The sequence below is a fragment of the Bacteroides intestinalis genome (assembly GCF_003464595.1).
In the GTDB taxonomy this organism is placed as follows: Bacteria; Bacteroidota; Bacteroidia; order Bacteroidales; family Bacteroidaceae; genus Bacteroides; species Bacteroides intestinalis_A.
Genome location: NZ_QRZF01000007.1, coordinates 57672 through 115342, shown reverse-complemented (window position 1 = coordinate 115342; position 57671 = coordinate 57672). Strand labels below are relative to the sequence as shown.

Annotated in this window: 50 protein-coding genes and 4 tRNA genes (2 of these 54 cut by a window edge); 42 read left to right on the top strand and 12 right to left on the bottom strand. The window is 43.6% G+C overall.

Going from position 1 to position 57671, the window contains the following annotated elements:
* The 4 genes in view from DWW10_RS12105 to DWW10_RS12090 are tightly spaced (at most 36 nt apart) and all read left to right on the top strand, a layout consistent with a single transcriptional unit that may run on beyond the window.
* A protein-coding gene (locus DWW10_RS12105; RefSeq protein ID WP_022391493.1) for an efflux RND transporter periplasmic adaptor subunit crosses the window boundary here: on the top strand, nucleotides 1–219 show its final stretch. 879 nt of this gene lie to the left of the window's left edge; only the last 219 of its 1098 coding nucleotides appear in the window; its start codon lies beyond the left edge, outside the window; the stop codon is at nucleotides 217–219.
* A 17-nt stretch (nucleotides 220–236) separates the two neighbouring features.
* Nucleotides 237–3362 (top strand): efflux RND transporter permease subunit, encoded by a 3126-nt coding sequence (locus tag DWW10_RS12100; protein ID WP_022391494.1) that lies wholly within the window; start codon nucleotides 237–239, stop codon nucleotides 3360–3362.
* A gap of 36 nt (nucleotides 3363–3398) precedes the next feature.
* Nucleotides 3399–4076, top strand: coding sequence for a response regulator transcription factor (locus tag DWW10_RS12095; RefSeq protein WP_022391495.1), 678 nt, complete (start codon nucleotides 3399–3401; stop codon nucleotides 4074–4076).
* Between the two features lie 13 nt (nucleotides 4077–4089).
* Nucleotides 4090–5421 carry a sensor histidine kinase gene (locus DWW10_RS12090; RefSeq protein WP_022391496.1) on the top strand — a complete coding sequence of 444 codons (1332 nt, stop codon included), beginning with the start codon at nucleotides 4090–4092 and terminating at the stop codon, nucleotides 5419–5421.
* A gap of 55 nt (nucleotides 5422–5476) precedes the next feature.
* Here the strand turns inward: DWW10_RS12090 and DWW10_RS12085 are convergent, their stop codons facing one another.
* Nucleotides 5477–6445: a FimB/Mfa2 family fimbrial subunit gene (locus tag DWW10_RS12085; RefSeq protein ID WP_022391497.1), complete on the bottom strand. Its 969-nt coding sequence runs from the start codon at nucleotides 6443–6445 to the stop codon at nucleotides 5477–5479.
* Nucleotides 6446–6566: 121 nt separating this feature from the next.
* Between DWW10_RS12085 and DWW10_RS12080 the strand changes: the two genes are divergently transcribed.
* From DWW10_RS12080 to DWW10_RS12055, 6 genes are all read left to right on the top strand, one after another.
* Complete coding sequence (locus DWW10_RS12080; protein ID WP_022391498.1) at nucleotides 6567–9074, top strand: alpha/beta fold hydrolase; 2508 nt, start codon at nucleotides 6567–6569, stop codon at nucleotides 9072–9074.
* A gap of 179 nt (nucleotides 9075–9253) precedes the next feature.
* Nucleotides 9254–10756 (top strand): 3-succinylated cholic acid synthase, encoded by a 1503-nt coding sequence (gene bas-suc / locus DWW10_RS12075; protein WP_022391499.1) that lies wholly within the window; start codon nucleotides 9254–9256, stop codon nucleotides 10754–10756.
* 14 nt (nucleotides 10757–10770) lie between these two features.
* Complete coding sequence (locus tag DWW10_RS12070; protein WP_022391500.1) at nucleotides 10771–11403, top strand: hypothetical protein; 633 nt, start codon at nucleotides 10771–10773, stop codon at nucleotides 11401–11403.
* Between the two features lie 97 nt (nucleotides 11404–11500).
* Nucleotides 11501–12055 carry a cob(I)yrinic acid a,c-diamide adenosyltransferase gene (locus DWW10_RS12065; RefSeq protein WP_022391501.1) on the top strand — a complete coding sequence of 185 codons (555 nt, stop codon included), beginning with the start codon at nucleotides 11501–11503 and terminating at the stop codon, nucleotides 12053–12055.
* A gap of 72 nt (nucleotides 12056–12127) precedes the next feature.
* Nucleotides 12128–12349, top strand: a complete 222-nt coding sequence (locus tag DWW10_RS12060) for a DUF2795 domain-containing protein (protein ID WP_007212024.1) — start codon at nucleotides 12128–12130, stop codon at nucleotides 12347–12349.
* 126 nt (nucleotides 12350–12475) lie between these two features.
* Nucleotides 12476–14917 (top strand): helicase-related protein, encoded by a 2442-nt coding sequence (locus DWW10_RS12055; RefSeq protein ID WP_022391502.1) that lies wholly within the window; start codon nucleotides 12476–12478, stop codon nucleotides 14915–14917.
* Here DWW10_RS12055 and DWW10_RS12050 read toward each other — a convergent pair.
* From DWW10_RS12050 to DWW10_RS12040, 3 genes are all read right to left on the bottom strand, one after another.
* Nucleotides 14912–15295 (bottom strand): DUF3037 domain-containing protein, encoded by a 384-nt coding sequence (locus tag DWW10_RS12050; RefSeq protein WP_022391503.1) that lies wholly within the window; start codon nucleotides 15293–15295, stop codon nucleotides 14912–14914. The genes DWW10_RS12055 and DWW10_RS12050 overlap by 6 nt on opposite strands.
* Nucleotides 15273–16055 (bottom strand): HipA family kinase, encoded by a 783-nt coding sequence (locus DWW10_RS12045; RefSeq protein WP_118421742.1) that lies wholly within the window; start codon nucleotides 16053–16055, stop codon nucleotides 15273–15275. Before DWW10_RS12045 ends, DWW10_RS12050 begins: the two co-directional genes overlap by 23 nt.
* A gap of 77 nt (nucleotides 16056–16132) precedes the next feature.
* Nucleotides 16133–16492 carry a DUF488 domain-containing protein gene (locus DWW10_RS12040; protein ID WP_022391505.1) on the bottom strand — a complete coding sequence of 120 codons (360 nt, stop codon included), beginning with the start codon at nucleotides 16490–16492 and terminating at the stop codon, nucleotides 16133–16135.
* A gap of 104 nt (nucleotides 16493–16596) precedes the next feature.
* On the opposite strand from DWW10_RS12040, the gene DWW10_RS12035 reads away from it, so the two are divergent.
* The 7 genes from DWW10_RS12035 to priA all read left to right on the top strand — a co-directional run bounded on the left by DWW10_RS12035 (nucleotide 16597) and on the right by priA (nucleotide 25634).
* The gene (locus DWW10_RS12035; protein ID WP_022391506.1) at nucleotides 16597–17550 is read left to right on the top strand and encodes a PorP/SprF family type IX secretion system membrane protein; all 954 of its coding nucleotides are present in this window, start codon (nucleotides 16597–16599) and stop codon (nucleotides 17548–17550) included.
* 15 nt (nucleotides 17551–17565) lie between these two features.
* Entirely contained in the window at nucleotides 17566–19023 is a 1458-nt protein-coding gene (porK, locus tag DWW10_RS12030; protein ID WP_022391507.1) for a T9SS ring complex lipoprotein PorK/GldK, read from the top strand.
* 20 nt (nucleotides 19024–19043) lie between these two features.
* On the top strand, nucleotides 19044–19754 hold the full coding sequence (gene porL / locus DWW10_RS12025; protein ID WP_118421703.1) for a type IX secretion system motor protein PorL/GldL: 711 nt from the start codon (nucleotides 19044–19046) through the stop codon (nucleotides 19752–19754).
* A gap of 73 nt (nucleotides 19755–19827) precedes the next feature.
* Nucleotides 19828–21393: a type IX secretion system motor protein PorM/GldM gene (porM, locus tag DWW10_RS12020; RefSeq protein ID WP_022391509.1), complete on the top strand. Its 1566-nt coding sequence runs from the start codon at nucleotides 19828–19830 to the stop codon at nucleotides 21391–21393.
* A gap of 32 nt (nucleotides 21394–21425) precedes the next feature.
* A complete protein-coding gene (gene porN, locus DWW10_RS12015; RefSeq protein WP_022391510.1) occupies nucleotides 21426–22445 on the top strand; it encodes a type IX secretion system ring subunit PorN/GldN in 1020 nt (339 codons plus the stop codon).
* A 75-nt stretch (nucleotides 22446–22520) separates the two neighbouring features.
* Entirely contained in the window at nucleotides 22521–23081 is a 561-nt protein-coding gene (locus DWW10_RS12010; protein ID WP_007662101.1) for a porin family protein, read from the top strand.
* Nucleotides 23082–23162: 81 nt separating this feature from the next.
* Nucleotides 23163–25634: a replication restart helicase PriA gene (gene priA, locus DWW10_RS12005; protein WP_022391511.1), complete on the top strand. Its 2472-nt coding sequence runs from the start codon at nucleotides 23163–23165 to the stop codon at nucleotides 25632–25634.
* A gap of 3 nt (nucleotides 25635–25637) precedes the next feature.
* Here the strand turns inward: priA and DWW10_RS12000 are convergent, their stop codons facing one another.
* The 3 genes from DWW10_RS12000 to DWW10_RS11990 are packed head-to-tail and all read right to left on the bottom strand — an operon-like array spanning nucleotide 25638 to nucleotide 28755.
* A complete protein-coding gene (locus DWW10_RS12000; RefSeq protein ID WP_259320474.1) occupies nucleotides 25638–27737 on the bottom strand; it encodes a TonB-dependent receptor plug domain-containing protein in 2100 nt (699 codons plus the stop codon).
* A gap of 57 nt (nucleotides 27738–27794) precedes the next feature.
* Entirely contained in the window at nucleotides 27795–28364 is a 570-nt protein-coding gene (locus tag DWW10_RS11995) for an RNA polymerase sigma factor (protein ID WP_022391513.1), read from the bottom strand.
* Nucleotides 28357–28755 carry a hypothetical protein gene (locus DWW10_RS11990; RefSeq protein ID WP_022391514.1) on the bottom strand — a complete coding sequence of 133 codons (399 nt, stop codon included), beginning with the start codon at nucleotides 28753–28755 and terminating at the stop codon, nucleotides 28357–28359. The genes DWW10_RS11995 and DWW10_RS11990 overlap by 8 nt, the downstream gene beginning before the upstream one ends.
* 135 nt (nucleotides 28756–28890) lie before the next feature.
* On the opposite strand from DWW10_RS11990, the gene DWW10_RS11985 reads away from it, so the two are divergent.
* Entirely contained in the window at nucleotides 28891–29370 is a 480-nt protein-coding gene (locus tag DWW10_RS11985) for a low molecular weight protein-tyrosine-phosphatase (protein WP_022391515.1), read from the top strand.
* Nucleotides 29371–29544: 174 nt separating this feature from the next.
* On the opposite strand, the gene DWW10_RS11980 is transcribed toward DWW10_RS11985, so the two are convergent.
* From DWW10_RS11980 to DWW10_RS11970, 3 genes are read right to left on the bottom strand one after another with little or no spacing between them, the layout of a single operon-like run.
* Entirely contained in the window at nucleotides 29545–30279 is a 735-nt protein-coding gene (locus DWW10_RS11980; RefSeq protein WP_022391516.1) for a hypothetical protein, read from the bottom strand.
* Between the two features lie 9 nt (nucleotides 30280–30288).
* Complete coding sequence (locus DWW10_RS11975; protein ID WP_022391517.1) at nucleotides 30289–31062, bottom strand: hypothetical protein; 774 nt, start codon at nucleotides 31060–31062, stop codon at nucleotides 30289–30291.
* Between the two features lie 5 nt (nucleotides 31063–31067).
* Nucleotides 31068–33128, bottom strand: a complete 2061-nt coding sequence (locus tag DWW10_RS11970; protein ID WP_022391518.1) for an HD family phosphohydrolase — start codon at nucleotides 33126–33128, stop codon at nucleotides 31068–31070.
* A 97-nt stretch (nucleotides 33129–33225) separates the two neighbouring features.
* Here DWW10_RS11970 and gltX point away from each other — a divergent pair, with 97 nt between their 5' ends.
* Both gltX and DWW10_RS11960 read left to right on the top strand, forming a co-directional pair.
* Nucleotides 33226–34743 carry a glutamate--tRNA ligase gene (gltX, locus tag DWW10_RS11965; RefSeq protein WP_022391519.1) on the top strand — a complete coding sequence of 506 codons (1518 nt, stop codon included), beginning with the start codon at nucleotides 33226–33228 and terminating at the stop codon, nucleotides 34741–34743.
* 25 nt (nucleotides 34744–34768) lie between these two features.
* Nucleotides 34769–35989, top strand: a complete 1221-nt coding sequence (locus DWW10_RS11960; protein ID WP_022391520.1) for a 3-deoxy-D-manno-octulosonic acid transferase — start codon at nucleotides 34769–34771, stop codon at nucleotides 35987–35989.
* Between the two features lie 76 nt (nucleotides 35990–36065).
* Here the strand turns inward: DWW10_RS11960 and DWW10_RS11955 are convergent, their stop codons facing one another.
* The gene (locus DWW10_RS11955) at nucleotides 36066–36581 is read right to left on the bottom strand and encodes a gamma carbonic anhydrase family protein (RefSeq protein ID WP_007662112.1); all 516 of its coding nucleotides are present in this window, start codon (nucleotides 36579–36581) and stop codon (nucleotides 36066–36068) included.
* 26 nt (nucleotides 36582–36607) lie between these two features.
* The gene (locus DWW10_RS11950; protein ID WP_022391521.1) at nucleotides 36608–38389 is read right to left on the bottom strand and encodes an aminopeptidase P family protein; all 1782 of its coding nucleotides are present in this window, start codon (nucleotides 38387–38389) and stop codon (nucleotides 36608–36610) included.
* Between the two features lie 442 nt (nucleotides 38390–38831).
* Between DWW10_RS11950 and rpsU the strand changes: the two genes are divergently transcribed.
* From rpsU to rplC, 22 genes are all read left to right on the top strand, one after another.
* Complete coding sequence (gene rpsU, locus DWW10_RS11945) at nucleotides 38832–39023, top strand: 30S ribosomal protein S21 (RefSeq protein ID WP_007662115.1); 192 nt, start codon at nucleotides 38832–38834, stop codon at nucleotides 39021–39023.
* A gap of 72 nt (nucleotides 39024–39095) precedes the next feature.
* Nucleotides 39096–39980, top strand: a complete 885-nt coding sequence (gene xerC, locus DWW10_RS11940; RefSeq protein ID WP_022391522.1) for a tyrosine recombinase XerC — start codon at nucleotides 39096–39098, stop codon at nucleotides 39978–39980.
* 16 nt (nucleotides 39981–39996) lie between these two features.
* Nucleotides 39997–40296 carry a ribosome hibernation-promoting factor, HPF/YfiA family gene (gene hpf / locus DWW10_RS11935; protein ID WP_007662117.1) on the top strand — a complete coding sequence of 100 codons (300 nt, stop codon included), beginning with the start codon at nucleotides 39997–39999 and terminating at the stop codon, nucleotides 40294–40296.
* A gap of 95 nt (nucleotides 40297–40391) precedes the next feature.
* Nucleotides 40392–40465: transfer RNA gene (locus tag DWW10_RS11930), tRNA-Thr, on the top strand.
* Between the two features lie 43 nt (nucleotides 40466–40508).
* Nucleotides 40509–40591 (top strand) — tRNA-Tyr (locus DWW10_RS11925).
* 16 nt (nucleotides 40592–40607) lie between these two features.
* Nucleotides 40608–40679, top strand: a tRNA-Thr gene (locus tag DWW10_RS11920).
* A 50-nt stretch (nucleotides 40680–40729) separates the two neighbouring features.
* Nucleotides 40730–41914: an elongation factor Tu gene (gene tuf, locus DWW10_RS11915; protein ID WP_118421706.1), complete on the top strand. Its 1185-nt coding sequence runs from the start codon at nucleotides 40730–40732 to the stop codon at nucleotides 41912–41914.
* 54 nt (nucleotides 41915–41968) lie between these two features.
* Nucleotides 41969–42041: transfer RNA gene (locus DWW10_RS11910), tRNA-Trp, on the top strand.
* 14 nt (nucleotides 42042–42055) lie between these two features.
* Nucleotides 42056–42247: a preprotein translocase subunit SecE gene (gene secE / locus DWW10_RS11905; protein ID WP_007662120.1), complete on the top strand. Its 192-nt coding sequence runs from the start codon at nucleotides 42056–42058 to the stop codon at nucleotides 42245–42247.
* Between the two features lie 12 nt (nucleotides 42248–42259).
* Nucleotides 42260–42802 (top strand): transcription termination/antitermination protein NusG, encoded by a 543-nt coding sequence (gene nusG / locus DWW10_RS11900; protein ID WP_007662121.1) that lies wholly within the window; start codon nucleotides 42260–42262, stop codon nucleotides 42800–42802.
* 58 nt (nucleotides 42803–42860) lie between these two features.
* Nucleotides 42861–43304: a 50S ribosomal protein L11 gene (gene rplK / locus DWW10_RS11895; protein ID WP_118421707.1), complete on the top strand. Its 444-nt coding sequence runs from the start codon at nucleotides 42861–42863 to the stop codon at nucleotides 43302–43304.
* 15 nt (nucleotides 43305–43319) lie between these two features.
* On the top strand, nucleotides 43320–44018 hold the full coding sequence (gene rplA, locus DWW10_RS11890; RefSeq protein ID WP_007662125.1) for a 50S ribosomal protein L1: 699 nt from the start codon (nucleotides 43320–43322) through the stop codon (nucleotides 44016–44018).
* Nucleotides 44019–44033: 15 nt separating this feature from the next.
* A complete protein-coding gene (gene rplJ / locus DWW10_RS11885; RefSeq protein WP_009132584.1) occupies nucleotides 44034–44555 on the top strand; it encodes a 50S ribosomal protein L10 in 522 nt (173 codons plus the stop codon).
* A 91-nt stretch (nucleotides 44556–44646) separates the two neighbouring features.
* Nucleotides 44647–45024: a 50S ribosomal protein L7/L12 gene (rplL, locus tag DWW10_RS11880; protein ID WP_007662129.1), complete on the top strand. Its 378-nt coding sequence runs from the start codon at nucleotides 44647–44649 to the stop codon at nucleotides 45022–45024.
* A 104-nt stretch (nucleotides 45025–45128) separates the two neighbouring features.
* On the top strand, nucleotides 45129–48941 hold the full coding sequence (gene rpoB, locus DWW10_RS11875) for a DNA-directed RNA polymerase subunit beta (RefSeq protein WP_118421708.1): 3813 nt from the start codon (nucleotides 45129–45131) through the stop codon (nucleotides 48939–48941).
* A gap of 94 nt (nucleotides 48942–49035) precedes the next feature.
* On the top strand, nucleotides 49036–53328 hold the full coding sequence (gene rpoC, locus DWW10_RS11870) for a DNA-directed RNA polymerase subunit beta' (RefSeq protein ID WP_118421709.1): 4293 nt from the start codon (nucleotides 49036–49038) through the stop codon (nucleotides 53326–53328).
* A 133-nt stretch (nucleotides 53329–53461) separates the two neighbouring features.
* Nucleotides 53462–53770 (top strand): DUF3467 domain-containing protein, encoded by a 309-nt coding sequence (locus DWW10_RS11865; RefSeq protein ID WP_022393203.1) that lies wholly within the window; start codon nucleotides 53462–53464, stop codon nucleotides 53768–53770.
* Between the two features lie 117 nt (nucleotides 53771–53887).
* Complete coding sequence (gene rpsL / locus DWW10_RS11860) at nucleotides 53888–54292, top strand: 30S ribosomal protein S12 (protein ID WP_118223681.1); 405 nt, start codon at nucleotides 53888–53890, stop codon at nucleotides 54290–54292.
* A gap of 156 nt (nucleotides 54293–54448) precedes the next feature.
* A complete protein-coding gene (gene rpsG, locus DWW10_RS11855) occupies nucleotides 54449–54925 on the top strand; it encodes a 30S ribosomal protein S7 (protein WP_007662138.1) in 477 nt (158 codons plus the stop codon).
* 52 nt (nucleotides 54926–54977) lie between these two features.
* Nucleotides 54978–57095 carry an elongation factor G gene (gene fusA, locus DWW10_RS11850; protein WP_118421710.1) on the top strand — a complete coding sequence of 706 codons (2118 nt, stop codon included), beginning with the start codon at nucleotides 54978–54980 and terminating at the stop codon, nucleotides 57093–57095.
* Nucleotides 57096–57178: 83 nt separating this feature from the next.
* Nucleotides 57179–57484: a 30S ribosomal protein S10 gene (rpsJ, locus tag DWW10_RS11845; RefSeq protein WP_002558075.1), complete on the top strand. Its 306-nt coding sequence runs from the start codon at nucleotides 57179–57181 to the stop codon at nucleotides 57482–57484.
* A 19-nt stretch (nucleotides 57485–57503) separates the two neighbouring features.
* Nucleotides 57504–57671 carry the 5' portion of a 50S ribosomal protein L3 gene (rplC, locus tag DWW10_RS11840; RefSeq protein WP_007662140.1) on the top strand. The gene runs 450 nt beyond the window's last position, so 168 of the gene's 618 nt are visible here — the first part of the coding sequence; it begins with the start codon at nucleotides 57504–57506; its stop codon lies beyond the right edge, outside the window.

The window sequence follows — 57671 nt, the reverse complement described above, 5'->3', positions numbered from 1 at the left end:
GATGATACGATGCCCTGCATTGATTTACATGCCCTGATCTTTGAGAATGGAAAGAATTATGTAGTGACGGCAAACGAAGACGGCAAGCTGCAAGTAAAAGAAGTGGAAGTGTATAAACAGTTAAGGAATCGGTGCTATATACAATCCGGCTTGCAGGAGGGCGATCGTATCTTGAATAGAAACACATTGCTGGTATATAACGCATTGAATGCTGAATAACAGATAAAGAATTTGATATGCATAAGTTCATAGACAACATCATAGCTTTCTCTTTGAAGAATAAGTTCTTCATATTCTTTTTTACGGTACTTGCGGTTATTGCAGGAATTGTCTCTTTCAAGCATACCCCGATAGATGCCTTTCCGGATGTAACCAACACCAAAGTAACTATTATTACCCAATGGCCCGGGCGGAGTGCCGAGGAGATGGAGAAGTTCATTACCATCCCTATTGAAATAGCAATGAACTCCGTACAAAAGAAGACGGACATACGCTCTACCACCTTGTTCGGACTATCGGTGGTGAATGTAATGTTTGAAGATCATGTTGACGATTTTACAGCCCGTCAACAGGTCTATAATCTATTGAATGATGCTGACTTGCCGGAAGGCGTTACTCCGGAAGTACAGCCGTTGTATGGTCCTACGGGAGAAATCTTCCGCTATACGTTGAGAAGTGAGAAGAAATCGGTTCGTGAACTGAAGACCATTCAGGACTGGGTGATCGAGCGGAATTTACGTTCCGTATCCGGTGTGGCCGATATTGTAAGTTTCGGTGGAGAGGTGAAAACCTTTGAGGTCAGTGTGAATCCCAACCAATTGAGGAATTACGATATTTCCTCTCTGGAATTGTTTGAAGCCATAGAGAAAAGTAATATCAATGTCGGTGGTGATGTGATCACAAAAAGCTCCCAAGCCTATGTTGTCCGGGGTATCGGACTGATTAACGATGTGGAAGAAATCGGAAATATCGTTGTGAAAAATGTGAAAGGTACTCCTATTCTGGTGAAACACCTGGCAGATGTACACGAGTCCTGTTTACCCCGCCTCGGACAAGTAGGCCGAATGGATGAAGACGATGTCGTGCAAGGCATTGTCGTGATGCGTAAGGGGGAGAATCCCGGTGAAGTGATTAAAGCCCTGAAAGAAAAAATAGCCTATATCAATAAAGAGGTGCTACCGTCGGATGTACAGATTGTACCTTTCTATGATCGTGAGAATCTGGTAGATCTGGCTGTGAGCACAGTGACGCGCAACCTGATAGAAGGTATCCTGTTTGTGACTTTCATTGTGTTAATATTTATGGCGGATTGGCGGACTACCGTGGTGGTGGCAGTGGTCATTCCATTAGCATTATTATTTGCTTTCATTTGCCTGCGTATAATGGGTATGTCCGCCAATTTGTTGTCCATGGGAGCCATTGACTTTGGTATTATTATAGACGGTGCAGTGGTGATGGTCGAGGGTATCTTTGTAGTTCTTGACAAGAAAGCGCGTGAAGTGGGAATGCCGGCATTCAATGTCATGTCAAAGATGGGATTGATCCGTAATGCTGCAAAAGATAAGGCGAAAGCGGTCTTTTTTTCCAAACTGATTATTATCACCGCGCTGATTCCTATTTTCTCTTTCCAGAAAGTGGAGGGGAAGATGTTTTCACCGCTTGCTTTTACGCTGGGTTTTGCCTTGTTGGGGGCATTGGTGTTCACCTTGACCCTGGTACCCGTACTTTCGGCCATGCTGTTAAAGAAGAATGTACGTGAAAAGAATAACAGGTTCCTCCGTTTTGTTAATGAGAAATCATCCGCCTTGTTTGATGTCTGCTATGCTTATCGCAAGGTGACGATTACGATTGCTACGTTTGTGGCAGTGCTGGGACTGTATGCGTTTTCTTTCCTCGGAACGGAATTCCTTCCCCAGTTGAATGAAGGCTCTATTTATATCCGTGCCACTTTACCGCAAAGTATAGCTTTGGATGAGTCCGTCAATCTGGCAAACAAGATGCGGGCGAAGTTGAGAAGCTTTCCTGAAGTGAAACAGGTGATGTCTCAGACCGGACGCCCCAATGACGGAACCGATGCCACCGGATTTTATAATATCGAGTTTCATGTAGATATTTATCCGGAAAAGGACTGGGAAAGTGGCTTTACCAAACTGGAACTGATTGACAAAATGCAACATGAACTGGAGATTTACCCGGGTATAGACTTTAACTTCTCCCAGCCGATTACGGATAATGTGGAAGAAGCGGCTTCCGGTGTAAAGGGATCTATAGCTGTGAAAGTCTTTGGTAAAGATCTGTATGAGTCCGAGAAAAAAGCCGTAGAGATTTATAAGATCTTGGGAACCGTGGACGGCATCGAAGATTTGGGAGTAATACGGAATATCGGACAACCGGAATTGCGCATAGAACTGGATGAGAATAAGCTCGCACGCTATGGAGTGGCTAAAGAAGATGTACAGTCCATTATCGAAATGGCGATTGGAGGTAAGTCGGCTTCCTTGCTTTACGAAGATGAGAAGAAGTTCAATATCATGGTGCGTTATAAAGAGGAATTCAGATGCAACGAAGATGAGATAGGAAAAATACTGGTGCCCGCTATGGATGGTACGATGGTGCCGATTAAGGAACTGTCGGAGATAAAGACTATCACCGGACCGTTACTTATCTTCCGTGATAATCATGCCCGTTTCTGTGCCGTGAAATTCTCGGTCCGGGGTAGAGATATGGGAACTGCCGTTGCTGAGGCTCAGAAGAAAGTGAATGCCGCAGTGCATTTGCCCGAGGGATATACTTTGAAGTGGACCGGAGATTTTGAAAACCAGCAACGTGCTACTCAACGTTTGGCGCAGGTGGTTCCTGTCAGCATTATCATCATCTTTATCATTCTTTTCATCCTGTTTTCCAATGCACGGGATGCAGGTTTGGTATTGCTGAATGTACCTTTTGCCGCTGTGGGCGGTATTGCTGCTTTGCTCATAACCCGCTTTAATTTTTCGATCTCTGCCGGTATCGGGTTCATTGCTCTTTTTGGTATTTGTATTCAGAATGGAGTGATTATGATATCCGATATCAAACACAACCTGCAGGCGAGGCTGGCGTTGCCCGATGCTGTAAAGACCAGTGTACGTTCCAGGGTTCGGCCCGTGCTGATGACAGCTGCAATGGCGGCTATCGGCCTGATGCCTGCGGCACTAAGCCATGGAATAGGTTCCGAGTCGCAGCGACCGCTGGCCATTGTTATTATCGGAGGTCTGATCGGGGCTACTTTCTTTGCTTTGTTTGTTTTCCCGTTGATTGTCGAGATCGTTTATGGTAAAATGTTATATGATAAAGACGGTAGATTGAAGCAGAAAAAACTATAAAACGTATATTTGTGCTTTCTTTAAGTTTTAAAAACTATGGCAAAGATACTGTTGGTAGAAGATGAAGTCAATATAGCCTCTTTCATAGAACGGGGATTGCAGGAATTCGGGCATACGGTTTCTGTTGCTTATAATGGTGCGGATGGTTGGCAGATGGCCCAGGACGAACCTTTTGACTTACTTGTTCTGGATATAATCATGCCCAAGATGAATGGACTGGACCTATGCAGGCAGTACCGCCAACTCTATGGATACGATTCTCCCGTCATTATGCTTACGGCTCTGGGTACGACGGATGATATTGTAAAAGGACTCTATGCCGGTGCCGATGATTATTTGGTGAAGCCTTTCAGCTTTCAGGAGTTGGAAGCGCGTATCACCGCTTTGCTGCGCAGGAATAAGGAGAAAAGAATTTCGGAACTTGTTTGCGGTGACCTTATCCTCGATTGCAATACCAGGCGTGCCCGTCGTGGTGACCGTGAAATGGAACTGACGGTAAAAGAATACCGACTTTTAGAGTACTTCATGAATAACCAGGGTGTTGTGCTCTCTCGGGTGAATCTCCTGAAACATGTATGGGACAAGAATTTTGATACGAATACTAATGTAGTAGATGTGTATGTGAACTACCTGCGTACCAAGATCGATAAAGATTATGAAAACAAACTTATCCATACGGTGGTAGGTTTGGGCTATATTATGGAATCTCATTAAACGGAGAATCGCAGTGAAGATAGGAAGTAAAATAGCGTTGTTTTATACGGGTATCACGATATGTATGCTTACCTGTATCATGGTTGTTTTCTATTTTTTTATTTATAACTACATCAATAGACTGTACGATTCATACTTGGCAGATAAAGCCTATCTTACTGCCCAGAAGCACTGGGAAAAAGATGAAGTAGACGAGAGCAGTTATGAAATTATCCGCCAGGAATATGAAGGACTTCTTCCCCAAGCTAAGGAAATTTTGCTGAATACCGACAGCATGGAGATGGTGAAAGATACGCTGGATAAGTATCTGAACAAAGAGCAGCAGAAGCGACTATTCATGGAAGAGCCGGTTTCATTTCGTTATAAAAAAGAGGTCGGTGCAGCCTTATATTATCCGGATAATGAAGGTAATTTTATAGTTCTGATACTTGCCCGGAACAACTATGGAACGGAGATACAGAATCATATGCTTATCCTGATACTTCTTTTGTTCCTTTTCAGCTCCATATCGGTTTATTTCATCGGAAGGTTTTATGCCAATCGCATGTTGGCGCCGGTGAAGCGTATTCTGAAAGAGCTACGGCGCATCCGGGGAAATAATCTGAATATTCGAATTAAGACAGCCGGTAACCATGACGAACTGGACGATCTGATCACTTCTATCAATGGCATGCTCGACCGCATAGATGCGGCTTTCAAGTCCGAAAAATCTTTCGTAAGCAGTGCTTCCCATGAACTTAATAATCCGCTGACGGCTATTCAGGGAGAATGTGAAATCAGCTTGCTGAAAGAACGTTCGCCACAGGAATATATCAAGGCTTTGAACCGTATTTCGGATGAAAGCAAAAGAATCAGCCTACTGATAAAATCACTCCTTTTCCTTTCGCACCAGGATGAAGAACTTCTGAAGAATAATATGGAAGATGTGAACTTGGTGGAACTGCTAATCATGCTGTGTGGTGAGAATGAGCGGATACAGTTTAGGAATACATTTGGAGAAGAGAACCTGCCGATGGTGAGTGCTAACCTGCATTTGCTGAAAATAGCGATCCGTAATATACTGAACAATGCCTGTAAATACTCGGGTGAACAGCCTGTGGCGGTGCGGCTGTATCCTAAGGAAGGAAGTGTTGTGCTGGAAATAGAAGATAAAGGTATCGGCATTCCCGAAGATGAAATACAGCTTATTTTCCAGGCATTCTATCGTGCAACCAATACGCGTGAATATTCAGGCCATGGCATCGGACTGGGACTTTCCCTGAAGATATTATCTATTTACGGAGCGCGGATGGATATATTTTCCGAATTGAATGTTTACACAAAGGTCGTAGTTACTTTCAGATAGACTATAACGGCAGGAAAGAAACTTTACCTGGAGGTAAGTCTTTCCTGTCGGTCGGTCAATCCAGACTTGGGACGTCGATTGTCTGGGTCTGCTCATTCCAATTTTCGATAGTGAAACTCCCGGACGACTCTTCTGAAAAGATGTCGCCCAGTGTGAGAGTCAGTGTTAGCTTGGTGTTGGCGGTCATCGGGGTTTCCAGGGATTGCTGGAAGCTTTTCAATGTGCCATTCTTTAAGAGGATGAATAGTTTGAAGACGGGTTTTCCGATGGAGGGGAAGAGCATGACGGTGGCATTGCTCATTTGGGTACCATCTGTTGAACGTATCAGCGGGAAGGCAACGGTTCCTGTTGTCGGCACGGGCTGTGCGGTGTAGAAATTCAGTGCAGTGGAAATTCCGGTGACGTGTACATACATGCTGTCGATACTTGCGCTGAGGATGCCGTTATCCCTATCCTTTACTATCACTTTCAGCCCGGCTACTGTCCGCTTCAGGGCTGCACTGAGGTTTTCGGTGCCGATGTTTGTGGCTTTTACGGCATAGACCATGTCGAATACCGGATAATAGGTGGTATCCTTACTCATTTTGAGCATACTGAATGTCTGCTTTGACATGTCCTGACCAATGATGTAGACGGGATCTCTCACCGCGGGATTGGCGTAAATGGGTGTTTCGTACTTGGGTGTTCCCCAGTATACCATGTTGTAGGGACCTGCCGGAAGAGAAATTTCGCGGTTGATGGCTTCCTGGTAGAAGTCTCCGTTCTTCACATTGTAGTATCCGTCGAAGGGGGTGAGTTTACCTTCCACGTAGTTGCCGAAATAAATGGCGCTGTTGGGCTGGCAGGGGGCGACGGTCAATATGCCGGTCATGGGGCTCTGGGTGTTGCTACTGTTCTCCACTGTGGCGTATAGTTTGGGGGTGATCAGTGCGTTGGCGTCTACTACTGCCTTGGGACAGTCGTCGTCTTTTACGCAGCTTGCCATGAACAGGGCAATGGCTGCAAATAACATTAATCTTTTCATTTTCTGTAGGTTTAGGTTTAGGCTTGGATAACATTTCAGAGGGGATTTGGTTCTGTCTTTTAAAAAAATGTATCTTTGCGATCGTCAAAAATGCTATGAAACGTAATTAAATAAAGATACCATGAATAAGAAAAACACTCTTTTGCTTTTCCTGTGCCTGTTCAGCTTGTGGGCGGTGGCGCAAGAAAAGAAGCCGGTAAAGATTGCCTGTGTGGGCAATAGTATCACTTACGGCTCGGGAATTAAAAATCAGTTTCAGAACAGTTATCCGGGATTGCTTTCCCAGCTTTTGGGCGAGGGGTACGATGTGCGCAACTTCGGAATCAGCGCCCGCGTGATGCTGAATAAGGGAGATCATCCGTACATGCACGAGCAGAAGTTCCGCGACCTGCTGGCGTTTCAGCCGGACATCGTTACCATTAAGTTGGGGACGAATGACAGCAAGCCCTGGAACTGGCGTTACGGAAAGGATTTCGGAAAGGACCTGACGGAGATGCTGGATATTCTTCAGGATTTGCCTTCCAAACCTAAGATATATCTGTGTCTCCCTGTGCCGGCTGTGAAACGGAATTTCGGTATCAACGACAGTGTGATAACGAATGGCATCATCCCCGTGATACACCGCGTTGCAAAGAAGCGTCACTTGCCTGTTGTAGATCTTTACGCGCTTCTGAAACCGTATCCCGATTACTATACAGACGGCATCCACCCCAACGAACAGGGGGCGGCCCTGATAGCCGGCGAGCTTTATCGTACACTGACCGGCAACGAAGCGCCGGAGATCGTCACCGAACAGGCTTTTCCAGGCAAGAAGTCGCAATGGGAGGGCTTCGACCGTTACGATTTCCTCTGCAATGCCCGCCGGGCCATTGTGGTTGCTCCCCGCAAGGTGGCTGAGGGGCGTCCCTGGATATGGCGTCCCGCATTTTTCGGGGCTTTCCCTTCGGTAGATAAGGCTTTGTTGGAGGAAGGTTTCCATGTGGTGTACTACGACTTGACGCATCTGTACGGAAGTCCGCGTGCGCAGCGTTTGGGTAGCGATTTCTATGAGGTGATGCGCAGATATTACCGCCTCTCTCCGAAGGTGACGCTGGAGGGTTTCAGTCGCGGCGGACTGTTTGCATTCAACTGGGCGGCAAAGAATCCGGATAAGGTGGCCTGCATTTATGTGGATGCTCCGGTTTGCGATATGCTTTACTTCGCCGAGAATTGGGAACGTGATTTCTGGAAGGGCTTCCTGACGGAGTGGGGGCTGACAGAAGAGACAGCAAAGAACTTCAAGGGAAACCCGATTGACAATCTGGCTCCGCTGGCTGCCGCAGGTATTCCGGTGATGGGAGTTTGTGGTGATAGCGACAAGACGGTGCCTTATGAATGGCATATGAAGATTGCCGCCGAACGCTATCGTGCTTTGGGCGGTAATGTCGAAATCATTCTGAAACCCGGTTGTGATCATCATCCCCACAGTCTGGACAACCCGGAGCCGGTAGTCGATTTTATCGTCCGCAACCAGCCGGATTATCAGAAGAAGCAGGTAATTCACCAGCGTGGCAGCCTGGCCAACTCTTATCTGAAGTTTACGAAAGAGAAAAAGGGTTGTGTCGCTTTCTTGGGCGGCTCCATTACAGAGATGCGTGGGTGGCGGAATATGATACAGGAGGATTTGCGCCAACGCTTCCCCGAAACAGAATTTACCTTCGTCGATGCCGGAATTTCTTCTACGGGAACTACTCCCCATGCTTTCCGCTTTGAAAACGATGTGTTGCAACGGGGAGTACCCGATCTGTTGTTTGTTGAGGCGGCGGTGAACGATGATACGAACGGTTTCGACTATATCGGGCAGATACGTGGTATGGAGGGCGTGGTTCGTCATGCCCGCACGGTCAGTCCGGAGATGGACGTTGTGATGCTTCATTTTATTTACGACCCGTTCATTCCGTTGCTGGACAGAGGAGTGCAGCCGCAAGTGATTATGAGCCATGAGGCTGTGGCTAATCATTATTATGTTTCTTCCATCAACCTGGCGGAAGAGGTAGCACAACGGATGCGCGACGGTGAGTTCGACTGGAAAGAATTCGGAGGGACTCATCCAGCTTGGCGGGGGCACAGATATTATGCGGCTGCCGTGAATCGGCTTTTCGATCTTGAGTGGGGTGGTCGTGTGGCTGGGACGGTGGTCCGGGCGCATGAGATGCCGGAGAAACCGATAGACCGTTATTCTTATGATAAAGGTGCGTTTGTGGACATCCGTTCGGCGAAGCAGTTGAACGGTTGGCAGGTGGTGGACGACTGGACGCCTGAGGTGAAGGGAAACACTCGCAAGGGGTTTGTGAATGTTCCGATGCTGGTGGCAGATCGTGCCGGAGCCAGTCTTTCGTTCGCTTTCGAGGGGCGTGCGGTGGGCATCTTCTGTGCGGCCGGTCCGCAGGCTTGTGTATTGGAGTATAGTGTGGATGGGGTGCCGTTCAAGAGTCTGGATACATTTACGAGTTGGAGCGGGAATTTGTATATTCCTTGGGTGTATATGCTGGAGACGGAATTTGCGCCTGGTCGCCATACGCTGTGCTTGCGTGTGGCCAGAGGGGAGAGGATGGGGTGCCAAATACGTAATTTTGTGGTGAATCGGTGAATGGGTAAAGTAACATTTATACCGATAAGATGATTTTTCTGTCTTTATCCAAGGGAGATACTGTAATATTATTGTTTGAATAAAGTAATCTAAATTATCTGCTGCGGATTTGCCTCCTCTATTTGAATGCTTTACTTTTGCGCACAGTTAATGTACAAATGATAAATGTAATATTAGAAATGAAGAAAAAACTCGTTTTACTTCTTCTTGTACTCTGCCTACTGCTACCTGCAACGACCCGTGCGCAGATACGTGAGTTCGAACGCTCGACGCCCGAAGCCGAAGGTGTCCCTTCCGGAACGCTCATTGCTTTGATGGACTCTCTGATGGCCCTGCCGAAGACCGATATACACAGTGTAATGGTGCTGCGTCACGGAAAAGTGATCGCGGAGATGTATCCCGAACCCTTCGCTCCGGAGTATCGGCACACGATGTTTTCCTGCTCCAAGACTTTTGTCGGTGCCGCCGTCGGACTCGCCATCTCCGAGAACCGCTTGCGGTTGACAGACCGGGTCGCATCCTTCTTTCCCGATCAACTTCCCGATAGCATTTCCCCCAATCTTGCCGCTATGACGGTTCGCAATCTGCTGAACATGACCTCCGGCGTTACTCCGGATTGGAAGATGCGTGAAGGACGTACAGACTGGGTCAGAGGTTATCTGGGGAAAGAAATAAAGACTCCCGGAGAACACTTTGATTATGATTCCATGAGTTCGTATATTCTTTCCGCCATCGTGCAGAAGGTGACGGGTATGAAATTACTGGATTATCTCCGTCTGAGACTGTTCGAACCCATGCACATCACTGATGTGTCCTGGGAGGTGAGTCCTGAGGGAATCAATACCGGTGGTTGGGGAGTGTACTTGCAAAGTGAGTCGCTGGCGAAACTTGGACAGTTGCTGCTAAACCGCGGCATGTGGGAAGGCAAACAGTTGCTTCCGGCAGACTGGGTAGACCTGATGATGGCTAAACAATCCGATACAGGTAGCTTTGGCTATGGTTATGGTTATCATATGTGGCTTTGTGAATATCCGGGAGCGGTTCGTGTAGACGGTGCTTTAGGACAATATGCGCTTATTATACCGGATAAAGATATGGTAGTAGTCATCACCGAATGTAGCATCATAGATGGAATCACGCAACGCCGCTTGGTCTGGAACCGTCTGCTGCCTGCCGTAGGCGATGAGCCTTTGACGTCGGGAAAGGATTATAAACGCTTGTTGAAGAAGCAATCTTCTTATCAGTTGCCGGTGGTACAAGGGAAAGCAAACTCACCTCTTGCCCGGCAGTATGCGAATAAACCTATTATGCTTAAGCCGAATAAATTGGGCTGGCAGTCTCTCCGTCTTCAATTTAACCCCAAAGAGGTCATAATGACTGTGACGCAAGCCGATGGGCTTGAATATGACTTGCCATTTGGCTACAAGCAGTGGGAGAAGACTTCAATAGATGCATATCCTCCGTATTCTATCGAAGCCAAAGGACGTTTCACCGGGATAGAAGGCCCTTTTTATGTAGCGGGTAGCTATGCCTGGCCCTCAACTACTACGCTGGAGCTGAAAGCGCATTACGTCAATTGGATCAGTGCGCTCAACCTCATTTTCCGGTTTGATGGAGGCGATGTTCATTTAGCGGTTAAGGCGAACTATTCTTCCGATTTTATCTATCTTTGTGGCCAATAAAAGATTTGTGTATTATGAACCGTATCACATTAGCTCTGAAACGTCCTTTTATCTGGTTGTGCCGTTTCCGTCATCGTTGCGGTTACGGAGTGCATTCTCCGTTTGCTTTCAACCTGATTACACAGGTGATTTATGAAAATACTCCTTATTATAAGTATAAAGACCTGGCGGCCGAACAAAAGAAGTTAGCACCTCAAAAAGACGGGCGTTGGAAGTATGAGTCGAAAAAAGTAAAACGCCTTTTGTTCCGGTTGGTGAATTATATCCAGCCCGATACGATAGTAGATGCCGGTACTCTTGCTGCTTCTTCCCTTTACCTGAAAGCCGGTAAGGAAGGGGCCGACTATACATCTGCTTCTGAACTTTCCGAGCTATTTCTGGAAGCCGGAGTACCAGTTGGCTTTCTCTATCTGCACGACTACCGACATCCGGAATTTGTGGAGGAAGTATTCCGTATCTGTGCTGCACGCACTATACGGAACTCCGCTTTTGTGGTCGAAGGAATCTGCTACACTCCGCAGATGAAAGCTCTTTGGAAACGTATGCAGCAGGATGAACATGTAGGTATTACATTCGACCTTTATGACCTTGGCATCCTATTCTTTGATAAAACAAAGATAAAACAAGACTATATTGTCAACTTTTGATTATCTTTAGGCGTTTGAATAAGTGATTAGGGGGTAGTGATTAGTGATTAACCGCTCCACTAACCTCTAATCACTAATCACTAAACACCAATCGCTTATGAAAATATATACTAAAACCGGTGATAAAGGTACCACTTCTTTGGTAGGCGGCACCCGGGTTCCTAAAACCCACGTTCGTCTGGAAGCATACGGCACAGTAGACGAGTTGAACGCTAACCTGGGAGTTCTTATCACTTATTTATCCGATGAAGCGGATCAGATGCTTGTACGCCATATTCAGGATCGTCTTTTCGCAGTGGGTTCCAATCTGGCCACCGATCTGGAAAAAACAGACCTGAAATGTGCCAGTGTCATTCATCCGGAAGAGATAGAGCGTATCGAACGGGAAATAGACCGGCTTGATAATCTGCTTCCCCCGTTACATGCTTTTATATTGCCGGGCGGCAGTCGCGGAGCATCGGTTTGTCATGTTTGCCGCACAGTTTGCCGCAGGGCTGAACGACGTATCCTGGCCTTGGCTGAACAATGTGAAGTAGCTACTGAATTACTTGCTTATGTGAACCGTTTGTCCGATTATTTGTTTGTCTTGTCACGGAAAATCAACCTGGATGAGAAAAAAGATGAAATATTTTGGGATAATAGTTGTAAGTGAGAGATTTTATTATACTTTTGCCGAAAAATAGAAAGTAGGACTTAATATTCACAATTTTAATACTTAGAACTTATGTATTGGACATTGGAATTAGCATCTAAACTGGAAGATGCTCCCTGGCCGGCAACCAAGGACGAATTAATCGATTATGCCATACGTTCGGGCGCTCCGCTTGAAGTGATTGAAAATTTGCAGGAAATGGAAGATGAAGGCGATATTTATGAGAGCATCGAAGATATATGGCCCGACTATCCGAGCAAAGAGGATTTCTTCTTTAACGAAGAGGAGTATTAGATACGCTTTTTTAAAGCCTTGCCATACCTAAGGGGATACGAGGTAGTTAACACATAGAAAGAGGTAGTCCGTAAAATCTGTCTTCGACAGGTTAATGGATTGCCTCTTTTTTATATTTGTTCCATTATGACTGAAGCACAAGAAGAAACGGTAAGCCGCTTGCCGGAATTGAAAGAACGGCATTTGCCCGGAGATTGCCGGGAAGCGGTGAACACGCTTTTAAAAGGGACTTACGGGTACGAAAAATTTCGTGACCTGGAAGTGTACGACGACTTATTCAAGGGGAAAGAGACGCTCCACATTTCGCAGGGGCAATTGATAGAAAGTGTCATTGTTGAAGCGGAAAAGGCACGGAATGGGGAAACGGATGTGGATAATATTCTGTTGACAGCACCTACCGGGGCTGGAAAATCCTTATTGTTCCAATTGCCTGGCATCTATTTGGGCAATGAATACGGGTTGCTTACCATTGTTGTATCTCCTCTGAAAGCACTGATTGTGGATCAGGTGGAAGGTTTACAAGATTTGGGATACACACGCGTAGCGTATGCTTCTTCCGATTTATCGCCTGAGCAAAAGAATGAGGTATACCGGCAGGTGCGTGAGGGTGAGGTCGATTTGTTTTATCTTTCGCCGGAATTATTGCTTTCATATGATATCAAGCACTTCGCAGGTGAGCGTCGTATTGGTTTGGTTGTAGTGGATGAGGCTCATACAGTAACTACTTGGGGTAAAGAGTTCCGGGTGGATTATTGGTTCCTGGGACGTTATCTGCAAGGTTTGAAGAAGAGTCTGGGCTATGCGTTTCCGCTTTTTGCACTGACGGCTACTGCTGTCTGGAACCCGAAGGGAGGCAACGATATGGTGTTCGAAACGATTCGTTCGTTGCAAATGGAGCCGTGTGTGCTCTATGCAGGTACGGTGAAACGCAGGAATATCGGATTCGATATCCGGCAGATGGAAATAGAAGAAGGCGAAACGTACGATAAAGCCAAGCAACGTGTTGTGGCGGGTCGTGTAGATGATTTCCTCGACGGGCATAAGACGATTCTTTATTATCCTTTTGCGGGTGGCATCGATATGCGTCTGAAGACGTGGGTGCAACCTGCTGATTGGCGTTTGGTAGCTTCTTACTATGGCAAGAAGGACAAGGAACAGAAAGCAGCAATTGTACAGGAGTTCAAGGAAGGAGAGAAGCGTATGATTGTAGCTACAAAGGCATTCGGTATGGGTGTGGATATCAGCGACATCGACCGGGTGTATCATGTGGCACCTTCCAGCACTTTTGTCGATTATATACAAGAGATAGGACGCGCGGCGCGTGATACGGATATTCATGGAGTTTCGGCAACGGATTATCATGAACGTGACTTTTATTATATGAAACGCCTGCATATGGCGGGTAATATAGCACAGGAACAGTTGTCGTTGATACTGAAAAAGCTGATGGAAGTATATCGGATGAAAGGTGAAAAGCAGGAAATGCTGGTGTCTTTGTCCGACTTCGAATTTGTGGTGAAATTGCCGCGAATGAAAAACAAGCTGGAATACGAGGCAGAATTGGGACAGTTGATTAAGACAGCTTTATTATGGTTGGAAGATGATTTGAGCCATCGTTACGGAAAGAAGTTGTTGGAGGTCAGTCCGCAGAACCTATTGACGGAAGGATATATCCAGGATAAGACAGGCGATGTTTTTATTCGTGAATTCAAGGATTATCTTACTAAAGTGGAAGGCACGGAAGACGTGTACACAGCACGTCTGGAAAAACTGTGGGAAGAGCGCTTTGCTGAGTTGGGGTATCGGGAATTTAAGCAAAAGCTGAATAGTGGAACATTGTGGGAAGGCTCTCGTGCAGTATCTGTTGGTAAGCATGAGGTTTTGTTGAAAGAAGATGCCACTGTAATTCGTCAGCGGATGGATGCACTGTTCAATAGCTTGAAGACGCTGCTTGTCGATAAGCTGCGGAAGACAAAAGGACGTTTTGACGAAGAAGAATTGCGTGCAGTATTTGCCGAACATGGTATGGATGTACCATCGGCAAAACGCTTTATTGGCTCATTGCTGGAGTCACGTACGGAAGAGGGACGCAGTGTGAGTTATATCAGTAGTGTGAAAAAGAAGGATTCCAACGAGCTCTCTTTTACAGTGACAAAGGGGTTTGACCTTTTGTTATCCCGCTATCAGAAACTATTCAGTCAACGTATTGTCGGTAAAAAAGGAGATCGTCTGTTGTTTTACAGTACGCCATTCTCTGATCTGAATATGTTGCTTAACCTGCTTTCCATGCTCGACTGTCTTTCATTCAGCGTCGAAGGAGGGGGTACACCTTGTGTACTGGTATATTTCGATGATCCGGAGAGCCTGCAGCAGATTGCATCTTCCGATGAATATCACAATTTGATTCTCGAGAATAATGAACAGGTGTTCCAGGAACAGATCGAACTGTTTTCTTTCTTCTTCGGGACGGATGGAATGGACGATACGAAGCGTTGGGATTTTATTGAAGACTATTTTACCGGAATGGGAGTGGAGGAGCTGAAAGCGAAGTACGCTGTTCCCCTATAGAACCAATTCTTTAAATAATCTTTCTAACGTCCTGTCCAAATCGTCGGAGAAACCGGCATGTGGACGGGACGTTTGAATACAGGAACTTCTCACGGCAGTCAGCCAACGAAAACGTTCCGGTACATCGAGTTGGGCTATGGGACCACCGTCTTTGGCTCCCGAACATATTTTATTGAATACGTCCAAGTGTGCAAATACCGATTCCCGGTCTACTTCAGAAACATATAGCTCCAGTTTATCCTCGTTTACCTGACAAACGGACTTGATGTAGCCTGCCTTTTTAGAGAAAAGGATAACGCCCACATTAAAGAACTCCTCACGTTCTACTTTGGGTACCAGGCGGATAACTGCGTATTCATATAAGTGTTTTCCTTGCATTCTGTGCTTCTTTTACAAATGTTTCGGAATGAGCCAGTCTTTCGGTCAGAAAGCGGGTATAAATATCTCTGATTTCTTCGGGTGTCTCATGTGTATCCTCCCAATGCAACCAGTCGTCAGGGATAAGTGCTACGACCTGTTGTATCTTTTCCTCTGTCAGCATGGAACGTAAAACCGCATCGGCCTCTTCAAGTCGGGATGCTTCGGGCAGCAATACGTGATTTTTTACATAGGGGAATGGGCTTACAGCATGTTTTTCCCAGTTTTCCCACGAGTGGTGGAAATAAAGTGAAGCGCCATGGTCTATCAGCCAAAGCTCTTTATGCCACATCAGCATATTGGTGTTGCGGAAGGTACGGTCTATATTGGTCAGATAGGCATCCAGCCAGACAATACGGGAGGCCAGTTCTGGGTCTACTTTAGTTGCTACGGGGTCAAAAGTCAGAGCACCTGACAGGAAGTGCAGTCCTAGGTTTAACCCACGGCTGCCTTGCAATAAATCTTGTATTTCTTCATCCCCTTCGGTACGACCGAATGCTTCGTCGAGATTCAGGAATACCAGTTCCGGTACTTTGAATCCCAGTATGTGCGCAACCTCTCCACCGATTAATTCGGATATCAATGCCTTGGTGCCATGTCCGGCGCCACGAAACTTTACAACGTATTTAAATTCGTCGTCAGCTTCTGCCAATGCGGGCAATGAGCCGCCTTCGCGCAAAGGAGTGATATAACGGGTCAGGTTGACTGTTCGCAACTCTATCATGGTTGTCCTTTCTGAAAATAGTTATGCCGCCCACTTGAGATGGGGGCGGCTGCAAAGATAGTGAATAATCACAATTACCCAAGATGTGCTTCCAGAAACTGTTGCAGGATACGGGCATGGTTTCGGACAGGCTCTTTGGAGGCATATAATAAAGTAACCGTTTTATAGGGTCTGATTGTTATGAGAAAGTTTCGTGCAGCTTCAGATGTTTCCAACTCTTTCCGGTACATAGCAGAGAAACCTTCCCAATGTTCCACCGGGTCTTCATGAAACCACTTCCTGAGTTCGGGGGAAGGGGTGATGTCTTTTTCCCAAACATCATATTTCAGATGTTCCTTTTTCATGCCACGGGGCCACAGACGGTCTACCAGCACACGGTAGCCGTCCTCTGCCTCGGGATCTTCATATACTCGTTTAATTTTAATCTGCGTCATAACTTTATTATACTAATATACAATTCATAGGTTGAATTAGTTCATTTTATTCCTTCCTTTTCTATTCTGCACAATTTTTTTTCGTTTTATCAGTTCTTATATTGATGAAACGTTATTGTATCCTGAAATGCTTAATTCTTATTTGCCTTCTTTTCTGTGTAGCAGAAGGGCGGGCACAGTTTGATGCGCGCTTTAGCCAGTATTGGGCGGTAAAGGGATATTATCATCCCGGTTGGGCGGGGCAGACGGATAATAAGATGAACATTTATGGTTCGTATGGTATGCAGTTGATGGGCTTCACACATGCTCCCCGCGTGATGTATTTCGGTGCTGACATGCCTTTTTCCTTATTCAATAAACAGCATGGCGTTGGAGTTGGATTCTTCAATGAGGCTATCGGACTGTTCCGTAACCAGCGTTTTTGGGGACAATACGCTTACCAGATGAAAATCAGAAAGGGCAAATTGGGTATTGGACTCCAGGTGGGTATGCTGACTGTAGCTTTCGACCCTTCTGATATTAATCTTGGAGATGAAACGGATGATGATGCTTTCCCCACTACATCGGAGAGTGGTACGTCTGTTGATCTTGGAGTGGGGGCATACTATTCGCACCCTAAATTCTACGCTGCCTTTTCTGCCCACCATCTGACAGCTCCCCGTATCTCTTTAGGAGAAAAAAGCCAGATTAAAATACATCCTATCTTTTATTTGACAGGCGGATACAATATTCAGACACGTAATCCGTTAATTTCCATACAGCCTTCGATACAATTGCAAAGTGATTTTACTTCTACACGGTTGGATGTAACAGGGCAGTTGTTTTATAGCTATCGTTCCAAAGTACTCAGCGGGGGATTGACTTACTCGCCCGATACTTCGGTGACATTCAATATAGGATTGACCGTGCAAGGTGTAACATTGGGATATGCTTATGAATGTTTCACTTCCAAGATAGGTGCAGCGAGCGGTAGCCACGATCTGGTGGTGAGGTATGCATTGGATTTGAATGTGTTTAAGAAAAACCGGAACTTGCATAAAAGCGTACGGATTTTGTAAGAGAATATACGAACAATGGGAAAGAATAAAGGAATGAAAACAATTCATGCGTGGTACGGGGCGGCTTTATTGCTGTTCGGTTCGCTGGTTTCGTGCATGGGAACAGTAGGTAACAGTTCCATGAGAGGTGGCGAGGTAATAGGAGCCAGTGCTGTAGCATGGAACGAGCCTGCACCTTATGGCATGGTGTTGGTGAAACGCGGTTCGGTAAAAATGGGTCCCGATAAGCAAGATAGTTTGTGGGGAACAATCGTTCCTTCACGGGAAATTTCGGTAGAATCTTTCTGGATGGACGATACGGAAGTGACGATTGCTGAATATAAGCAGTTTGTCAACTGGGTACGCGACTCCATTATCCGCGAGCGCCTGGCAGATCCTGCATATGGTGGCAACGAATTGTATAAGATAGAGGAAGACCGGGAAGGAAACCCAATCAAACCTTATTTGAATTGGTCGAAGCCTATTCCGTGGAAGCGGGCGACAGAGGATGAGCAGATGGCCATTGAAAGTGTATATAAGCATCATCCTATTGATGGTACGCTGATGCTGGATGGAGCACAACTGAACTATTATTATGAAATTTATGACTATACCGAGGCAGCTAAGCGCCGTAATCGTTTGAACCCTGCCGAGCGTGTCAAGAACACAGATGTCCAGGTGAATCCGGAAGAAGTAATCATGATAACAAAAGATACAGCATATATTGATGATGAAGGACGAATTGTAAATCGTACTATAACCCGTCCGTTATCCAGTGAATGGGACTTCCTGAACAGCTATATCGTGAACATTTATCCCGATACGACCTGCTGGGTGAATGATTTTCCCAATGCCAATAATGAACAATACATGCGTTTGTATTTCAATCATCCCAGTTATAACGAACATCCGGTAGTAGGTGTCAGTTGGGAACAGGCCAATGCATTCTGTGCATGGCGTACCAACTATTTACTTGCAGGACTGCGTGGACAGGCGAAGTATATTCAACGTTATCGTTTGCCGACTGAAGCGGAGTGGGAATTTGCCGCACGCGGAAGGGAAGACAATAAATACCCCTGGAGAGACAGCGAAGAGACCAAAGATGACCGTGGGTGCTACAATGCGAACTATAAACCCGGCAAGGGTAACTATACCAAGGACGGTAATCTGATTTCAACCCGGGTGGGGGCTTATTCTCCTAACTCGAACGGGCTCTACGATATGGCGGGTAATGTTGCAGAATGGACATCAACGGCATATACTGAGTCGGGAGTTCTGCAGGCAAATGATATCAATCCGGATATCCAGTATAATGCCGCACCGGAAGATCCGTATGCGTTGAAGAAAAAAGTGGTTCGTGGAGGTTCGTGGAAGGATGTGAATGCATTCATCCGTTCGGATGCCCGGACGTCCGAATATCAGAATGAGCAACGTTCGTATATCGGTTTCCGTTGTGTGCGTACGCAGGTGGGATATAATAAGAAGGGGAAATGATAAGATGCTAAAATGGTAAAATGATGGAAAAAGATACTGTAAACAAGAAAAGGGACTTCGGGCAAAAGTTGCAGGACTTTATGGCGAGTTATCGTGGCAAGGTCATAATGAACTATGCCTATAGCTGGGGAGCTGCTATCGTTATTGCAGGTACCTTGTTTAAACTGACGCATTTACCAGGTGCCAATCTGATGCTCTGGATCGGTATGGGAACAGAAGTGCTGGTGTTCTTTATTTCTGCATTCGACTTGCCAAGCAGGCAGACTGGTACAGCTGCAGGCGGAGTGATAGTTGTTGGTGACGGAGGGACGGGCGGTGCAGATGTTAATCAGGCTGTATCACAGGAAAGGAGATCTGCTTCCGTATCAAATCAGCCTGCAGCGGTGACTGTAGGAACTGCAAATAATCCATCCGGAACTCCTGCTCCGGCTTTTACTCCTGAAATGGAAGAAACCACACAGGCTTATATTGCTCAATTGAAAGAAATGACCGAAATGCTTTCGCACTTCACCGCACAAGCAGAGTCGTTGTCGCATGATGCCGAGCAAATGAGTGCACTGAACCGTAATCTTGCAGGTATCAATGCCATTTATGAAATACAGCTTCGCAGTGCCAGCACTCAGATTAATACTATTGATCAGGTACATGAGCAGACCCGTAAGATGGCTCGTCAGATTGAAGAACTAAATGCAGTCTATGCACGTATGTTGCAGGCTGTACAAGTTAAGTGATAAGGTGATAAGTTGTCCCCTTCGTCACGCTACCAAATTGTAATTTGTAATACGTAATTTGTAATTTATAAAAATGCATACTAATCCGGATTCTCCGCGTCAGAAGATGATAAACCTGATGTATATCGTCTTGATGGCGATGTTGGCACTCAATGTTTCGTCGGATGTGCTGAATGGTTTTTCATTGGTAGATGAAAGCCTTTCCCGTACAACGGCGAACTCGACTGTGCAAAACCAATCATTATATGATGGGCTTGCCGGTGCCAATAAACGTAATCCGGAGAAAGTGGGACCTTGGTTTGAGAAAGCGCTACATGTGAAGAATATGTCTGATTCGCTCTATGCTTACGTCAATGAATTGAAATTGCGTATCGTGAAGGAAGCGGATGGGAAAAACGGTGATATTGCCAATATATCCAATAGAGAAGATTTGGAAGCAGCTTCTTTCGTAATGCTTGCTCCCGGTAGAGGGCAAGGAAAAGAACTGTTTAATCGAATTAATCAATATAGGAATGAAATACTGGCTTTTGTTACTGATCCGGTGCAGCAGAAGATTATCCGTGATAACCTGAGTACTGAAGTTCCACGTAAAGCATCGACAGCAGGAAAAAACTGGCAGGAGTATATATTTGAAAATACTCCGGTAGTTGCTGCTGTCACTCTATTAACCAAATTGCAAAGTGATGTACGTTATGCCGAAGGTGAAGTATTGCACTTGTTGACACAGAATACCGATGTACAGGATGTGCGCGTAAACCAACTTCAGGCTTATGTGATTCCTACCTCTCAGAATGTGGTGCGTGGAGGGACGTATAGTGCGCGGGTTATTCTGGCCGCTGTAGATTCTACACAACGCCCGTCCATCTATATAGCCGAAAAGAAACAGCCGGATAATGCCGAAGGTTGGTTCGAAACTGTTTGTAATCGTACAGGGGAATTTTCTTTAGATGGTTATCTGGAATTGGCACAGGGCAATGGAGAAGTGCTTCGCAGAGAGTTTTCCCAAAAATATACGGTAGTGGAGCCTACTGCTACGGTATCTGCTACTATGATGAATGTGCTTTATGCCGGATATGATAATCCTATCAGCATCTCCGTTCCCGGGGTACCGGCAGGGCAGGTGCAGGCAAGTATTGTAAGTGGGAATGGTACATTGACCCGCACCGGTAGCGGATATATTGCTCGTCCTACAGCTATAGGCAAGGATGTGGTGATTCGCGTGACGGCATCTGTGGGTGGACGTACGCAATCAATGGGAGATTACACTTACCGTGTACGCCAATTGCCTGATCCGTCACCCTTTATTGAGTATACGGAAGATGGAACGCCGAAGCGTTATCGTGGTGGCCGTGGACTATCCAAGGCTATCCTGATGAATACTCCCGGTATTGTTGCTGCCATTGACGATGGGCTGCTGAATATTAATTTCCGGGTATTGGGCTTTGAGACTGTTTTCTTTGATAATATGGGGAATGCCGTGCTGGAAGTGTCTTCAGGAGCTTCGTTCTCTACACGTCAAAAAGATATGTTCCGTCGCTTGTCACGGGGTAAACGTTTCTATATTTCCCGGGTACGTGCGGTGGGGCCGGATGGGGTAGAACGTCTACTGCCTACTACGTTGGAAGTAATTGTGAATTGAAATTAGAAATCGACTATAAAAGGTATAAGACTATGAAACTTTCCTTGAAACTCATAATAGCTGTCACTCTGTGTGTATCGAACCTCTCAGTAGGGTGGGCACAAAGGCAATATCCCGGTTCGCCCGGATTACCAGACGATGTGGTGTGGATGCGTGAAATTTACCGTACGCTGGATTTGACAAAGGATACCAATGGTGCGTTGTACTATCCGGTGGAACCGCAGGGGAATAAAATGAATCTGTTCACAACGATGTTCCGTTTGCTGGCACAGAAGAAAATACCGGCTTACGAGTATCAACTGGATGGCACGGAACGTTTTCAGAAAGATGCTGAGGTGACTTTTCGTGATGTGTTGGATCGTTTCCAGATCTATTATGAATTGAAGAAGGTGGCAAATCGTCGTGATAGCGTTGTGTCTATCAGTAACAGTGACATACCTTCGGCAGATGTATTAAGCTATTTCATAAAAGAAGTCTGGTATTTTGATCAGCGTACTTCTACCTATGGTTCGGTGATAACGGCCATTTGTCCGGTATTGCATCGGTCGGAGGAGTTCAGTTCGGAAAAGACCAAATTCCCTATGTTCTGGGTAAACTATCAAGATTTGGTTCCTCATTTAATGCAGTCTAAGATATCTGTTAGCAATTATAACAATGCGGCAAACAGTACTTGGGATGACTTCTTTGCAGCGCGTTTATATAAAGGTGATATTTATAAAACTACGAATTTGCAAAACCGTACCTTATCGCAATACTGTCCCACGGATAGTGCTATGGTGAAAGAGCAGAAAAGGATTGAAAAGGAACTGGCAGATTTTGAGAATTCATTGTACGGTAAAGATCTCGTAGAGGAGACAGATTCGGTTTCTGCAGCTTCGGGGACAAAAATTGTAAAGGTGAATTCCAAAAAGAAAGGACGTGACAATACTGTTACGGTTAGAAGTAAATCTTCTTCCTCTTCTAAGGCTAAATCTTCTTCTGGTAAGTCTCAGTCGGTATCTAAGCGTGAGGCAGCAGCTCCAAAGGCGTCAGTGCGACGACAACGGCGTTGAACAAAAATGAATCTATTTTGTTCTTTTTAAGAATTAATCCATATATTTGTCCCGATAATTTAAATAAAAAGAATTATGAAGAAGATTTTTAGTGCTTTCATTATAGCTGTATGCTGTATGTTTATGGCTATGCCTGCCCAGGCACAGCTCCTTAAATGGGGTGTAAAAGGTGGTGTGAATTTGACAAAGATAGACTGGGATGGAGGATTCAAAGGAAATAAGGATAACTCGACTGGTTTCTTTATTGGTCCGATGGCTGAAATCACAATTCCTATTGTAGGTCTGGGTGTTGATGGTGCTTTGTTATTCTCGCAGAGAGGTAAAGGTGACGTAAAACAAACCGGAGTGGAAGTTCCCGTTAATCTGAAATATACGATTGGATTGGGTAGCTTACTGGGTATTTATTTTGCTGCCGGTCCTGATTTCTTTTTTGATTTCGACAAGAAAGATAACGTTGACCGGAAGAAAACTCAGGTAGGACTTAACTTGGGAGCCGGTGTGAAGCTGATTAAGCATTTACAGGTGGGTGTGAACTATCAGTTCCCGATGGGCGATAGTTTTACCTGGAAAGAAGCGAGTAAGGCTGTCGGTGCAAAGAATAAGACTTGGCAAGTATCTGTCGCTTATCTTTTCTAAGAAGAGAAATATTTATCATATAAATAGCGTTGCTGATTTTGATTGGCAACGCTATTTTTTTGTCGTATCTTTGTCGCCGCGATGAAGAAATTTGTAGATGTCATATTGCCTTTGCCTTTGCCCCGTTGCTTCACCTATTCGCTGCCTGAAGAATGGGCGGATGAGGTACAGATGGGCTGCCGGGTAGTAGTTCCGTTCGGACGAAAGAAATACTATACAGCAATAGTGCGTAATGTGCATTATTGTGAACCGACGGATTATGAGGTAAAAGAAGTCTCTACATTACTGGATGCCCGCCCGATTCTATTGCCGGAACAATTCAAGTTCTGGGAGTGGCTGGCTGATTACTATCTCTGTACACAAGGGGATGTTTATAAAGCTGCTTTGCCTTCCGGCTTGAAACTGGAAAGTGAGACGATGGTAGAATACAATCCGGATTTCGAATCAGAGGTCCGTCTGCCGGAACGGGAACAGAAAATATTGGATTTACTTTCTGCAGAACCCGAACAGTGTGTCACCAAGTTGGAAAAAGACAGTGGATTCAAGAATATACTTCCTGTTATCAAATCTTTGTTGGATAAGGAGGCTATCTTTGTGAAAGAAGAACTGCGCCGGACTTATAAACCCAAGACTGAAACGCGCGTAAGGCTGACAGACGAGATGCGGAATGAAAAACGTCTGCAGGAACTCTTTGATGAACTGGCACGTGCTCCAAAGCAACTGGATTTACTGATGAAATACATTGAACTCTCCGGCATTCTGGGAGGAGACGGTCTGAAGAGTTTCCCTAAAGAAGTCACGAAGAAAGAGCTTTTGTTGCGGGCATCTGCTTCGCCGGCAGTGTTTAATGGTTTGGTAGATAAGCATATCTTTGAAGTCTATCAACAGGAAATAGGACGACTGCACGCTGTTGTGCGCGATACTCTTCCCATCAATCCGTTGAATGAACATCAACAGGCGGCACACGATGAGATTGTGCAATGCTTTCAATCCAAAAATGTATGCTTGCTGCATGGTGTGACTGCCAGTGGAAAAACAGAAATCTATATACACTTGATTGAAGAAGCCATCCGGCAAGGAAAACAGGTATTGTATCTTTTGCCGGAAATAGCTCTTACCACTCAGATAACAGAGCGTCTGCAGCGGGTGTTTGGAGATCGTTTGGGAATTTATCATTCTAAGTTTCCCGATGCAGAACGCGTAGAGATCTGGCAAAAGCAACTGACGGAAAAAGGATATGATATTATTCTGGGAGTCCGTTCCTCTGTTTTCTTGCCTTTCCGCAATCTGGGGTTGGTGATTGTGGATGAGGAACATGAGAATACCTATAAACAACAAGACCCTGCTCCCCGCTATCATGCCCGGAATGCAGCGATTATACTGGCATCTATGTATGGCGCCAAGACTTTGCTGGGTACGGCAACCCCTTCTATTGAGACGTGGCATAATGCCTCTTCCGGAAAGTATGGACTGGTGGAGCTGAAAGAGCGGTATAAAGAAATACAGTTGCCGGAGATTATCCCGGTGGACATATACGAATTGCATCGCAAAAAACGTATGAACGGACCGTTTTCTCCATTGCTACTTCAATATATTCATGAAACTCTGGCTCAAAAAGAACAGGTTATCTTGTTCCAGAACCGGCGTGGCTTTGCCCCGATGATTGAATGTAATACATGTGGATGGGTGCCGAAGTGCAAGAACTGCGATGTGAGCCTGACGTTTCATAAAGGATTGAATCAGTTGACTTGCCATTATTGCGGTTATACATATCAGCTGCCCCGTGCATGCCCTGCTTGTGAAGGGACCGACTTGCGAAATCGAGGGTTTGGAACAGAGAAGATAGAAGATGATATCAAAGCTTTGTTTCCGGAAGCTACTGTTGCACGCATGGATCTGGATACTACCCGTACCCGTTCAGCTTACGAACGTATCATTGCAGATTTCGAACAAGGGAAAACTGATATATTGATAGGCACGCAAATGGTTTCTAAAGGATTGGACTTTGACCATGTCAGCGTGGTAGGTATCCTGAATGCAGATACCATGTTGAATTATCCGGATTTCCGTTCGTACGAACGTGCTTTCCAACTGATGGCGCAGGTTTCCGGACGTGCCGGACGAAAGAATAAGCGGGGACGTGTTATTTTGCAGACGAAGAGTATCGATCACCCTATTATAGAGCAGGTCATTCACAATGACTTTGAACAAATGGTAGCCGGACAACTTGCTGAGCGACAGATATTTCACTATCCACCATATTACCGCTTGGTATATGTTTATCTGAAAAACCGCAACGAGCAACTGCTTGACTTGATGGCACAGACCATGTCAGGCAAGTTGCGTGCAGTCTTTGGTAACCGTGTGCTGGGACCGGATAAGCCGCCTGTTGCCCGGATACAAACCTTATTTATCCGGAAGATTATTGTCAAGATAGAGTATAATGCTCCGATGACTCGCGCCCGTGAACTGCTGGTGCAGGTTCAGAAAGAGATGGTGTCGGAGGATCGTTTTAAATCTTTGATCGTCTATTACGATGTAGATCCGATGTAGGGGCTACTCTTTGGTTCCCTGCAAAATACCGGAATCTGTATCCATATTCTGAATTCTCTTATTGGTACTTTTGTATTGTCGTCCGAAGTTCAGGTTGAAGTTAAGTTTGACAACGATGGTATTTGACATGTTCGTACTGTGTATATCCGATTTTACAGGATTCAGTGCAGACCAGTTCTCATTCTCTGAGCGGTAAGTTTTCATAAATGGATTGTGTATTCCTGCCATAATAGACCATGCCGGCTGCTTATAACCTATCATAAGTGTATGCATCAGATCGCCTTTCAACAATTGTTCACCGTATACATACCGGTTGGGTGGAGTGATAGTCATAAAGCTCAGAAGCCAGTTTTTATAGGAAGCATCCAGGTTAATACGCAATTCTTTCAAGGTATAGGTGTGCAGGTAATTGTTTCCTGTACTTATATACCGGTTAATTCCCGGTGTAACAGAAAGGCTGATATGATCTTTCCAGAGCTTTATCTTGAATGTGATTTCCGCTGCCAGATGTTGGAAGGACTTCTGGTTTTCATAAGTGCGGATGAACATGCCTTCTTCATAAATCACAGATTCCATGATGGGATTCTTCTCGTATGCATAGCTCACCAGTGCATCAATGCTGCAAATCCCTGTACTGAATACTGCATTAAAATCCTGAATCGTACTGCGGAATGATTTTAAGTCCGGGTTGCCCCTACGCGTTTGTAGGATGTCGATTCTTTGTTCCACATCATTTAGATAGGCTATGGAAGGGGCATTGTTTTTCAGATTGATATGATAGCGGAAATGCAGATTATCCACAGGATTATAAGATACTAAGAGAGAAGGTTGGAGGTCATATCTTTCACTATGGTTATCTCTCTGGCTATAGTAGAAACGGTTGAATGATAGATTTGCCATGTATCCCCAATTCTGAATTTTACCTTTATACTCGGCATAAGCATAACTTTCCGCTTGTTTAAGAAGGACGTCCATCACATCTTCTCCTTCATATCGGTTGTCTGTATAAGATTGCATATGTCTGAGGCCTCCCGTTAGTGCTCCTTGCCCTAATTTTTTCTCATAAATACCTTCGGCTATCAGCGAATACTTCTTTCCGGCAATATCGGAATATAACTCTGTATTGGCGATGCCTTCCTGGTTCTCCTGATAAATGCGTGTATTGCTGCTCTTGATATACGTGCCGACAAGATTGAATATGAGTCGCTGGTCATTCTTTAGATTTTGCTGATAGTATAGATCGAGGGATGGCAAGTGGTTCCGTTCTTTGGTGTGGTCGTAGATGGATACCGGAATGTCTGAATCAGACGTATAGAGCTTACTCTTTCGGTCTTCATATCCGGCAGGATTATCTTGCAGGGTATATCTGAATTGTGCATTAAAGAGATATTTTCCTTTCTCCTGTAGGCTGTAGTTCAGGCTGGAAGTTAACAACTTCTTATTGAACAGCGTTGGTTCTCCGGTTTCCAGGCGATGAAGTTCCTTGTCGGGGAAGATGAAGCGTTCGTCATACTCACGTGTCCAGTCTCCTTTGCGTTGTATATACCGCACGTTGGCTGAGATTTCAGACTTTCCGTAGTTATATCTTCCGGAAATCATATCGTCAATAGAAGTACGGTTGCTGCTGAGGCTGTGGATGGCACCGCCGCTGATGCTACCCCCTGTCTTTTTATTTTTGGTTATATAATCTATCACGGCGGCAGCGTTTCCGTAGCGTGCTCCCGGAGTATCGTGATATTCTATGCGAAGAATATCTTCGGGACTGAGAGAGGATATCTCTGTATAAGTAACCTGAACACCGTTAATCCGTAATTGTACTTCTCCGTTGCCGGAAGTGGTTATTTCGCCCGACATAATGTCAACTGTGACTCGGGGAAGTTGTAATTTGCCTAATAAGTCTATGCCACTGGACGACATTTTTAGTTGATTCTGGGTCGGAAGAATTACTTTCCGGTCACCTTTTTCAATGACAGACCGTGCCTGGATGGTTACTTCATCCAGAGCGATAGCCATGACTCCGGTAGAATCTTTAGCAATGAGTTGGGCATAGGAGGGGCTGGCCATACACAGTAGTATGGTCAAAATTGACACTATTGTTTTCATAAATATTTGTGGGAATAGCTGTTACCCGGTGGGTAAACAGAGAGTTAAAAACTGAGGTTAGTAATTTAGAAGATCGTTATACAGTCCTTTCAGCCGTTTGCGAAGATGAATGACGGCATAATGTTTTCGTGATAATAAAGTGTTGACTGATATTCCGGTGGCACTGGCAACTTCTTTGGCTGACAATCCTTCCATTTCCAATAGTTCGAATGCTTCCCGTTGTTCGGGTGGTAGCTCGGCAAGAGCTGTTTCAAGCTCTTGCCAAACGAGTGACCGCATATATTCTATTTCCGGAGTAGGCGGGGCATCGCTGAACAGCACTTCTGAGAACTCACTCAGTACATTGTCTTCTTTATCATAGCTCGAAACCGGCAGTTCTTCTTCCTGCATTTTCTTGCCTTTATTGATAATGGTATTTCGTGCTACGCGATATAGCCATGCTGTAACCTGCTCGATAGGATTGAAAGTGCTTTCAATGGTTTTCACCAACTGATACAACACGTCTTGCAGAATGTCTTCGGCATCTTCTTTAGTGGAAACCCGCTTGCGGATAAATGCTTTCAAGCGGGGTTGATTTTCTGCAATCAGTTCTTCCAAACTGTTGTCTTTGCCAGTCAGATTATTCATTCTCTTTGGGAGTTTCGCTACCGTTGTCTCTATCAAAGTTTCTTTCATTGAAGAATCCGTCTCTTCCGAAAGGACCGCCAAATCCGAATTTCTTTCTTTTATTAATAAAATCCTTGCGTTCTTCCGGAGACATCTTCTCCCATTTAGCACGGAACGGGTTACCCTCTTTACCACCGGGCATTCCTCTACGACCGGGAAAACCTCCTCTGCCCGGGAATCCTCCAAAGAGAATGCGTGCAAGTACAAACAATGCCAGAGCTTGCCAGAAGTTGATGGCTGCCAGTCCTAAGACTCCGGGTACTACGAAATTCCATAATAGCATGACTATTGCTCCAAATGCCGCAATGGCTAATACCCAAAACAAAGATATAATAAAAAATCTTTTTTTCATGATGTTCTAATTTTTATGATTTACATATTGCTTTGAAAACGTTCTCTGTATATGCTGACAACTGAGAAGAAGAAATATTTTAAGAGAATGCAAAAAAAACTTCTATATTTGCATTTTTAAATAAAAAATGTGCTTATGAAGCCTTGTAGAATACTTTTTGTCTGTTTAGGTAATATTTGCCGTTCTTCCTCTGCGGAAGGTGTGATGAAGCATTTGGTTTCAGAAGCCGGACTGGAAGATCAGTTTGTGATAGACTCTGCCGGTATCTTGTCCTATCATCAGGGGGAATTACCTGATAGTCGGATGCGTGCCCATGCTACTCGTCGCGGTTACGAGCTCACACATCGTTCGCGCCCCGTGCGAACGGAAGATTTCTATAATTTCGATTTGATTATCGGGATGGACGACCGGAATATTGATGACTTGAAAGATCGTGCCCCTTCTCCGGAAGAATGGAAGAAGATACACCGTATGACGGAATACTGTACCCGCTTTACGCATGCCGACCACGTGCCCGATCCATATTATGGTGGAGCCGAAGGGTTTGAGTATGTGCTCGATCTATTGGAGGATGCTTGCGCAGGATTGTTAGAGCGTATTTCGCAAAGCAACTAATACTAATCCTTTTCTTAGTAATAGATAGATGCCGGAGCTGCGGATGTTAATTCGTTCCCTTATGGAGAACATTGCGTCCCCTTATGGAGGAACGCAATGTTCTCTATAGGGGGACGCAATGTTCCTTATGGTGGGACGAATTAACGTTGGTATAGAGAAGCTTTCCGCTATGCCTTATTGATTAATACTGTCGGTTGCATCGATCCCTAAAGATTGTAGCAGGAGCGCCAACTCTTTTGCAGATTTGAGAGGCATCCATCCCAATAAATAACGTTGGTAGCAGAAGTTCTTATCTATCAGTTCTATAAATACCCGTGGCTGTTTGGAAGAGAATATGCAGAAGTTCAACTTGCGTATCTCATTGTAAGGTAATACCCGTTTGGAAAAACGGTTGCTTAAGACCAGACCCTCATGCTCGGTTCGAATGCTATGACACTTATAGAGAAGATAATAGAGAACAATAGGAAAGCATATCACATAGGTAGTCAGAGCAAAATACTTGGCGATATCTTTTACCAAGTATTCGCCTGTAGGCTCTTGTAATAAGACTTTTAGCATTACATATCCTAAGACAAGCAAAACTGCTGTATAGAAAACGTCGAATAGTATATTCCAGATACTCCAATAGCTCTTTTCCGGTACTGTTACTGCCTGTTTTGCTTGTGGAGTATAATTGCTGAAAGGTATCTGTTTATCCAATAAATAATGGAGAACTTCCGTACCAGTTTTGTTTGGACGGAGCATTTTTGTTTTTCCGGACCGCAATTGCAAGATCAGAATTGAAGGACCTACCCGGAATTTATAATTCTGCATAAAGCAGAAGCTTTGGATAGCTTCCGGATTTATCTTCTTTCTGGAAAAGTACTGCTCAGCTTTGCGCTTTTCCGTTTCATTTTGAGTGTAATCCATAGCGCTTACTTAGTGAAAAATCTGTTTATCTTGATAGAATCTCTTATCTTCATTCAGGCTGCATGTAGCGTCTACACCTGCACTTTGCAGTGTCTCAGCAATGTCATTCAGTGTTCGCCGGGATACCCTGCCTATGTAGTAAAGACGATAGTGATAATCTTTATCCAATATTTCCATCACATGCGTGAAAGCCTGTTCGCGTGCAAAGTCAAAGTTGACTTTAAGTATCTTTTCGTAGGGATACACTATCTCACGCCCTACGCTATATATCCTGAGACTTTTATTGTCTACCTTCAAATAGCAGAAGCGTGTCATCAGCATGTGCATGAAGTAGATACTCATACCGAACGAAATGATGCCCAGAATATATGCCCACCAACTTCCGAATGCAACAGCCTGATATCCCAATATCATGAACGTGATGAAAAGCACAAAGAAATAAAACATATAGAGTGACGGGCGCTGATAGGTAGTCGCCGGAATTTCCGCCGCTGTCCGTTCCCGCGAGATAGAATTATCAAAAGGTATGTTCTGCGAGACCAAATAGCGGATAATAGAAGATGGCTTCTGGAACGGGCGAACATAAAAAGCCTTTTGGCTACCCTGTTTCAGGTGTAATGTCAAGATGCCCGCACCATATTTATCTTTGACCTTCAGATTGCTTTTGCGTGGAACCTCGCGAAAACGCTTCATGAAACTGAAACTCTGGATGTCATGCAGCCGGACGCCTTTGTGTTGCAGAAGGCTGTCGGTACGTTTCTGGTCTTGGGCAGTTGCTTTCATATTTCTTATTTTTTAAGTTCGGGATAGCTGATACGGGTATGGTAAATCGTTTTCAATTTTTCTTTAAAAACTGATTTTACGGTGGCGATATCCTTGAAGGTGATAGGGCATTCTTTGAAGTAACCTTCTTCTACTTGCGAATCAATAATCTTGTCCACCAGGTTATTGATACTATCTTCTGTATATTCGGGCAAACTGCGGGAGGCGGCTTCCACAGCATCTGCCATCATTAAGATAGCTGTCTCACGAGTGAATGGATTCGGGCCCGGGTAAGTGAATAATTCTTCGTTCGGTTCTTCGTCCGGGTGTTCATTTTTCCAGGAAATATAGAAATACTTCGTTTTTCCCCTGCCGTGGTGAGTACTGATAAAGTCTTTTATCACTTTAGGCAAGTTGTTCTTCTCAGCCAGTTTCAGTCCATCCGTCACATGGCTGATGATGACCTGTGCACTTTGTTCATAACTGAGATTTTTGTGCGGATTGACACCTCCCGATTGGTTTTCAGTAAAGAATACCGGATTTTCCATCTTGCCGATGTCATGATATAAAGCGCCGGTACGTACTAACTGGCTCTTTGCCCCAATACGGTTGGCAGCTTCTGCTGCAAGGTTGGCCACTTGCATGGAGTGCTGGAAAGTACCCGGAACTGTTTCGGACAAGCGACGCAGCAACGGACTGTTGATATTGGAAAGTTCTACCAGGGTAACGTTGGAAGTAAATCCGAAAGTCTTCTCCAATAAGAATAAAAGCGGATAAGTAAACAATAGAAGTACTCCATTCACTGTGAAGTAGGTATACATGCTTCCATTCAGTTTCGACAAGTCGTTCTCAGTAATCAACTCAAATGAGAAATAAAGTGCAGCATAAGTAAGTATCACCAGTAGGGCTGTGCGGAAAAGTTGCGAACGCTGTGATAATTCCCGCAGGCTGAATATGGCAACCAGACCGGCGGCCAGTTGCAGGAGTATGAACTCATGCGGATAGCGTAAACAAATGGAGCATATCAGTATAGTGACTACCTGTGTGAGGAATGCCGTACGTGAGTCGAGGAATACACGGATAATGACCGGTAGCATCGCATAGGGAATAATGTAAACATTGTAGATGTTATTTGCTACCATGAGGGCCGTTACCACACTATAAAACATGATCAGTGTAAAGAGTAGGGACAGGCTGCCCTTACGTTCATAATAGTCTTTGCGAAACAAATCGAGATAAAGCATGAAGCACAGAATAAAGATACCGACAAACAGTGTTTGCCCAGTTAGTATCAAGCGTTTCTGTCCCAGTGACTCACTACGCTGAATAGATTCTTTCCGTAGGCTTTCAAGAATATTATAAGTTTCCTGATCTATAATTTCTCCCCGGTCTATGATCTTCTGTCCGCTTACAACTATGCCATTTGCCCAGGCATAATTATCGAGGGTTTCTTTCTTGGCTGTTTCCGTACGCTGTTCATCGTATGACAGATTCGGATACAGATATTCGTTGAGAGAACACTGTCGTAAAATAAAAGGTGAGTAGTGTGCAGTGTCTGCAGTAAGCAGATAGGTATAGGCATCTTTTACGGAAAACAGTTGTTCGGTGCTTCGTTGGTTGGCAAGTTTATCATCAATTACCATAATGGCAGTGGTGCTGTCTTGCCGTAGTTGGTCGAGTCCCTCTGTAGAAAGTATGCCCGCCTTATAAATTTCCGACAATCTTTTTTCCAGATAACGCATGTAGTCGGAAGAGGGAACAATGTCACGCAGATGGCTTTGATAATCTGCTTTCAACTTACTGATAGCAGTCTTCTCTATACTTTTATCTAATTGATAATAAGGCTGGAAAGCAGCAAGAATACTGTCCTGCTCCCGTTTCACAACTGCATCGTCCTTATAGATAGGGAAATCGAATGTAGCCATAAGTTGTCCATATTTCCACGGCTTATCAATATCGAACTGATAATTAAATTTGCCGTCACGCGGCAGGAAGTATACAATAATAGCTACCGTGCCGATAAATATGAGTACTTTATACAGCAAATCTCTATAAGAAAAGCTTTTTTTAGTCTTGGTTTTATTCATATCGGTTGAATTTTTTGCGAAAAGTACAAAAAAAAACATTAGTGTGGAAAAAAAGGTTTAATTTTGCCGTCTAATTATCTCATAAGTAATGCAAAATATGACAGAAAGAAGAGTCAGAGTTCGATTTGCCCCAAGTCCTACAGGGGCGTTGCACATTGGTGGTGTGCGTACAGCATTATACAATTATCTTTTTGCACGCCAACATGGGGGTGATATGATTTTCCGTATCGAAGATACTGATAGTAACCGTTTTGTGCCGGGTGCAGAAGAATATATATTGGAATCTTTCAAATGGTTGGGCATCCCGTTCGATGAGGGAGTCAGCTTTGGTGGAGAGCATGGACCGTACCGCCAGTCCGAACGCCGTGAAATATACAAGAAGTATGTGAAAGTATTATTGGATGCAGGTAAGGCTTATATTGCTTTTGATACTCCCGAGGAGTTGGAGGCAAAGCGTACTGAAATAGCCAATTTCCAATATGATGCTTCTACCCGTATGCAAATGCGTAATTCACTGACACTTTCTAAAGAAGAAGTAGATGCATTGATTGCCGAGGGTAAGCAGTACGTGGTTCGTTTTAAGATAGAACCCAATGAAGACGTGCATGTAAACGACTTGATCCGGGGTGAAGTGATAATTAATTCTTCGATTCTGGATGATAAGGTACTTTATAAATCAGCAGATGAGCTTCCGACCTATCACCTGGCAAATATTGTAGACGACCATTTGATGGAGGTTTCCCATGTGATTCGTGGTGAAGAATGGTTGCCCTCTGCACCGTTGCACGTGTTGTTGTACCGTGCTTTTGGTTGGGAAGATACAATGCCGGCCTTTGCCCACCTGCCTCTGCTGCTGAAGCCGGAAGGTAATGGTAAGTTGAGCAAGCGTGACGGTGACCGTCTTGGTTTTCCCGTATTCCCATTGGAATGGCATGACCCCAAAACAGGTGAAGTGTCTTCCGGATACCGTGAATCGGGTTATCTGCCTGAGGCAGTGATTAATTTCCTGGCTTTGCTGGGTTGGAATCCGGGTAACGATCAGGAACTCATGTCTATGGATGAACTGATAAAACTGTTCGACCTGAGCCATTGCAGTAAATCCGGTGCTAAGTTTGATTATAAGAAAGGAATCTGGTTCAACCATGAATATATATTGTTGAAGCCGGATACGGAAATAGCAGAACTTTTTGTTCCGGTTCTGAAAGAACAGGGCGTGGAAGCTCCGTTTGAGAAAGTGGTAACTGTAGTAGGCATGATGAAGAATCGCGTAAGCTTTGTGCGCGAACTTTGGGAAGCATCCAGTTTCTTCTTTATAGCTCCGACCGAATATGACGAAAAGACTGTGAAGAAACGCTGGAAAGAAGATTCTGCCCAGTGCATGACTGAATTAATGGAAGTATTGGCAGGTATCGAGGACTTCGGCATCGAAAACCAGGAAAAGATTGTAATGGACTGGATTGCAGAAAAAGGATACCATACCGGAAATATAATGAATGCTTTTCGCCTGACGCTGGTAGGCGAGGGGAAAGGCCCGCATATGTTCGACATCTCTTGGGTGCTGGGCAAAGAAGAGACACTGGCGCGTATGAAACGAGCAATTGAGGTACTAAAATAAAATTGAAACCCAAGCTGAAGAAAGTATGTTTTACGACCTTGCGATAGGTATCTATGACCTTCTGGTGCATCTGGCGGCTCCTTTTAGCCGTAAACCCCGTAAAATGATGAAAGGGCATTGGGTGGTGTATGAACTTCTCAGACAGCAATTGGAAAAGGATGTGCGCTACATCTGGTTTCATGCGGCTTCCTTGGGCGAGTTTGAACAAGGGCGTCCTCTGATAGAGAAAATTCGTGCCAAATATCCTGATTATGGTATATTGCTGACATTCTTCTCTCCTTCCGGATATGAAGTACGTAAGAATTATCGTGGGGCGGATGTGGTATGTTACCTGCCGTTTGATAAACCTCGGAATGTGAAGAAATTCCTGGATATAGCGAATCCTTGCATGGCTTTCTTCATCAAATATGAGTTCTGGAAGAATTATCTGGATGAATTGCATAAACGTCGTATTCCGGTATATAGTGTTTCGTCTATATTCCGTCGCGGACAGGTTTTCTTTAAGTGGTATGGAGGGACTTATCGCCACGTATTACGTAATTTCGATCATTTGTTTGTGCAGAATGAACGTTCTAAACGCTATTTGGGTAAGATCGGTATCAATCGCGTGACGGTAGTTGGTGATACACGCTTCGACAGGGTTTTGCAGATACGTGAGGAGGCCAAGGAATTGCCTTTGGTAAAGCTCTTTAAGAATGATACGATGACTTTTGTTGCCGGTAGTTCCTGGCAACCGGATGAAGATCTGTTTATCGAATATTTCAATAATCACCCGGAAGTAAAACTTATAATAGCTCCGCATGTGATAGATGAAAATCACCTGGTAGAGATAATCCGGAAATTGAAACGTCCGTATGTGCGCTATACTCGTGCGGACGAAAAGAATGTGCTGAAAGCTGATTGTCTGATTATCGATTGTTTCGGTTTACTGTCCTCTATCTATCGATATGGTGAGATAGCCTATGTAGGTGGCGGTTTTGGAGTGGGTATTCATAACACATTAGAAGCGGCTGTCTATGGAATTCCGGTTATATTCGGACCTAAATATCAGAAATTTATGGAAGCCACACAACTGATAGAAGCGAAGGGGGCTTTCTCCATTAAGAATTACGAGGAATTGAAAGAATTGCTCGACCGGATGCTGACAGATGATATATTCTTGCGTGAGACAGGAACGAATGCCGGATATTATGTCACTAGTAACGCTGGAGCTACGGATAAAATATTGAGTATGATTAATTTCTAAGAAATAGATATAAATAGAAAGCGGGCAGATAGATTCCTATCTGCCCGCTTTCTATTTATATCTATCTGTCGTTTTTTTACTCTTTATACCAATTAGAATACATCAGATAGTTATGTGCAATCTTCTGATTCAACTCTTTAGCCTGTGCCGGATCTACTTTTTTGATGAATTTTGCAGGGACACCACCCCAGATGCTTCCCGGTTCGATGACCGTGTTGCTCAAAACCAGTGAGCCGGCAGCAACAATAGCGCCTTCACCCACAATAGCGTGGTCGAGAATGGTAGAACCCATGCCTACCAATGCATAATCTTTAATGGTAGCTCCATGAATGGTGACGTTGTGCCCTACAGAAACGTGATCGCCTATTTCAATGGTTGATTTTTCATATAAGGTGTGCAGCACGCTTCCGTCTTGTATATTGACCCCGTTTCCGATACGGATGGAGTTTACGTCTCCGCGCAGTACGGTGCTGAACCAAATGCTGCAATCACGTCCCATTTTTACATCTCCGATGATGGCTGCATTGTCCGCTAAAAAACAGTTCTCTCCAAATTCAGGAGTGAAACCTCTGACTGATTTGATTAATGCCATTTTGTATACTGGTTACTATTTAGTGGTTATAATTTACTTGTTGCTTCCTTCAACCATGCCTGTTCTTCTTTGTTCAGGCTTGGCGATAATTTCTCATATACAGTTTGATGATAGCTGTTGAGCCATGCGATTTCTTCGGTAGTGAGCAGTTCTTTAATAATTCCCTTTTTACAGATAGGGCAAAGGGTTACGGTCTCGAATTGTAGATAGTTGCCGAACATTCCTTCTCCGGCAGGAACTACCAGAACTAGATTTTCTGTCCGGATTCCATGACTTCCTGCTTTGTATACGCCCGGTTCGTTGGATGTCAGCATACCCAGTTGCAGGGGTACCGGGTTTTCATTCATTCGGATACTTTGAGGTCCTTCGTGTACATTCAGGAAATGGCCTACACCATGTCCTGTACCATGCAAGAAGTTCATTCCCCGTTGCCATATCGGCATACGTGCCAGTACATCCAGTTGGGCTCCGCGTGTACCAACAGGGAATTTAGCCATTGCCAGTGCGATGTGCCCTTTTAATATTAATGTATAGTCTGTTTTCTCTTCTTCGGTTAGTTTACCTAAGGCGATCGTGCGTGTAATATCTGTGGTTCCGTCCAGATATTGTGCGCCGGAATCTAATAGCAGAAAACCTTCAGGCTTTAGAGAAACATCTGTTTCGGGAGTCGCTTCGTAATGTACGATTGCCCCATGTTCTTTGTACCCTGCAATGGTGTCAAAGCTTTCTCCCCTGTATAAATCTTGTTCGGCACGGAAGTTATGCAGCTTTTTGTCTATACTTATCTCGGTCTCTTTGCCGGTGGGGACTGCCTCTTCCAGCCACTTCAGGAATTTAACCAGAGCTACTCCGTCCCGTTGCATTGCTGCGTGTATTCCGGCTATTTCCTGTTCGTTACGAATTGCTTTCAGCAGAGTAACCGGGGAAGCACCATGAATGATTCTGCAATTGGGGTTGACAGCCGAATACATGGCGTAATTTGTTTTAGCCGGGTTAATGAGCAGGCTATCCACATTTATCCGGTTGAGGTATGTTTCCACTTCTTCATAAGGGTGCAGACTTACTCCTATTTCTTTTAGATAGTCGGTAACCTCAGGGGTAATCTTTTGTGGTTGGATGAAAAAGTGTGTATGTTGTTCTTCAATCAATAGGTAGCTGACAACTACAGGATTGCAATGTACATCACTGCCGCGTAGGTTAAGTGTCCATGCAATTTCGTCCAGAGCCGACAGGAATAATGCTTTGGCATTGCACTTTTTCAACTCTTCCCGGATAATGGAAATTTTTTCTGTGCTGCTTTTTCCTGCATATTTTGTTTCATGGATAAAGGCTGGATCTTCCGGCATTGGCGGTCGGTCAGCCCATAATTGCTCTAACGGATCTGAAATACTTTTCAGCCGTATCCGGTGTTTCTGTAATTTAACTCTCATGTCCTCCACAGCTTCTGCAGAAAACATTTTCCCATCAATACCTACGGTGTCACCGGGAGCTAATTGCATACTTAAAAACGTGGAGATACTGGGTGTTTCAGGAAGCATTTCTTTGTATAACTCTATTTCAGTATCTTCCAACTGTTGGGCAGCTTGGAGGAAATAGCGGGAATCAGTCCATAATCCTGCCTTAGTGGTAGTAACGACAACGGTTCCTGCGGAACCTGTAAAACCAGAAATCCATTCCCGGGATTTCCAGTGAGGAGCAACATATTCACTCAGATGCGGGTCCGTACTCGGAATAATAAAGGCCTGTATGCCCTCTTGACTGAACAAAGCCCGTAAGGCTTGTATCCGATTGTTTATTGTCTGGCTCATATACTATTTATATATAGGTATAACATTCATCCCTCAAAGATACTCACTTTCTTTGAATATCTTTTGCCGGTTACTGTACTTTATCCGTTGATAAGAGGAAACCAATGCCTTTTTTAACGCACAGACCATACCAACGCCGTACCAACACCGTACCAACACTGTGTCAACTCCGTACCAACTCCAAACATATAGACATGGAGCAGATACGGATCAGACACGGATTGGATATGGGACGGGTATTATTCCGGCCAACATCTTTTGCTGATATATGTCCTGTGTGTCTGCTTTTCCTCTGGGGCTGAGAGTTTTCTTGTTGAGATAATCTTTCTTCTTTTTATAGAATTTTTGGCGGAAAGTTTTGTGGATAAAGAAACTATGTGTAATTTTGCCGCTCAATTTAATCGTGAGATTTTTAAACCATTAACATTTTAATAAAAAGAAAATGATTGTAGTACCTGTAAAAGAAGGCGAAAACATTGAGAAAGCGCTGAAGAAATTTAAAAGAAAATTCGAGAAAACTGGTATCGTTAAGGAATTAAGAAGCAGACAGCAGTTTGACAAACCGTCTGTGGTTAACAGACTTAAGAAAGAACGTGCAGTTTACGTACAAAAACTTCAGCAAGTAGAAGATTAATAATTCGTAATTTCCTTTGAATTATTGAATTCTTTTCATACATTCGTTGCATGATTTTTGATGTAGCGATATATGTGGTTGACAGACTCTTTTCTTGACTATCTTCAGTACGAACGGAATTACTCCGAAGAGACTATAAAGTCTTATCGGGAAGATTTGCGTCAGTTTGAAGAGTTTGCGAGAGAAGAAATTGGAGATTCGGCTCCATCGGAAGTAAAGGCTGAACTTGTTCGCGAATGGATTGTTTCCTTAATGGACAGGGGATATACTTCTACTTCAATAAACCGGAAGCTAAGTTCGCTCAGGTCATTTTATAAATTCCTTTTAAGGAAGGGTGAAGTGGCTGTGAATCCATTGCAAAAGATAACGGGACCTAAAAATAAGAAACCGTTACCTGCTTTTCTTCGGGAGAGTGATATGGATAGGTTGTTGGATGAGGTGGATTTCGGTGAAGGCTTTAAAGGGTGTCGTGATCATATGATTATTGAGATGTTTTATGCCACGGGCGTGAGACTTTCAGAATTGATAGGATTGGACAATAAAGATGTAGATTTCTCTTCTTCACTTATCAAAGTGACGGGGAAACGAAATAAACAGCGTTTGATACCTTTTGGCGAAGAGTTGAAAATAGCAATGACGGAGTATGTCGATGTTAGAAATGAAGCAGTTCCGATTCGGACGGATGCATTTTTTGTCCGGGAGAATGGAGAACGTCTTTCTCGCAGTATTGTTGAAAATCTAGTGAAACGAAACCTGTCAAAGGTAGTAACGTTGAAGAAACGTAGTCCTCATGTGTTGAGGCATACTTTTGCTACGACTATGCTGAATCATGATGCAGAACTCGGAGCTATAAAAGAACTTCTCGGTCACGAGAGTTTGGCGACTACGGAGGTTTATACGCATACTACTTTTGAAGAACTTAAAAAAGTGTATAACCTGGCTCATCCTCGAGCCTAAAAGTAAGGAGGTAAGTATGGAAGTAAGAATTCAATCAATTCACTTTGACGCGTCAGAGCAGTTGCAAGTCTTTATTCAGAAGAAAGTTGCAAAGTTGGAGAAGTATTACGATGATATAAAGAAAGTAGAGGTGTCATTAAAGGTAGTTAAACCAGAAACCGCAGAAAATAAAGAAGCCGGCGTAAAGGTGATTGTGCCTAACGGCGATTTTTACGCAAGCAAGATCTGTGATACGTTTGAAGAGGCGATCGATTTGAGTGTCGAAGCCGTAGAAAAACAGTTGGTTAAGTACAAGGAAAAACAACGGAGCAAATAAAATTTCGCTAAAATTTTGCGGAAAAGAAATAAATGCCTAAATTTGCAGCCGTTTCGCTCGCACTAGAACGTAACGGTTGCATTTTTTGAGTAATTGCCTCTTTAGCTCAGCTGGCCAGAGCACGTGATTTGTAATCTCGGGGTCGTTGGTTCGAATCCGACAAGAGGCTCAAAAAAACAATAAGGAAAAAAGAGTTCTTTATTTAACTGTAAGGGCAAATACCAGAGTGGCCAAATGGGGCAGACTGTAAATCTGCTGGCTTACGCCTTCGGTGGTTCGAATCCATCTTTGCCCACACCTCTTTTCTCCTTGCTGTTATAGCTCAGCGGTAGAGCACTTCCTTGGTAAGGAAGAGGTCCCGGGTTCAAGTCCCGGTAACAGCTCATGAATATGTAAATGCTGATTATTAATCAAATAAATAACAAGTAAAGCTATGGCTAAAGAGAAATTCGAACGTAAAAAACCGCACGTAAACATCGGTACAATCGGTCACGTTGACCACGGTAAAACCACGTTAACAGCTGCTATCACTACAGTGTTGGCAAAGAAAGGTCTTTCAGAAGTTAAATCTTTCGATCAGATCGATAATGCTCCTGAAGAAAAGGAAAGAGGTATTACTATCAATACTTCACACGTAGAGTATGAAACTGCTAACCGTCACTATGCTCACGTAGACTGTCCGGGTCACGCCGACTACGTAAAGAACATGGTAACTGGTGCTGCTCAGATGGACGGTGCTATCATCGTAGTTGCTGCTACTGATGGTCCGATGCCTCAGACTCGTGAGCACATCCTGTTGGCTCGTCAGGTAAACGTACCGAAGCTTGTTGTATTTATGAACAAGTGCGATATGGTTGATGACGAAGAAATGTTGGAACTCGTTGAAATGGAAATGCGCGAACTGTTGGCTGCATACGAATTCGACGGTGACAATACTCCTATCATCCGTGGTTCTGCTCTTGGTGCATTGAATGGCGTAGAAAAATGGGAAGATAAAGTTATGGAGCTGATGGATGCTGTTGATACTTGGATTCCGCTGCCTCCGCGTGATGTTGATAAACCGTTCTTGATGCCGGTTGAAGACGTATTCTCTATTACTGGTCGTGGTACTGTTGCTACTGGTCGTATCGAAGCTGGTATCATCCACGTAGGTGATGAAGTTGAAATCCTCGGTCTGGGTGAAGATAAGAAATCTGTTGTAACTGGTGTTGAAATGTTCCGCAAATTGCTGGATCAGGGTGAAGCTGGTGATAACGTAGGTTTGTTGCTTCGTGGTATCGATAAAGAATCTATCAAACGTGGTATGGTTCTTTGTAAACCGGGTCAGATTAAACCTCACTCTAAATTCAAAGCTTCTATCTATGTTTTGAAGAAAGAAGAAGGTGGTCGTCATACTCCGTTCCACAACAAATACCGTCCTCAATTCTATCTGCGTACTATGGACTGTACAGGTGAAATCACTCTTCCGGAAGGAACTGAAATGGTAATGCCTGGTGATAACGTAGAAATCAACGTAGAATTGATCTATCCGGTAGCTCTGAACGTAGGTTTGCGTTTCGCTATCCGCGAAGGTGGTCGTACGGTAGGTTCAGGTCAGATTACTGAAATTCTTGACTAATTACCAAATATCTTAATCAGTTCCCGGTGTATATCGGGAACTGATTATGTTCACACGGGAGTAGCTCAGTTGGTAGAGCACCGGTCTCCAAAACCGGGTGTCGGGAGTTCGAGCCTCTCCTCCCGTGCTAATATTTTTGAAATGAAGAAGATTGTAGCTTATATTAAAGAAACTTACGACGAACTTGTACATAAAGTATCGTGGCCTACGTATTCTGAACTTACTAACAGTGCAGTAGTTGTTTTATATGCTTCCCTGCTTATTGCATTGGTAGTATTTGCGATGGACTTCTGTTTCCAGAACGTAATGGAGAAAATTATTTATCCACACTAAAAACGAGGGAAAATGTCTGAGATTGAAAAGAAATGGTACGTCCTGCGTGCTATTAGCGGAAAAGAAGCTAAGGTGAAGGAATACCTTGAAGCTGATATTAAAAACAGCGACCTTGGTGATTATGTATCTCAGGTATTGATTCCTACCGAAAAGGTTTATCAGGTTCGCAATGGAAAGAAAATTGTGAAAGAGAGAAGTTATCTCCCTGGTTACGTTTTGGTGGAGGCAGCTCTGGTTGGTGAGGTAGCTCACCACTTGAGAAATACTCCTAATGTGATTGGATTCTTAGGTGGATCGGATAAACCTGTTCCCCTGAGACAATCGGAAGTGAATCGTATACTTGGTACGGTGGACGAGCTGCAGGATGCTACTGAAGAGCTTAGCATCCCGTATGTAGTCGGTGAAACTGTGAAAGTAAATTACGGCCCGTTCAGTGGATTCAGTGGAATCATTGAAGAAGTGAACACCGAGAAGAAGAAACTCAAGGTTATGGTAAAGATATTCGGACGGAAAACTCCGCTCGAATTAGGCTTTATGCAAGTTGAAAAAGAATAATACAGGTGTTACGCTGTAGTGTTCTTTGATTAATGTTTATATATAAATCAATAAAAAAATGGCTAAAGAAGTTGCTGGACTAATCAAATTACAGATTAAAGGAGGCGCGGCAAATCCATCACCTCCCGTAGGACCTGCTTTGGGTTCAAAGGGTATTAACATCATGGAGTTTTGCAAGCAATTCAACGCCAGAACCCAAGACAAAGCAGGAAAAATTCTTCCTGTGATTATCACTTACTACGCAGATAAGTCTTTCGATTTTGTAATCAAGACTCCTCCCGTTGCTATTCAATTGCTTGAAGTAGCTAAGGTAAAGAGTGGTTCTGCTGAGCCTAACCGTAAGAAAGTTGCCGAGATTACTTGGGAACAGGTTCGTACGATTGCTCAGGACAAATTGGTGGACTTGAACTGTTTCACTGTAGAAGCTGCCATGACAATGGTTGCTGGTACAGCTAGAAGTATGGGTATCGCTGTAAAAGGGGAGTTCCCGGTTAATAACTAATAAACTTCAATTAGAATGGGTAAACTGACAAAAAAACAAAAGTTGGCTGCAGAAAAAATTGAAGCAGGGAAAGCATACTCACTGAAAGAAGCTGCATCTTTGGTAAAGGAAATCACCTATACTAAGTTTGATGCTTCACTGGATATCGACGTGCGTTTGGGCGTTGACCCGCGTAAGGCGAACCAGATGGTGAGAGGTGTTGTATCACTTCCTCACGGTACTGGTAAAGTTGTACGCGTTTTGGTGCTTTGTACACCGGATGCTGAAGCTGCTGCAAAAGAAGCCGGAGCTGACTACGTTGGTCTTGACGAATATATTGAAAAGATCAAAGGTGGATGGACAGATGTGGATGTAATCATCACTATGCCGTCTATCATGGGTAAAATTGGTGCACTCGGTCGTGTGCTCGGTCCTCGTGGATTGATGCCTAACCCGAAGAGTGGTACTGTAACTATGGATGTTGCTAAAGCTGTAAGAGAAGTAAAACAAGGTAAGATCGACTTTAAAGTTGATAAGAGTGGTATTGTTCATACTTCTATCGGTAAAGTTTCATTTGGCGTTGATCAAATTCGTGATAATGCGAAGGAATTCATCTCTACTTTGAATAAATTGAAACCGACTGCAGCCAAGGGTACATATATTAAGAGTATTTATCTTTCTAGCACAATGAGTGCAGGTATCAAGATTGACCCGAAATCAGTAGAAGAAATCTAATAAAACGGAGTAATAATGAGAAAGGAAGATAAAAGTACGATTATTGAGCAGATTGCTGCTACAGTAAAGGAATATAGTCACTTCTATTTGATAGACATCACTGCGATGAACGCTGCTGCTACAAGCGCGTTGAGAAGAGAATGTTTCAAATCAGACATCAAATTGATGCTGATTAAGAATACATTGCTTCACAAAGCATTGGAAAGTCTGGAAGAAGATTATTCTCCGCTTTATGGTTGCTTGAAAGGTACTACAGCTATTATGTTCTGTAATACTGCCAACTTACCTGCTAAGTTGATCAAAGCAAAAGCTAAAGACGGTATTCCCGGACTGAAAGCTGCATATGCAGAAGAAAGCTTCTATGTTGGTGCTGACCAGTTGGATGCTCTCGTTAGTATTAAGAGTAAGAATGAAGTTATTGCCGATATCGTTGCTTTGTTGCAATCACCGGCCAAGAATGTTATTTCTGCTCTCCAATCAGGTGGAAACACCATTCACGGAGTTCTCAAAACTCTTGGTGAACGTACCGAAGCGTAAAAATGGGAAAGGTGTCACGACCTTGGGAGTAACGTCCCGAATAAATTTTTCATAAACAAATTAGTAATTAAATAATTAAAATCATACAAAAATGGCAGATTTGAAAGCTTTTGCAGAACAATTAGTTAACTTGACAGTAAAAGAAGTTAATGAACTTGCAACTATCCTTAAAGAAGAATATGGTATTGAACCTGCTGCTGCAGCTGTAGCTGTTGCTGCTGGTCCTGCAGCTGGTGGTGCTGCTGCCGCTGAAGAAAAGACTTCTTTTGATGTAGTATTGAAGAGCGCTGGTGCAGCTAAACTTCAGGTTGTTAAGGCCGTGAAGGAAGCTTGTGGTCTTGGCTTGAAGGAAGCTAAGGACATGGTAGACGGTGCTCCTAGCGTAGTTAAAGAAGGTTTGGCTAAAGACGAAGCAGAATCATTGAAGAAAACATTGGAAGAAGCTGGAGCTGAAGTTGAACTTAAATAACATTAGCCTGTAAATCAGGTAATTCGGTTAAGAACCCTTCTGAAGAGGGTTCTTAACCTTTTTGTGTATATATTTAAAATTAAGTTCTACAAATCCATTAACAGATGTCTTCAAATACTGTAAACCAAAGAATTAATTTTGCTTCGACTAAAAATCCACTTGAATATCCGGATTTTTTGGAAGTACAATTGAAGTCATTCAAAGACTTTTTACAACTGGATACCCCACCCGAAAAGCGTAAGAACGAGGGACTGTATAAAGTATTTGCTGAAAACTTCCCCATTGCCGATACAAGAAACAATTTTGTTCTTGAGTTTTTGGACTACTATATTGATCCGCCGCGTTATACTATTGATGATTGTATAGAGCGAGGGCTTACTTATAGTGTGCCTTTGAAAGCAAAATTGAAATTATACTGTACAGATCCCGATCATGAGGATTTTGATACCGTTATTCAGGACGTATTCCTTGGTCCTATTCCTTATATGACGGATAAGGCGACTTTCGTCATCAACGGTGCGGAACGTGTGGTTGTATCTCAGCTTCACCGTTCTCCAGGCGTATTCTTCGGTCAGAGCGTACATGCTAATGGTACCAAACTTTATTCTGCCCGTATCATTCCGTTCAAAGGTTCATGGATTGAGTTTGCTACTGATATTAACAATGTCATGTATGCGTACATTGACCGTAAGAAGAAGTTACCCGTTACTACTTTGCTGAGAGCTATCGGTTTTGAGAATGATAAGGATATTCTTGAAATTTTCAATTTGGCCGAAGACATTAAAGTCAATAAGACAAATCTCAAAAAAGTGCTGGGACGTAAGTTAGCGGCTCGTGTATTGAAAACATGGATTGAGGATTTTGTAGACGAAGATACCGGTGAAGTTGTTTCTATTGAGCGTAATGAGGTTGTTATAGACCGTGAAACAGTTATCGAACCGGAACATGTTGACATTATTTTAGAGTCAGGCGTTCAAAATATTCTTGTTCACAAGGAAGAACCGAATCAATCTGACTACTCTATCATATATAATACGCTTCAGAAAGACCCGAGTAACTCGGAAAAAGAAGCGGTACTGTATATCTATCGTCAGTTGCGCAATGCAGACCCTGCCGATGATGCCAGTGCACGTGAAGTTATCAACAATCTGTTCTTCTCTGAAAAGAGATATGACTTGGGGGATGTAGGTCGTTACAGAATCAACAAGAAGTTGAACCTGACGACTGATATGGACGTGCGCGTCCTGACCAAGGAAGATATCATTGAGATTATCAAGTATCTGATTGAGTTGATTAACTCAAAAGCTGATGTGGATGATATTGACCACTTGAGTAACCGTCGTGTGCGTACTGTAGGTGAGCAATTGTCTAACCAGTTTGCAATTGGTTTGGCTCGTATGTCACGTACGATCCGTGAGCGTATGAATGTGCGCGATAATGAAGTGTTTACTCCGATTGACTTGATTAATGCCAAGACTATTTCTTCCGTGATCAACTCATTCTTCGGAACAAATGCTTTGTCCCAGTTTATGGACCAGACGAATCCGTTGGCTGAAATTACGCATAAACGTCGTATGTCTGCCCTTGGTCCTGGTGGTCTGTCGCGTGAGCGTGCCGGATTTGAGGTACGTGACGTTCACTATACTCACTATGGTCGTCTTTGTCCGATTGAAACACCGGAAGGTCCGAACATTGGTTTGATCTCTTCTTTGTGTGTGTTCGCTAAGATTAATGTGCTTGGTTTCATTGAAACTCCGTATCGTAAGGTTGAAAATGGTAAGGTAGACCTTTCTGATGCAGGTTTGGCATATTTGACTGCGGAAGAAGAAGAAGCTAAGATTATTGCCCAGGGTAATGCCCCGTTGAATGATGATGGCACTTTCATTCGTGATAAAGTAAAGGCCCGCCAAGATGCTGACTATCCGGTTGTAACGCCGGATGAAGTAGAATTGATGGACGTTTCTCCTCAGCAGATTGCTTCTATTGCTGCATCTTTGATTCCTTTCTTGGAACATGATGATGCTAACCGTGCATTGATGGGTTCAAACATGATGCGCCAGGCAGTTCCTTTGTTGAAGAGCGAAGCTCCTATTGTAGGTACAGGTATCGAACGTCAGTTGGTACGCGATTCTCGGACACAGATTACTGCTGAAGGTGATGGTGTGATTGACTTTGTGGATGCCACTACTATCCGTATTTTGTACGATCGTACGGAAGACGAAGAATTTGTAAGTTTCGAACCGGCTTTGAAGGAATATCGTATTCCGAAATGGCGTCGTACGAACCAGAATATGACGATTGACCTTCGCCCTATTTGTGAAATTGGCCAGCGTGTAACGAAAGGCCAGATTCTGACAGAAGGTTATTCTACAGAAAAAGGTGAGTTGGCTTTGGGTAAAAACCTGTTGGTTGCTTACATGCCGTGGAAGGGTTATAACTATGAGGATGCTATCGTGTTGAACGAACGTGTAGTTCGTGAAGATATATTGACCTCAATTCATGTAGAAGAATATTCACTGGAGGTTCGTGAAACGAAACGTGGTATGGAAGAATTGACTTCCGATATTCCGAATGTGAGTGAAGAAGCTACTAAAGATTTGGACGAAAATGGTATCGTACGTGTGGGGGCTCGCATCCAACCGGGTGATATTTTGATTGGTAAGATTACACCGAAAGGTGAGTCTGATCCGTCGCCGGAAGAAAAATTGCTTCGTGCAATATTCGGTGATAAGGCAGGTGATGTAAAAGATGCTTCTTTGAAAGCTTCTCCTTCTTTGAAGGGTGTTGTTATCGACAAGCGTTTGTTCTCACGCGTAATCAAGAGCCGTAGTTCCAAATTGGCAGATAAGGCTTTGTTGCCGAAGATTGATGATGAATTCGATGCAAAAGTTGCTGATTTAAGAGGTGTCTTGATCAGAAAGCTGTTGAAGTTGACAGAAAATTATGTATCGGAGGGTGTGAAAGATTATATGGGCGCTGATATTATTTCAAAAGGTGCCAAATTCTCTCCTTCTGATTTCGGTGATCTGGACTTTACTTCAATTCAGTTGAGTAACTGGACGAATGATGACCGCATCAACGGCATGATTCGTGATTTGGTGATGAACTTCATCAAGAAATATAAGGAACTGGATGCCGAACTGAAACGTAAGAAGTTTGCTATCACTATTGGTGATGAACTTCCTGCTGGTATCATTCAGATGGCGAAAGTGTATATCGCTAAGAAACGTAAGATTGGTGTAGGTGATAAGATGGCTGGTCGTCACGGTAACAAGGGTATTGTTTCCCGTGTTGTCCGTCAGGAAGATATGCCGTTCCTCGCTGATGGTACTCCGGTAGATATTGTATTGAATCCGTTGGGTGTGCCTTCTCGTATGAACATCGGTCAGATATTCGAGGCTGTATTAGGTCGTGCCGGTAAGAATTTGGGTGTTAAGTTTGCAACTCCTATTTTTGATGGTGCTACATTGGATGACTTGAATGAGTGGACTGACAAGGCTGGTTTGCCACGTTATGGTAAGACTAAATTGTATGATGGTGGTACGGGCGAGCCGTTTGACCAGCATGCTACGGTTGGTGTTACCTATATGTTGAAGTTGGGGCACATGGTTGAAGATAAGATGCATGCACGTTCTATCGGTCCGTACTCTCTGATTACTCAACAGCCGTTAGGTGGTAAGGCACAATTCGGTGGTCAGCGTTTCGGAGAAATGGAGGTTTGGGCGCTTGAGGCATTCGGTGCTGCGCACATCTTACAGGAAATTTTGACTATCAAATCTGATGACGTTGTAGGCCGTTCTAAAGCTTATGAAGCAATTGTGAAGGGTGAACCGATGCCGCAACCTGGTATTCCTGAATCACTCAATGTATTGTTGCATGAGTTGAGAGGTCTGGGCCTTAGCATCAATCTGGAATAAATCTATAATTAATAGTTGGGAGTGATAATCTATTTGCTCTCAACTATTAATTCTCAATATTCAATTGTCAATTTTCAATTATATATAATAAAGTATGGCTTTTAGAAAAGATAACAAGATAAAGAGTAATTTCTCGAAGATCTCTATTGGTTTGGCTTCTCCGGAAGAAATCCTTGAGAATTCGAGTGGTGAAGTTTTAAAGCCTGAAACTATCAACTATCGTACGTATAAGCCTGAACGTGACGGTTTGTTCTGTGAGCGCATTTTTGGTCCTATCAAGGATTATGAATGCCATTGCGGTAAGTACAAACGTATCCGTTACAAAGGTATTGTCTGCGACCGTTGTGGTGTGGAAGTGACAGAGAAAAAAGTACGTCGTGAGCGTATGGGACACATTCAGTTGGTTGTGCCGGTAGCTCATATCTGGTATTTCCGCTCACTTCCTAACAAGATTGGTTATTTGTTGGGTCTTCCTACAAAGAAACTTGATTCTATTATTTATTATGAGCGTTATGTGGTAATCCAGGCTGGTGTGATGTCAGGTGAGATTGCTGAATATGATTTGCTCTCGGAAGAAGAATATCTGGATTTGATGGAGAAGTTGCCGAAAGACAATCAATTCTTGGAAGATTCAGATCCTAATAAATTCATAGCTAAGATGGGTGCTGAAGCCATTTATGACTTGCTGGCCCGTCTGGATTTGGATGCATTGTCTTATGAATTGCGTCACCGTGCTGGTAACGACGCTTCTCAACAACGTAAGAATGAGGCTTTGAAGCGTCTTCAGGTTGTTGAATCATTCCGTGTATCTCGTGGACGTAATAAGCCGGAATGGATGATCGTACGTATTGTACCGGTTATCCCACCCGAACTTCGTCCGTTGGTTCCGTTGGATGGTGGTCGTTTCGCTACTTCTGACTTAAATGACCTTTATCGTCGTGTAATTATTCGTAATAATCGTCTGAAGAGACTCATTGAGATCAAAGCTCCTGAAGTAATTTTGCGTAATGAAAAACGTATGTTGCAGGAAGCTGTTGATTCTTTGTTCGATAACTCACGTAAATCCAGTGCAGTAAAAACGGATGCTAACCGTCCTTTGAAATCTCTTTCTGATAGTTTGAAAGGTAAGCAAGGTCGTTTCCGTCAGAACCTGTTGGGTAAGCGTGTTGACTATTCTGCACGTTCGGTAATCGTTGTAGGTCCGGAATTAAGAATGGGTGAATGCGGTATTCCTAAATTGATGGCAGCTGAACTGTACAAACCGTTCATTATACGTAAGTTGATTGAACGTGGTATTGTGAAGACCGTGAAGAGTGCCAAGAAGATTGTGGATCGTAAAGAAGCTGTTATCTGGGATATTTTGGAACATGTAATGAAAGGTCATCCGGTACTGTTGAACCGTGCACCGACATTGCACCGTTTGGGTATTCAGGCATTCCAGCCTAAGATGATTGAAGGAAAAGCTATTCAGTTGCACCCGTTGGCATGTACGGCTTTCAATGCCGACTTTGACGGTGACCAGATGGCTGTTCACTTGCCGTTGAGCAATGAAGCTGTTTTGGAGGCTCAGATGTTGATGCTTCAATCTCATAATATTTTGAACCCGGCGAATGGTGCTCCTATTACTGTACCTTCTCAAGATATGGTGCTTGGTTTGTACTACATTACTAAATTACGTAAGGGTGCAAAAGGCGAAGGCTTGATATTCTATGGTCCGGAAGAAGCTTTGATTGCTTACAATGAGGGTAAAGTTGATATTCATGCTCCGATCAGCGTTGTTGTGAAGGATGTGGACGAGAATGGAAATGTTGTTGACGTAATGATGCATGACACTTCTGTAGGTCGTGTTATTGTTAATGAAATTGTTCCCCCTGAAGCTGGTTATATCAATACCATTATTTCTAAGAAATCACTTCGTGATATTATTAGTGATGTAATTAAGGTATGTGGTGTGGCTAAAGCTGCCGACTTCCTCGATGGTATCAAGAATTTAGGTTATCAAATGGCCTTTAAGGGTGGTTTGTCATTCAACTTGGGTGATATTATCATTCCGGAACAAAAAGAGGCATTGGTACAGAAAGGATATGATGAAGTTGAGCAGGTTATCAACAACTATAACATGGGTTTCATTACCAATAATGAACGTTACAACCAGGTGATCGATATTTGGACACATGTTAATTCTGAGTTGTCTAATATATTGATGAAGACCATTTCGAGTGATGACCAAGGATTCAATGCTGTATATATGATGTTGGATTCCGGTGCCCGTGGTTCTAAAGAACAGATTCGTCAGTTGTCCGGTATGCGTGGTTTGATGGCAAAACCGCAGAAGGCAGGTGCAGAGGGTGGTCAGATTATTGAAAACCCGATTCTTTCAAACTTTAAGGAAGGTCTTTCGGTGTTGGAGTACTTCATCTCTACCCACGGTGCTCGTAAAGGTTTGGCGGATACGGCGTTGAAAACGGCTGATGCCGGATATTTGACTCGTCGTTTGGTTGACGTATCTCATGATGTGATTATTAATGAAGAAGACTGCGGTACGCTCCGTGGATTGGTTTGTACAGACTTGAAGAATAATGATGAAATCATTGCTACATTGTATGAGCGTATCCTTGGTCGTGTATCTGTACATGATATTGTTCATCCTACAACAGGTGAATTGCTGGTTGCAGGTGGTGAAGAAATAACCGAAGAAGTTGCTAAGAAGATTCAGGATTCTCCGATTGAAAGTGTTGAAATACGTTCTGTATTGACTTGCGAATCGAAGAAGGGTGTTTGTGCAAAATGTTATGGACGTAATCTTGCAACGAGCCAGATGGTTCAGAGAGGTGAGGCTGTTGGTGTAATTGCTGCACAGTCTATCGGTGAGCCGGGTACACAGTTGACGTTGCGTACTTTCCACGCCGGTGGTACGGCTGCCAATATTGCAGCCAATGCAAGTATCACGGCCAAGAATCCGGCACGTCTGGAATTTGAAGAACTTCGTACTGTAGATGTTGTAGATGAAGCTGGTGAACCGGCGAAGGTGGTAGTAGGTCGTTTGGCTGAAGTACGCTTTGTGGATGTGAATACTGGTATTGTTCTTTCTACTCATAATGTACCTTATGGTTCTACTCTTTATGCAGCTGATGGTGAGGTCGTAGAAAAAGGTAAGATGATTGCCCGTTGGGATCCGTTCAACGCTGTTATTATAACGGAAGCTACAGGTAGGATTGAGTTTGAAGGTGTTATCGAGAATGTCACCTATAAGGTGGAATCTGATGAATCTACCGGTCTGCGCGAAATTATCATCATTGAGTCTAAGGATAAGACGAAAGTTCCGACAGCTCACATTATGACAGAAGATGGTGACTTGATTCGTACATATAACCTCCCTGTGGGTGGTCACGTTGTTGTCGAAAACAAGCAAAAGGTAAAAGCCGGTGAAGTTATCGTGAAAATACCTCGTGCAGTTGGTAAGGCTGGTGATATCACGGGTGGTCTTCCACGTGTAACAGAGTTGTTTGAGGCTCGTAATCCGTCTAATCCTGCTGTTGTTTCTGAAATCGATGGTGAGGTTACAATGGGTAAGGTTAAACGTGGTAATCGTGAAATCGTGGTAACTTCTAAGACTGGTGAAGTTAAGAAGTATCTGGTGCCGTTGTCAAAACAGATTCTGGTACAGGAGAACGACTATGTACGCGCTGGAACTCCATTGTCTGACGGTGCTACAACTCCTGCTGATATTCTGGCTATTAAAGGCCCTACGGCTGTACAGGAATATATCGTAAATGAGGTACAGGATGTATATCGTCTGCAGGGTGTGAAGATTAATGATAAGCACTTTGAAATTATAGTTCGCCAGATGATGCGTAAAGTTGAAATCGATGAACCGGGCGATACTCGCTTCCTGGAACAACAGGTAGTGGATAAGTTGGAGTTCATGGAAGAAAACGATCGTATCTGGGGTAAGAAGGTTGTTGTTGATGCTGGTGATTCTCAGAATTTGCAGCCGGGGCAGATTGTTACTGCTCGCAAATTGCGCGATGAAAACAGTATGCTGAAACGTCGTGACTTGAAACCTGTTGAAGTGCGTGATGCTGTTCCTGCAACTTCTACTCAGATTCTTCAGGGTATAACTCGCGCAGCTCTGCAAACTTCAAGCTTCATGTCAGCTGCTTCATTCCAGGAAACTACCAAGGTCTTGAACGAAGCTGCTATCAACGGTAAGATTGATAAGTTGGAAGGTATGAAAGAGAACGTTATTTGCGGTCACTTGATTCCTGCCGGTACGGGTCAGCGTGAATTTGAAAAGATAATTGTTGGCTCCAAAGAGGAATATGACCGTATCCTTGCAAACAAGAAAACGGTTCTTGATTATAACTCAATGGATGTTGAAGAATAAGATGTAATAAATACAGTCAATTGATTATTAAATAGGAAAGAGGAGATATCTTTAAAAGGATGTCTCCTCTTTTGTTTTGGAATAAAATATTATTCTTACCTTTGAATATTTAAATTCTAAACGTAAAGCGAAAATGGAAAATCAGGAAATGAATAATCAATTACAAATTGAACTAAAAGAAGATATTGCACAGGGGACGTATGCAAATTTAGCTGTGATTACACACTCCAGCTCTGAGTTTATTGTTGATTTTGTACGCGTGATGCCGGGAATGCCCAAAGCTGGGGTAAAATCACGTATTGTGCTGGCACCGGAGCACGCTAAGAGACTATTGCGTGCTTTGGAAGAAAATATCGGTAAATATGAACGTACATTTGGTGCTATCAGGTTGTTGGATGAACAATCAATTCCGCCTATGACGAATGTCAAAGGGGAAGCTTAAAATTAAAAAAAAACTTGTAGTGCATTGATTATTCAAATATTATTCGTATTTTTGCAGCCCAAAAGTGTATAGCTACGAAATTAATATAACAATAATATATAATTAAAAACAATTAAAATGCCTACAATTCAGCAATTAGTAAGAAAAGGACGCGAGGTGTTGGTGGAGAAAAGTAAATCACCGGCTCTCGATTCATGTCCTCAAAGACGTGGCGTTTGCGTGAGAGTGTATACAACCACTCCGAAAAAACCGAATTCTGCAATGCGTAAAGTTGCACGTGTACGTTTGACCAATGGTAAAGAGGTGAACTCTTACATTCCGGGAGAAGGACACAACTTGCAGGAGCACTCTATTGTATTAGTTCGTGGTGGTCGTGTTAAGGACCTTCCGGGTGTACGTTATCACATTGTTCGTGGTACATTGGATACTGCAGGTGTTGCAGGTCGTACTCAGAGACGTTCTAAATACGGAACTAAGCGTCCGAAACCGGGACAGCAAGCTGCACCGGCTAAGAAAAAATAATAGAATAGCCCTACACTGTAAACAGTTAAATTAAAAGTAATAACTTACGTTTTAGTTTATTGGAAATGCTAAAGGTTGAGTAAATTCTCCGGAGGGAGAGTTGAAGAAGTCAAGAAGTAAACAACCAAGAACGAAAAACATTATTCTTTCAAACAAATGAGAAAAGCAAAACCCAAAAAACGCGTTATCCTGCCGGATCCCGTGTTTAATGATCAAAAGGTTTCAAAATTCGTAAACCATCTGATGTATGACGGAAAGAAGAATACCTCTTATGAAATCTTCTACGCCGCTTTGGAAACAGTAAAAGCAAAACTTCCTAACGAAGAAAAGTCTGCTCTTGAAATTTGGAAAAAGGCTTTGGATAATGTAACTCCGCAAGTTGAGGTTAAATCTCGTCGTGTGGGTGGTGCTACATTCCAGGTTCCGACAGAAATCCGTCCGGATCGTAAGGAGTCAGTATCAATGAAGAACCTGATTATTTTTGCTCGCAAGCGTGGTGGTAAATCAATGGCTGATAAATTGGCTGCTGAGATCATGGATGCATATAATGAACAAGGTGGTGCTTACAAACGTAAAGAAGATATGCATAGAATGGCTGAAGCTAACCGTGCATTTGCTCATTTTAGATTCTAATACTATAAGAATAACCGATAGATTAAAAACTTAAAGTAAAAGGAATTAAAAAATGGCTAAGCAAGATTTACATTTGACGCGTAATATTGGTATCATGGCTCACATCGATGCCGGAAAAACAACTACCTCTGAACGTATCCTGTTCTATACGGGTTTGACTCACAAAATTGGAGAAGTACATGATGGTGCTGCTACAATGGACTGGATGGCGCAGGAGCAAGAACGTGGTATTACTATCACTTCTGCTGCTACTACAACTCGTTGGAAATATGCAGGTGATACTTATAAAATCAACTTGATTGATACTCCGGGACACGTTGACTTCACTGCTGAAGTAGAGCGTTCTTTGCGTATCTTGGATGGTGCTGTTGCTGCATACTGTGCAGTAGGTGGAGTTGAACCGCAGTCTGAGACTGTATGGCGCCAGGCTGATAAATATAATGTGCCACGTATTGCTTATGTGAATAAGATGGACCGTTCAGGTGCTGACTTCTTTGAGGTTGTGCGCCAGATGAAGGCTGTTTTGGGAGCTAATCCGTGTCCGATAGTTATTCCTATTGGCGCTGAGGAATCTTTTAAAGGTCTGGTGGATCTTATTAAGATGAAAGCTATTTATTGGCATGATGAAACAATGGGCGCTGACTATACAGTGGAAGAAATTCCTGCTAATCTGGTAGACGAAGCTAACGAGTGGAGAGACAAAATGCTCGAAAAAGTGGCGGAGTTTGACGATGCTTTGATGGAGAAATATTTCGATGATCCTTCTACTATTACAGAAGAAGAAGTGTTGAGAGCTCTTCGCAATGCTACAGTGCAGATGGCAGTTGTTCCGATGTTGTGTGGCTCTTCATTTAAGAACAAGGGCGTACAGACTTTACTTGACTATGTTTGTGCATTCTTGCCGTCTCCATTGGATACAGAAAATGTAGTTGGTACAAATCCTGACACAGGGGCTGAAGAAGATCGTAAACCTAGTGATGACGAAAAAACTTCTGCTTTGGCATTTAAGATTGCAACTGACCCTTATGTAGGTCGTTTGACTTTCTTCCGTGTTTATTCGGGTAAAATAGAAGCTGGCTCTTATATTTACAACTCTCGTTCTGGTAAGAAAGAACGTGTATCTCGTTTGTTCCAGATGCACTCAAACAAGCAGAACCCGGTTGAAGTTATTGGTGCTGGTGATATTGGTGCAGGTGTTGGTTTCAAAGATATTCATACAGGTGATACCTTGTGTGATGAAGATGCACCGATTGTATTGGAATCTATGGATTTCCCGGAACCGGTTATTGGTATTGCAGTAGAACCAAAGACTCAGAAAGATATGGACAAACTGTCTAACGGTTTGGCTAAATTGGCTGAAGAAGATCCGACGTTTACTGTGAAAACTGACGAGCAGACTGGTCAGACGGTTATTTCTGGTATGGGTGAGCTTCACTTGGATATTATTATTGACCGTCTGAAACGTGAGTTTAAGGTAGAATGTAACCAAGGTAAACCTCAAGTTAACTACAAGGAAGCTATTACGAAGACAGTTAACTTGCGTGAAGTTTATAAGAAGCAGTCTGGTGGACGTGGTAAATTTGCTGATATCATAGTAAATATCGGCCCGGCTGACGAAGACTTTGTACAGGGAGGTTTGCAGTTTGTAGACGAAGTAAAAGGTGGTAATATTCCTAAGGAATTTATCCCATCTGTACAAAAGGGATTCACGACTGCAATGAAGAATGGTGTATTAGCTGGTTATCCTTTGGATTCACTGAAGGTGACATTGCTTGATGGTTCTTTCCACCCGGTTGACTCTGACCAGTTGTCATTCGAAATCTGTGCTATCCAGGCATATAAGAGTGCTTGTGCTAAAGCAGGTCCTGTACTTATGGAACCTATCATGAAACTGGAAGTTGTAACTCCGGAAGAAAACATGGGTGATGTAATCGGTGACTTGAATAAGCGTCGTGGCCAGGTAGAAGGTATGGAGTCTAGTCGTTCGGGTGCTCGCATTGTGAAGGCTATGGTTCCATTGGCAGAAATGTTTGGATATGTAACAGCATTGCGTACTATCACTTCTGGCCGTGCTACTTCATCAATGGTATATTCTCATCACGCTCAACTTTCTAACTCTATTGCCAAGGCAGTATTGGAGGAAGTAAAGGGACGTGCTGATTTACTCTAAAATACTTAGAATCCGTAGGCTAGCGAATGACTCTTAGCCTACGGAATTTTATCTTATTATAACTTTAATAATTAATCAAACTAATGAGTCAAAAAATTAGAATTAAATTGAAATCTTACGACCACAACTTAGTTGACAAGTCAGCTGAGAAGATTGTAAGAACGGTGAAGGCAACGGGCGCCATCGTTAGCGGTCCGATTCCTCTCCCTACGCACAAGCGTATCTTTACCGTGAACCGTTCGACTTTCGTAAACAAGAAGTCACGTGAGCAGTTTGAACTCTCTTCTTATAAGAGACTGATCGACATCTATAGCTCAACAGCTAAGACTGTAGACGCTCTGATGAAGTTGGAGTTACCGAGTGGTGTGGAAGTAGAAATCAAAGTTTAGTATTTAAATTTTAAGTGAAATGCCAGGATTATTAGGAAAAAAAATCGGAATGACATCCGTTTTCAGTGCCGAGGGTAAGAATGTACCATGCACTGTTATCGAAGCAGGTCCTTGTGTTGTTACTCAAGTTAAGAGTGTCGAAAAAGATGGCTATGCAGCTGTTCAGTTGGGCTTCCAGGATAAAAAG

What these genes read in the sequence shown, in the direction of transcription:
- DWW10_RS12100 (WP_022391494.1), top strand. Translation starts at nt 237, where the DNA reads ATGCATAAGTTCATAGACAACATCATAGCTTTCTCTTTGAAGAATAAG.
- DWW10_RS12095 (WP_022391495.1), top strand. Translation starts at nt 3,399, where the DNA reads ATGGCAAAGATACTGTTGGTAGAAGATGAAGTCAATATAGCCTCTTTC.
- DWW10_RS12085 (WP_022391497.1), bottom strand. Translation starts at nt 6,445, where the DNA reads ATGAAAAGATTAATGTTATTTGCAGCCATTGCCCTGTTCATGGCAAGC.
- DWW10_RS12080 (WP_022391498.1), top strand. Translation starts at nt 6,567, where the DNA reads ATGAATAAGAAAAACACTCTTTTGCTTTTCCTGTGCCTGTTCAGCTTG.
- bas-suc (WP_022391499.1), top strand. Translation starts at nt 9,254, where the DNA reads ATGAAGAAAAAACTCGTTTTACTTCTTCTTGTACTCTGCCTACTGCTA.
- DWW10_RS12070 (WP_022391500.1), top strand. Translation starts at nt 10,771, where the DNA reads ATGAACCGTATCACATTAGCTCTGAAACGTCCTTTTATCTGGTTGTGC.
- DWW10_RS12065 (WP_022391501.1), top strand. Translation starts at nt 11,501, where the DNA reads ATGAAAATATATACTAAAACCGGTGATAAAGGTACCACTTCTTTGGTA.
- DWW10_RS12060 (WP_007212024.1), top strand. Translation starts at nt 12,128, where the DNA reads ATGTATTGGACATTGGAATTAGCATCTAAACTGGAAGATGCTCCCTGG.
- DWW10_RS12055 (WP_022391502.1), top strand. Translation starts at nt 12,476, where the DNA reads ATGACTGAAGCACAAGAAGAAACGGTAAGCCGCTTGCCGGAATTGAAA.
- DWW10_RS12050 (WP_022391503.1), bottom strand. Translation starts at nt 15,295, where the DNA reads ATGCAAGGAAAACACTTATATGAATACGCAGTTATCCGCCTGGTACCC.
- DWW10_RS12040 (WP_022391505.1), bottom strand. Translation starts at nt 16,492, where the DNA reads ATGACGCAGATTAAAATTAAACGAGTATATGAAGATCCCGAGGCAGAG.
- DWW10_RS12035 (WP_022391506.1), top strand. Translation starts at nt 16,597, where the DNA reads ATGAAACGTTATTGTATCCTGAAATGCTTAATTCTTATTTGCCTTCTT.
- porK (WP_022391507.1), top strand. Translation starts at nt 17,566, where the DNA reads ATGGGAAAGAATAAAGGAATGAAAACAATTCATGCGTGGTACGGGGCG.
- porL (WP_118421703.1), top strand. Translation starts at nt 19,044, where the DNA reads ATGATGGAAAAAGATACTGTAAACAAGAAAAGGGACTTCGGGCAAAAG.
- porM (WP_022391509.1), top strand. Translation starts at nt 19,828, where the DNA reads ATGCATACTAATCCGGATTCTCCGCGTCAGAAGATGATAAACCTGATG.
- porN (WP_022391510.1), top strand. Translation starts at nt 21,426, where the DNA reads ATGAAACTTTCCTTGAAACTCATAATAGCTGTCACTCTGTGTGTATCG.
- DWW10_RS12010 (WP_007662101.1), top strand. Translation starts at nt 22,521, where the DNA reads ATGAAGAAGATTTTTAGTGCTTTCATTATAGCTGTATGCTGTATGTTT.
- priA (WP_022391511.1), top strand. Translation starts at nt 23,163, where the DNA reads ATGAAGAAATTTGTAGATGTCATATTGCCTTTGCCTTTGCCCCGTTGC.
- DWW10_RS12000 (WP_259320474.1), bottom strand. Translation starts at nt 27,737, where the DNA reads ATGAAAACAATAGTGTCAATTTTGACCATACTACTGTGTATGGCCAGC.
- DWW10_RS11995 (WP_022391513.1), bottom strand. Translation starts at nt 28,364, where the DNA reads ATGAATAATCTGACTGGCAAAGACAACAGTTTGGAAGAACTGATTGCA.
- DWW10_RS11990 (WP_022391514.1), bottom strand. Translation starts at nt 28,755, where the DNA reads ATGAAAAAAAGATTTTTTATTATATCTTTGTTTTGGGTATTAGCCATT.
- DWW10_RS11985 (WP_022391515.1), top strand. Translation starts at nt 28,891, where the DNA reads ATGAAGCCTTGTAGAATACTTTTTGTCTGTTTAGGTAATATTTGCCGT.
- DWW10_RS11980 (WP_022391516.1), bottom strand. Translation starts at nt 30,279, where the DNA reads ATGGATTACACTCAAAATGAAACGGAAAAGCGCAAAGCTGAGCAGTAC.
- DWW10_RS11975 (WP_022391517.1), bottom strand. Translation starts at nt 31,062, where the DNA reads ATGAAAGCAACTGCCCAAGACCAGAAACGTACCGACAGCCTTCTGCAA.
- DWW10_RS11970 (WP_022391518.1), bottom strand. Translation starts at nt 33,128, where the DNA reads ATGAATAAAACCAAGACTAAAAAAAGCTTTTCTTATAGAGATTTGCTG.
- gltX (WP_022391519.1), top strand. Translation starts at nt 33,226, where the DNA reads ATGACAGAAAGAAGAGTCAGAGTTCGATTTGCCCCAAGTCCTACAGGG.
- DWW10_RS11960 (WP_022391520.1), top strand. Translation starts at nt 34,769, where the DNA reads ATGTTTTACGACCTTGCGATAGGTATCTATGACCTTCTGGTGCATCTG.
- DWW10_RS11955 (WP_007662112.1), bottom strand. Translation starts at nt 36,581, where the DNA reads ATGGCATTAATCAAATCAGTCAGAGGTTTCACTCCTGAATTTGGAGAG.
- DWW10_RS11950 (WP_022391521.1), bottom strand. Translation starts at nt 38,389, where the DNA reads ATGAGCCAGACAATAAACAATCGGATACAAGCCTTACGGGCTTTGTTC.
- rpsU (WP_007662115.1), top strand. Translation starts at nt 38,832, where the DNA reads ATGATTGTAGTACCTGTAAAAGAAGGCGAAAACATTGAGAAAGCGCTG.
- xerC (WP_022391522.1), top strand. Translation starts at nt 39,096, where the DNA reads ATGTGGTTGACAGACTCTTTTCTTGACTATCTTCAGTACGAACGGAAT.
- hpf (WP_007662117.1), top strand. Translation starts at nt 39,997, where the DNA reads ATGGAAGTAAGAATTCAATCAATTCACTTTGACGCGTCAGAGCAGTTG.
- tuf (WP_118421706.1), top strand. Translation starts at nt 40,730, where the DNA reads ATGGCTAAAGAGAAATTCGAACGTAAAAAACCGCACGTAAACATCGGT.
- secE (WP_007662120.1), top strand. Translation starts at nt 42,056, where the DNA reads ATGAAGAAGATTGTAGCTTATATTAAAGAAACTTACGACGAACTTGTA.
- nusG (WP_007662121.1), top strand. Translation starts at nt 42,260, where the DNA reads ATGTCTGAGATTGAAAAGAAATGGTACGTCCTGCGTGCTATTAGCGGA.
- rplK (WP_118421707.1), top strand. Translation starts at nt 42,861, where the DNA reads ATGGCTAAAGAAGTTGCTGGACTAATCAAATTACAGATTAAAGGAGGC.
- rplA (WP_007662125.1), top strand. Translation starts at nt 43,320, where the DNA reads ATGGGTAAACTGACAAAAAAACAAAAGTTGGCTGCAGAAAAAATTGAA.
- rplJ (WP_009132584.1), top strand. Translation starts at nt 44,034, where the DNA reads ATGAGAAAGGAAGATAAAAGTACGATTATTGAGCAGATTGCTGCTACA.
- rplL (WP_007662129.1), top strand. Translation starts at nt 44,647, where the DNA reads ATGGCAGATTTGAAAGCTTTTGCAGAACAATTAGTTAACTTGACAGTA.
- rpoB (WP_118421708.1), top strand. Translation starts at nt 45,129, where the DNA reads ATGTCTTCAAATACTGTAAACCAAAGAATTAATTTTGCTTCGACTAAA.
- rpoC (WP_118421709.1), top strand. Translation starts at nt 49,036, where the DNA reads ATGGCTTTTAGAAAAGATAACAAGATAAAGAGTAATTTCTCGAAGATC.
- DWW10_RS11865 (WP_022393203.1), top strand. Translation starts at nt 53,462, where the DNA reads ATGGAAAATCAGGAAATGAATAATCAATTACAAATTGAACTAAAAGAA.
- rpsL (WP_118223681.1), top strand. Translation starts at nt 53,888, where the DNA reads ATGCCTACAATTCAGCAATTAGTAAGAAAAGGACGCGAGGTGTTGGTG.
- rpsG (WP_007662138.1), top strand. Translation starts at nt 54,449, where the DNA reads ATGAGAAAAGCAAAACCCAAAAAACGCGTTATCCTGCCGGATCCCGTG.
- fusA (WP_118421710.1), top strand. Translation starts at nt 54,978, where the DNA reads ATGGCTAAGCAAGATTTACATTTGACGCGTAATATTGGTATCATGGCT.
- rpsJ (WP_002558075.1), top strand. Translation starts at nt 57,179, where the DNA reads ATGAGTCAAAAAATTAGAATTAAATTGAAATCTTACGACCACAACTTA.